The sequence below is a fragment of the Streptomyces sp. NPDC053079 genome, from assembly GCF_044546695.1.
Classification (GTDB): Bacteria; Actinomycetota; Actinomycetes; order Streptomycetales; family Streptomycetaceae; genus Streptomyces.
Map to the genome: position 1 here is coordinate 451,788 of NZ_JBITZJ010000007.1, position 56,063 is coordinate 507,850.

Sequence of the window (56,063 nt, forward strand, 5' to 3'; positions counted from 1 at the left end):
GCCTGTTCCACGGTGGTCAGCAGAAAACCGCTGGGCAGCTTTTCCTCGAGTCCCATGTCCCGCGAAGCCCCCTAGTCCCATTCCAGGCCGCCGCGACGCCAGACGTAGGCGTAGGCGACGAAGACGGTGAGCACGAAGAGGAGCATCTCCACGAGCCCGAACAGCCCCAGGGAGTCGAAGGTGACGGCCCAGGGGTAGAGGAAGACGATCTCGATGTCGAAGACGATGAAGAGCATCGCCGTGAGGTAGTACTTGATCGGGAAGCGGCCGCCACCGGCCGGGTGCGGGGTCGGCTCGATGCCGCATTCGTACGCCTCGAGCTTGGCGCGGTTGTACCGCTTGGGCCCGATGATCGATGCCATGACCACGGAGAAGATCGCGAAGCCTGCACCGAGGGCTCCCAGTACGAGGATGGGCGCGTAGGCGTTCACCGCTCCTCGCTCCTTCCAGTCTGTCGACGCTGACTGCTGGCTGACCGGACCCGGCGGCGGGCTCACCGCCCCTGCCGCCGGCGAGCCGTCCTCGGCGGGATCACCGCGAAGATCGCCGGCATGTGAGGCAGTTCACAAGCCCGGGTCGATTGCATCCTATGCCCGTCGGTCTGTGATCTGCGACACGGCGAACACGACCACGTTTGTGATCTCCACCACCTGACGAACGATCATCAAGTCGGATGAGCGGTGATCTTCATACGCGAAGCGGTTGAGTGATCACCAGAGGTGACATTCGGAGGCTGAAGCGCTGGTCGGAGCGGTGAGGCACTATCAAGCCATGGCCGGTTCACGCAAATTGGCATGATCGACTGTCAAGTGATAAGGGAGGCGCGCCCGCTGGGCCGGCCGCCGTCGCCGGCCACTGCCCGCCGTCCGGCCGCCGGGGCGCCGGGCGGGGCGGGCGTTGCGTGAGTTCCGCCACGCGCCAAGAGGTTCGGGATCCGGTTTTGCCGGGTAGCCTCGACGGGCGGACCGTAAAGGTGATAAGACCTCCGCCGACCGTCTGCCGGATGGCCAAATGCCGTGCTGAGGGGCCTGATCGCCCCCTGCGGCCGGGGCTGCGCCGTGACCCTCCCGTGATCCGAAGGTCCGAATTCTGGGCGCGTTCACGCCAATTGTGACGCACGTCACTTATCTTGAACTCAACCTGTGCGGCCTGATAGTCCGTTGTCCCATGTCCCCGAACGCGCACATAACCAGCCACCGGAAGCCCCGTCGCCCCGCGACCCAGTCGTGGGTCGTCCGCACGGGTGTTGCCGGTGGCGTCCTCAGCACCCTGGCCGTGGCCGGCACCGCTTCCGCCACCACGTCCGAGAAGCCCACCGAGGCGACCATGGAGATGCCCGCGTTCAACGCGGCGCTGTCCACCTCCATCGCGCAGAGCGCGGTCGCCACGCAGCAGACCGCTGTGGACTACCAGGTCCGCGCACAGGTCGAGGAGGCCCTCGACCAGGCCAAGGCCGACGCCAAGAAGGCCAAGGAAGAGGCCGAGCGCAAGGCCGAGGCCGAGCGCAAGGCCAAGGAGAAGCGCGAGGCGGACGAGGCCCGCGCCTCCCGCACCAGCGAGCGCGGCTCCCTGGGCACCAAGTCGACGTCCGCGTCCGGCAGCGAGGCCGGCTCCTCGTCGTCCTCCACGGCCACGGGCAGCTCCGCGAGCCTGGTCAACTTCCTGCGCGCGCAGGTCGGCAAGGCCTACGTGATGGGCTCCACCGGCCCGTCCTCCTACGACTGCTCGGGCCTGGTCATGGCTGCCTACAGCCAGATCGGCATCGACCTGCCCCGCGTCTCCCAGGACCAGTCGACGGCCGGCACCCAGGTGTCGACCTCCAACCTCAAGGTCGGCGACATCCTCTACTGGGGCTCGGCGGGCAGCGCGTACCACGTGGCCGTCTACGTCGGCGGTGGCAAGTTCATCGGCGCGCAGAACCCCAGCACGGGCATCGTCGAGCGCGACATGAGCTACTCCCCGCCCACGGGTGCCGTCCGCGTCATGTGACGCACGTGCGCTCCGCGCACACCGGACACGGAAGGGCCGCCGTTCCCCCCGCTCGGGACGGCGGCCCTTCGGCATGTCCGGGTGCCCACCCCCGTTGTCCACGGGCACCCGGTCCCCTGTGCCGGTAACCGAGTCTGGGCGGATGTCCGGCCGAAGGGCAAACCCCTTCGGCACGGGTCGAATCCGGACGTACGACGGAAGGGCCGCCCGGGCGGAAAACCGCAGGCGGCGGCCGTGGAACGGCCGGAAACGGGACCGCCCGCCGTGCGGGGGCGTTCGCACGGCGGGCGGCGCGGAGGGACGGGTCCCCGCTCAGGGAAGGCGGCCGGCCGGCGGGCCCGCCGGCCGGGGCCGCGGAGCGTTCGTCCACGACCCGCACCTTCCCTTCACGAGGGAGCCGTTCCATTCCCAACCGGAATGGGGTTCCCCTCATTACTTCCGTAAAGCCGACACGCCGAAACGGCGCAAAAGCTACTCGAAAGGGTGAATCTGCGGGCGCGTTACGAGCGCGGAGCCACCTTGCTCAGGCCGTTGATGATGCGGTCCATCGCATCGCCGCCCGTCGGGTCGGTCAGGTTCGCCAGCATCTTCAGCGTGAACTTCATCAGCAGCGGATGCGTCAGCCCGCGCTCCGTGGCCAGCTTCATGACCTTCGGGTTGCCGATGAGCTTCACGAACGCCCGGCCGAGCGTGTAGTAGCCCCCGTAGGTGTCCTTGAGGATCTTCGGGTAGCGCTGCAGCACCAGCTCCCGCTGGGCGTACGAGGCACGGGCGTGCGCCTGGACGATGACGTCGGCGGCGATCTGCCCGGACTCCATGGCGTAGGCGATGCCCTCGCCGTTGAAGGGGTTGACCAGGCCGCCCGCGTCGCCGACGAGCAGCAGGCCGCGCGTGTAGTGCGGCTGGCGGTTGAAGGCCATGGGCAGGGCGGCGCCGCGGATGGGGCCGGTCATGTTCTCGGGGGTGTAGCCCCAGTCCTCGGGCATGGAGGCGCACCAGGCCTTGAGGATCTCGCGCCAGTCCAGCTCCTTGAAGGAGTTGGAGGTGTTCAGCACGCCCAGGCCGACGTTGCTGGTGCCGTCGCCCATGCCGAAGATCCAGCCGTAGCCGGGGAGCAGCCGGTCCTGCGCACCGCGCCGGTCCCACAGCTCCAGCCAGGACTCGAGGTAGTCGTCGTCGTGGCGCGGGGAGGTGAAGTACGTGCGCACGGCCACGCCCATCGGGCGGTCCTCGCGCCGGTGCAGGCCCATGGCCAGGGACAGCCGGGTGGAGTTGCCGTCGGCCGCGACGACCAGGGGCGCGTGGAAGGTGACCGGGGTCTTGTCCTCGCCGAGCTTCGCCTCCACCCCGACGATGCGGCCGGTGCGGTCGTCGATGACGGGCGCGCCCACGTTGCAGCGCTCGTACAGCCGGGCCCCGGCCTTCACGGCGTGCTGGGCGAGCTGCTCGTCGAAGTCGTCGCGCTTGCGGACCAGTCCGTAGTCGGGGAACGAGGCCAGGTCGGGCCAGTCCAGCTCGAGCCGGACGCCGCCGCCGATGATGCGCAGGCCCTTGTTGCGCAGCCAGCCCGCCTCCTCGGAGATGTCGATGCCCATCGACACGAGCTGCTTGGTGGCGCGCGGGGTGAGGCCGTCGCCGCACACCTTCTCGCGCGGGAAGGCCGTCTTCTCCAGGAGGAGGACGTCGAGGCCGGCCTTGGCGAGGTGGTACGCCGTCGTGGAGCCGGAGGGGCCTGCCCCGACGACGATCACATCAGCGCTGTGTTCGGTAGGGGACTCGGTCACGGCGGCTCTCCGTTCGGCGAGGGAAGGGTCGCCGCCGAGTCTATGAGCCGGGCGGGAACGGAAGGTCGGCGACCGCCCGTTCCCGCCCGGCCCCGGGCTCAGCTGACGCCGTAGGGCCCGACCCACCAGAACTGCAGGGCGGTGTCGAAGACCTTCCGGGCGTCGGGGTAGAAGCGCTCGCGCTCGGAGTACATGACCGCGTACTCGGTGCCGTTCTCGTCCACGTACGCCTGGTTCAGGGCGTGCATGACCTCGCCGTTCTTCTCCCGCCAGGTCCACTCCCACAGGGCGCCGGGCCGGCCCATGAAGGTGTTCGCGGTCATCTGGACCCGCTGGTAGCCCTCCTGCTTGCCGACCGACTTCTCCATCTCCTGGAAGTGGTCGTACGCCGACGCGCCCGCGTTCGGCACGATGCCGACGCGGATGTGGCCGGGGCCGGTGGGGCCGGCGTAGTCGATCTGGTTGGTGCCCTTGTTCTCGCGCCGCCAGGACTCGGGCACCGCGAGGGAGAAGCCCTCGGGAGAGGTCATCCGCTGGTAGCCCTTGGGGGGCTCGCCCTTGGGGGGACGCGGCTTGGAGCCGGGCCGCGCGGAGGCGGACGCGGACGGTGCCCCCGAAGCACCGTCGCCCCCGGTGGGCCCACCGGACGGCGCCTGACTCTGCGAGGCGGGAGCCTTGGCCTCCTCCCCGCCCCCACTGTTCTTACCGTTCCCCAGGAGCATCACCCCGGCCGTAGCGGCCCCACCGACCAAAAAGGCCGCCAGCCCGATGGCCACCCACATGAGCGGCCGCCGCACGGACCGCGCGGGCGCGGCCGGGACGGGGACGGGGACGGTGAGGTGGGCGAAGGACGAGTGGGGGGACGGGGCGGGGGCGAACACGTCGTGCTGGGCGGTGGCCGGGCCGGCCGGGTGGGCGGCGAACGGCGCGGGCTGGGCGGCGGGTGCACTGGGGTGGACGGCGGAGTGCGCCACGGGCTGGGCGCCTGCCGGGCCGCCGGCGGGCGCGGGCTGCGCGGCAGGCTGGGCGGCCGACGACGGGGGCTGGGCCCCGGCCGGCGAAGCAGGCTGCTCGACGGTCGGGCTCGGGGCGGCCGACTGGGCCCCGGCCGGCGGCGCGGGCTGCGCGGCGGCCGGGCTCGCCGCAGACGCGGCCGAGCCGGCTGCCGACGCGGCAGCGCCTGCCGCTTGGGCGCCGGCCGCAGGCGCGGTCGGCTGGGTGCCGGCCGGCGGCGCGGCAGCTGCAGGCGCAGGCTGCGCAGCAGCCTGGCCCGCCACGGCAGAGTCAGCGCCTGGTGCAGCCGTCTGTGCGGCACCCGGACCCGCCGCACGCGCGGCGGAGTCGGCCACCGACGCGACAGCCCCGCCCGCCTGGGCGCCGGCCGCAGGCGCGGCAGAAGCGGTCGGCTTGGTGCCGGCTGCGGGCACGGGCTGGCCATCGACTGGTGCAGTCGGCTGCGAGGCACCCGGACCCGCCGCACGCGCGGCAGCCCCGGTCGGCTGCGTCCCGGCCGCAGGCACGGGCAGCGCAGCAGCCTGGCCCGCCACGGCAGAGCCAGCGCCTGGTGCAGCCGTCTGTGCGGCACCCGGACCCGCCGCACGCGCGGCGGAGTCGGCCACCGACGCGACAGCCCCGGCTGCCTGGGCGCCGGCCGCAGGCGCGGCAGACGCGGTCGGCTTGGTGCCGGCTGCGGGCGCGGCGGCCGCAGCCGACTTCGTGCCGGCCGCAGGCGCGGCAGACGCCGGCGGCCACGCCGGCTGGGCAGTCGGCGCCGCCGACTGGGCACCGCCCGGCGGCATCGGCTGGGCGCCAGCCGTCGGCATCGGCGGCAGCGGCGGCATCGGCTGGGCCGGTGGCGCGGGAGGCGCCGAGGGGCCGGTGCGGGGCATGGAGCCCGGGCCGCGGGAGTGGCTCAGGGCTGTGGCCAGGAGGAGCGCGCCGGCGGTCCACAGGAGGCCGAAGAGCAGCAGTTCGCCGGCGTTCGTTGCGACCGATCCGTCCGTGCCCTGGGACCGGGACGAGAAGGACGTGCCCGTCGTCATCTCCATCGCACCGCCGGAGACGAACGACAGCAGCCACAGCGTCGCCAGGAAGAAGACCCCGGAGAGCACCTGCTCGGTGCGGTCCGCCGCGCGGCGGGCCACCGTCACGGCCAGGATCACCGCGCAGGCCACGCCCGCCGCCACCGCGCCGGCCTGGGCCCAGCCGCCCGCGAGGTCGCCGATCTCGGAGAGGCCGAGGGTCTCGCCGGTGTGGCGGCCGTGCTCGGTGGAGGAGCCCTCCACGCCCGCGCCCCAGGACAGGCCGAGCGCCATGAGGCCGAGGTTGATCAGGAAGGGCAGCGAGCCGGCCCATGCCCAGTCGCCCGTCTCGTCCGGGTGGGAGGCGATCACGAAGAACACGATCACCCCGCACAGCGCCACCGACAGCCCGAGGGCCCGCAGGGCCGTGCCCCACGCCCGTACGGCCAACTGGGCGCCGGCGCCCAGGCGCGCGGCCAGCGCGTCGCGGCAGAGCACCGCGCCGCCCACCACGCCCGCCAGCGCGCCCGAGAACAGCGCGGCCAGCACAGGGGTGGTGGAGACGGAGACGATCTCGAGGTCCGGCTGTCCGTAGAGGCCGAGCAGGAGCACGGCCCCCGCACAGATCAGGGCGATGCGCAGCGTGGCCTCCGCGCCGCCGCCGGAGCCGGCGGGCAGCGTGCGGCGCAGCCGCTTGGCGCCGAGGGCCACCGCACCCGCCCACAGGGCGGTGATGGTCAGCGGCCACACGGACACCGAGCCGCTGCCGCGCACCAGCATCGTCAGCAGGCCGCCGCCGCTGCGCGTCTCGACCTCCAGGGTCGCGCCCAGCCCCTGCAGGAGCAGGCCGATGGCGGCCGGGAAGCGGTCGGACCAGCTGGTGAGGCCCAGTTCCTCGTAGTCACCGGGGGACGGCAGCGAGATCACGAGCGCGAGGACGAGCAGCAGGGCCGCCGGCCACGCCGCCGCCTTCGCGGAGCCCGCCCAGTCACCGGTGAAGGCGCGGCGCAGGAACAGCGCCCCGCGCGAGGGCGGGGCGTAGGGCGCGTACCCGGGCGGGGCGCCCGGCAGCGGCGGCCGGCCCGGCGGGGCCGGGGGCGCGACTGGGGGCGGGGGCGACGGCGGCATGACGGGAGCGGTGGCGGTGCCGGCGGCCGTTGCCCCGGCCGCCGCCCTCTCCGCCTCCGGCCGTTCCTTTCCGCACTTCATGCAGAAGCGCGCGTCCGGTTCGAACGCGGAACCACAGGCGGGACAGAACGAGGGCATAGGGCCTCCGGGATTCGGACTGATCATGACGGGGAAAGGTCAAGATCGTACCGATCACAAATTGCCTGGCCATGACAACAAACAGGACGCGCAATAAGCGCGCCCTGCCCCGGAATTGCCTGTTCCGCAACGCTACGCGAGCTTGGTGCCCCGGTGCAGCGCGACGACTCCGCCCGTGAGGTTGCGCCAGGCCACGTTCGCCCAGCCGGCCTGCTGCAGGCGCGTCGCGAGCCGCGCCTGGTCGGGCCACTCGCGGATCGACTCGGCGAGGTAGACGTAGGCGTCCGGGCTGCTGCACACGGTCCGCGCGATCGGCGGCAGCGCGCGCATCAGGTACTCGCTGTAGACGGTGCGGAACGGCGCCCACGTGGGGTGGCTGAACTCGCAGATCACCACGCGGCCGCCGGGCTTGGTGACCCGCAGCATCTCGCGCAGCGCGGTGTCGGTCTCCTGCACGTTGCGCAGCCCGAAGGAGATGGTGACGGCGTCGAAGACGCCGTCCGCGAAGGGCAGCTTCGTCGCGTCGCCGGCGGTCAGCGGCAGCCACGGGTTGCGCTTCTTGCCCTCGCGCAGCATGCCGGTGGAGAAGTCGCACGGCACGACGTACGCGCCGTCGGCGGCGAAGGGGAGCGAGGACGTGCCCGTGCCGGCCGCGAGGTCCAGGACCTTCTCACCGGGGCGGGCGGCGACGGCCTGCGCCACGGCCTTGCGCCACAGACGGGCCTGGCCGAGCGAGATCACATCGTTGGTCAGGTCGTACTTCGCCGCCACGTCGTCGAACATCGCGGCGACTTCATGCGGCTGCTTGTCCAGGGATGCTCGGGTCACGACCCCATTGTTCACCACGGGCCCGTGGTGCCTTCGGCGGGGACTGGACGGGGACGGCTCGCCCGGGAAGGACCGGCCCCTCCCGCGGTGCGGACTGCGCCCGCTCCTGTGGGCCCCCGCCCCCAAGGACTGCCGGTCCCCCACCCGTCGCCCCCTCGGCAACAAGGCTTGACCACCGGCAGTGCGCGTCCCTCATGGCCCGTCTGTCGACAAGGCCCCACATGTCGCACCGCGGGACGGACCGTAGCGGCCGTCCCCGCGCCACTCATCCTGCCGGGTGACGGTGGACGGACGACGTCCGTTGACACCGCCCTGACGTGCGGCGGACGCCTCTTGACGGTTCGCTGACGGGAGCCCAGTCAGCGGCGCCGGTACACCAGCCGCCCCGCGAGCACCGTGGCGACGCACGTGCCCGCTCCCGCCTCCGTCAGCGCCGCCTCGTCCGGTACGCCGAAGACGGCGAAGTCGGCGCGCCCGCCGACCGCGAGAGGGCCCGCGACGGCGTCCGCGAGGCCGTACGCGTTGCGGAAGGGATCGAGGTCCGGCTCGTCGGGGAGGATGCCCGGCGCGCCCAGGATCGAGACGGGTGTCAGGCCCGACCGTGCGACCGCCGTCGACACCACCGGATCGGAGCCGATCGCCACCGCCGTCGTGCCGTGGCGCAGCATCTGCTGCAGGCCGCGGCGGACGCTGCCCGCCCACCGCGTGTCGGTCATGTCGAGCGCCTCGAGCCGCTCCCCCGTCAGCGGCCGGTCGCCCAGCTCGTCGTACTCGCGGGGATCGGGGTGGTAGGCGCGCTTGAGCAGGTACGTACCGTGCCACTGCCGCAGCCCCGGCGTGATCACCCCCGGCCACCGCCGCACCCGCGCCCGCGGGAACGCCGCCGCGAGCTCCTCGTACAGGCCGAGCGCCGCGACGGTGCCGCCGTCGACGACCACCGCCCCGCCCGGCACGGGGCCCGCGCCGGGGACGGCGATCAGCAGGTCGGCCGCGTGAAGCGTCAGCAACCCGTCAGCTCGCCTGGACGATCTTCAGCTCGGGGTGGGCCGTGCCGCCCTCGATCGCCGTGGAGGACAGGTGCGAGACGACGCGGTCGTCGACCGGGTCGTTCGCCGGGTCGTCGTGCACGAGCAAGTGCTCGTACGTGGTGGCGCGCTGCGCCGGGACGCGGCCCGCCTTGCGGATGAGGTCGATGAGCTCCATGCGGTTGGAGCGGTGCTTGGCGCCGGCCGAGGAGACGACGTTCTCCTCCAGCATCACCGAGCCCAGGTCGTCCGCGCCGTAGTGCAGCGCGAGCTGGCCCGCCTCCTTGCCGACGGTCAGCCAGGAGCCCTGGATGTGGGCGACATTGTCGAGGAAGAGCCGCGCGACGGCGATCATCCGCAGGTACTCGAAGATCGTGGCCTGCGTACGGCCCTTCAGCACGTTGTTCTGCGGCTGGTAGGTGTACGGGATGAAGGCGCGGAAGCCGCCCGTGCGGTCCTGCACGTCACGGATCATCCGGATGTGCTCGATCCGCTCGGCGTTGGTCTCGCCGGTGCCCATCAGCATGGTGGAGGTCGACTCGACGCCCAGGTTGTGGGCGAGCTCCATGATCTCCAGCCAGCGCTCGCCGGATTCCTTCAGCGGCGCGATGGCCTTGCGCGGCCGCGCGGGCAGCAGCTCGGCGCCGGCGCCCGCGAAGGAGTCGAGGCCCGCGGCGTGGATGCGGCGGATGGCCTCCTCGGCGCTGACGCCCGAGATGCGCGACATGTGCTCGATCTCGGAGGCACCGAGGGAGTGGATGACGAGCTGCGGGAACGCCTTCTTGATCGCCGAGAAGTGCTCCTCGTAGTACTCCACGCCGTAGTCGGGGTGGTGGCCGCCCTGGAACATGATCTGCGTGCCGCCCAGCTCCACGGTCTCCGCGCAGCGGCGCAGGATGTCGTCGAGGGGGCGCGTCCAGACCTTGTCGCTCTTCGGCGGGGCGTAGAAGGCGCAGAACTTGCACGCGGTGACGCACGAGTTCGTGTAGTTGATGTTCCGCTCGATGATGTACGTCGCGATGTGCTCGGTGCCCGCGTAGCGCTTGCGGCGCACGGCGTCGGCGGCCGCGCCCAGCGCGTGCAGCGGCGCGGAGCGGTAGAGCTCGAGCGCCTCCTCCGGGGTGATCCGGCCGCCTGCTGTGGCGCGGTCGAGGACGGACTGGAGGTCGGCGTTCTCGGTCACCGGGCGTCCCTTCGGAGGGGGTATGCAAATACCGGGCCAGACTACGCGAAGGGCCCTGGCGGGCTTGAGACCGGGCCGGTTCAGCCACCGGTCCTGGTGAGCGTCGCGGTGGGGCGGCCGCCGCGGGGGTCGTCGGAGGTGAACGCCAGCTTGCCGTCCGCGGCGAGGCTGTACGTCACGGTCGCCTTCTCCCCCGTGCACAGGGCCTTCTTCTCCCCGTCGGTGACCTCCTCCAGCGTGATCTTCCCGCCGGCGACGGACGTGAGCTTCGCCTTGCTGCGGCATTCCAGGACGCCGAGCACGGAATAGCTCGTCCGCACGACGTAGGCGCCCGGGCCGCCGGCGGTGACGGTGCTGGTCATGGTGCCGTTGGGGGTGCCGTCGGACTGGATGACGGAGCCGGTCCAGGTGCCGATGAACTCCTTCGGGACGGTGCCGGACGGGGGCTGCGGGGCGGTGGCCGCTGGGGGGCGCGCCGTCGTGTCGCCGTCGCCGCCGGGCAGGAGGTCGGAGACGAACAGTGCGGTGGTGGCTGCGGCCAGGGCGCCGGCGATGGTCAGTACGAGGGTGCAGCTGATGCGGCGCTCGGTGCCGGCGGTAGCCGTGGCGGTGACGGTGGGGACCTGCGCCGGATCCTGCCCCTGCCCCGCCCTTTCACCGTTTCTTGTCCTCAATCGCCGGACGGGCCGCATTTGCGGCCCGTCCGGCGATGGGGAAGGGGCGGCTTCCAGGTCCAGTAGTTCCACCGCCTGGCGGCTCACCCGCTCCACGAGCGGGCCCGGCAGCCAGCCCGGGCCCAGCAGTGCGCTCGCGCCGTCCGGGGCGGCGAGGCGGTGGGCCAGCTCCGCCGGGGCCGGTCTTGCCTCCGGGGCCTTGGCCAGGCAGGACGTCACCAGCTCGCGCAGGGGGCCCGTGAGGGCGGGGCCCAGCACCGGGTCCTCGTGCACGACCTTGTAGAGCAGCACGGCCGAGCTGTCGCCGGGGAAGGGCGGCTCGCCCGTGGCCGCGTACGCCAGGACCGCGCCCAGGGAGAAGACGTCCGCCGCCCCGGTGACCGGTCGGCCCAGGATCTGCTCGGGGGCCATGTAGCCCGGGGAGCCGATCGAGACGCCGGTGGAGGTCAGGGAGGCCGTGCCCTCGACGGCCCGGGCGATGCCGAAGTCGATCAGGCGGGGGCCGTCGAGGGCCAGCAGGACGTTCGACGGCTTGACGTCGCGGTGCACCAGCCCCAGTCCGTGCACCGCCGCCAGCGCCTCCGCCAGGCCCGCGCCCAGCGCCCGTACCGTCCGCGGCGGCAGCGGGCCCACCTCGGCGACGGCCTGGGTGAGCGAGGGCCCGGCCACATAGCCCGTCGCCACCCACGGCACCGCGGCCTCCGGATCGGCGTCCAGCACGGGCGCCGTCCAGGCCCCGCCCACCCGCCGGGCGGACTCGACCTCCCTGCGGAAGCGCGCCCGGAACTGCTCGTCGAGGGCGAAATGGGGATGGACCACCTTGACGGCGACCGTGCGCCCGCCCGCGCTGCGCCCGAGGTACACCCGGCCCATGCCGCCCGCGCCCAATCGGCCCAGCAGCCGGTATGCGCCTATGACCTGCGGATCTTCCACCGACAACGACTGCATAGGGCCCTTCGCCTCCCCCCGGAAGGGGCCCTTCGCCCCCGAATTCGAGCCTATGACTCAATTCACGGATCGTCCCAGGAACCCCGACCCCTGATTTGCCCATCCCCTAGGACGGAACAAACCGTCATGTCCTTCGGGGCAGCAGCATCATCCGGAGCGACGCGATGACGCACTCACCCAACGGGGGCTACCAGCCCAACGGGGGATACCAGCAGCCGGGCGGCTACCCGCCGCCCCCCAACGGATACCGGCAGCCCCACCAGGGTGGCGGCTACGGCGACCAGGGGGGCCACGGGGACTACGGCGACTACCCGCCCAACGGCTCGTACCAGTCCCAGGGCCGCCAGCGTGCTTCGCGCGCCAAGAAGTGGATGATCGTGGTGGCTTCCATAGCCGTCCTCGGTCTGATCGCCGGCGGCGTCATGAAGTACCTCGAGTTCGGTCCCTTCTCCAAGAAGGGCGACCCGGTCAGCTTCGGCCAGGACAAGAACGCCGGCCAGGCGGGCGGGGCCTCGGGTGAGAAGTCCTCCGACTCCAAGACGCTGATGCCGACGGGCCCGGCCGCCGCGTTCAAGAACGCGAACACGCTCGGCGACGGCACGGAGATCGGCGTCGTCACCCTCGACGGCCCGAAGTCCGGCTTCAAGGGCAAGGTCTGGGTCTGGGCGCCCAAGCAGTACAAGGACCCGAAGTACGCCAAGAGCGGCTTCCCGGTCATGATCGCGCTGCCCGGTGGCCCCGGCTACCCGAACAACTACTGGATGGGCACCGACCTCGGCCTCCAGCAGAGCATCAGCAAGTGGTCCCAGGAGGGCAAGAGCCTGCCCTTCATCCTGGCGATGCCGGTGCTGAACCCGGACGACAAGCACTACTACGACGGCAGTGACATCCCCGGCCAGGCCAAGATGGGCACCTGGCTGACGGAGGACGTGCCGGAGCTGGTGAAGCAGAACTTCCGCACCCTGAAGTCGCGTGACGGCTGGGCGTTCATGGGCTCCTCCTCCGGTGGCTTCGCGGGCTTCAAGGCCGTGCTGAAGCACCCGGACAAGTTCAAGGCCGTCATCGCCTCCGGTCCCGACATCGTGCCCGACTCCCCGCTGTGGAAGGGCCACGAGAAGGAGATGGCGGAGAACAACCCCGAGGTCCTGGCCAAGCGGCTGATCGACACCAAGGGCCCGGACGTCTACGTCGCCTTCCAGGTGGGCACGGCGGAGCCGCCCATCGTGATGAGCCAGGTCAAGAAGTTCCAGGCGCAGTACGGCAAGGGCCCGGTGCACACGATGCTGCGGGAGATACCCGGCGGCAAGCACAACGCCAAGACCTACGTGCCGAACATGGGCGAAGGCCTGATCCAGTACATCAGTCAGCACATGGAAGGCCCCACGCCCTCCTCCTGACCCGCGCGGCCGGGCCCCGGTGGTTCCACGGGAGCCCGGCGCCGCACTCGCGCAGCCGAAGCCCTGATCCCTTCCCGGGGGTCAGGGCTTCAGCAGTTCCACCCGCACGTCGGCGGGGAAGCCGGTCGTCGGACCGGTGCGGCGGGCGAACTCCGCCACCCCGGCCAGCTGGTCGGGGCCGAAGCGGAAGTCCAGCGTGGTGAAGTAGCGCTCCAGCAGCTCCGCGTCGAAGGACTCCCAGCGCGCGGCCTGCTCGGCGACCTTGCCGACCTCCTGCAGGGACAGGTCGCGGGAGGCCAGGAACGCCTCGTGCACCTCGGCGACGATGCGCGGCTCACGGGCCAGGTAGTCGCGGCGGGCGGCCCACACGGCGAAGACGAACGGCAGCCCCGTCCAGTCCTTCCACATCTGCCCGAGGTCGTGGACCTCCAGGCCCAGCCGGGGCGCGTCGTGCAGGGAGGCCCGCAGGGCGGCGTCCCCGATGAGGACGGCGGCGTCCGCCTCCTGCATCATCGCGCCGAGGTCCGGCGGGCAGCTGTAGTAGTCGGGCTCGACGCCGTAGCGCTCGGCGAGCAGGAGCTGTGCCAGCCGCACCGAGGTGCGCGAGGTGGAGCCGAGGGCGACCTTGGCTCCGTCCAGCTTCTCCAGCGGCAGCTGCGAGACGATCACGCACGACATGACGGGCCCGTCGCAGCCCACGGCGATGTCCGGCAGCGCGACGAGCTCGTCGGCGTTCTTCAGGAACTCCACCAGGGTCACCGGGGCGATGTCGAGCTCACCCCGTACGAGCCGCTCGCTGAGCTTCTCGGGGGTGTCCTTGGTCAGATCCAGATCGAGCAGCGTGCCGGTCCGGGCCAGGCCCCAGTAGAGGGGCAGGCAGTTGAGGAACTGGATGTGGCCGACGCGCGGGCGGGCGCGGAGCGGCTGCGGCACGTCTACATCTACGGCGGTCGCTGCGCCTGAGGCTGAATTGTCCACATCCGGAGGCTAGCCCCGGGCTGTGCGGGCCGCCGGGCCGGGGGTCCGCTCGACGGGTGCCCGACCAGCGATCTTTTCCCGTGCGAAGGGTCGGAAAACCCCTCTTCGGCGTGATCTTCGACTCCTTCCGCACGAGAACATCGCGTGCTAGGCTCGCCGCAAGTTGCAGTTTGGTTTCCCTTGCAGTACAGAGCCTGCGGAGCATGTGACCCGCAGGCTTTTGTAGTTTTCAGACTTCTCGCAGGTTCTGGAGCAGGGCAACCCTTTGGGCCCAAGGAGGGCTTTATGGCTACCGGAACCGTGAAGTGGTTCAACGCTGAAAAGGGCTTTGGCTTCATCGCCCAGGACGGCGGGGGCCCCGACGTCTTCGTTCACTACTCCGCGATCAACGCCTCTGGTTTCCGCTCCCTCGAGGAGAACCAGGCGGTCAACTTCGACGTCACGCAGGGCCCGAAGGGTCCGCAGGCGGAGAACGTCACCCCGGTCTGATCCTCGGATCCTTCCGGTACGACGGCTCGACCGATCGCGGTCGACGTGCTGTACCCAAGGTGCCCTGCCTCCCGCTTCGGCGGAAGGCAGGGCTCCTGCCTTTCCCCGGCCATTCCCGTGCCCGGGACCCCAGATTCTTAACCTCATTCACTGAGGTCACTTCTTTCACACTGGCACCATTTATCGCTCCCGCTCGTAGAGAGCGTCGATTTCCGCCGCAAAGCGATCACAGATCGCCGCGCGCCGCACTTTGAGGGTGGGTGTCAGCGCCCCGCTCGCGACGCTGAAGTCCTCGTCCAGGACCGTGAACGCACGGATCCGCGAGGGCCGGGAGACCTGCTCGTTGGCAGCGTCCACCGCCTCCTGGCAGAGCGCGCGCACGGCCGGGTGCCGGGCGGCCGGGGCGTCCCCGAGGTCCACGCCCTCCCGGGCGGCCCAGGCGGCGACCTCCTCCCCGTCCAGGGTCAGCAGCGCCACCGGGTACGGACGACGGTCGCCGACCATGACGGCGCGGGATATCCAGCGGGACTGCTGCAGCGCGAACTCCACCAGCGAGGGCGTGAGGTTCTTGCCGCTCGAGGTGATGATCAGATCCTTCTTGCGGCCGGTGATGGAGAGGTAGCCGTCCGCGTCCAGCGTGCCGATGTCCCCGGTACGCAGCCAGCCGTCGGCGTCCACCGCCTCCGCACTGGCGGCCGGGTTGCCGTGGTAGCCGGCGAAGACGCCGGGGCCCCGGACCAGGACCTCACCGTCCCCCGCTATCCGCACCTCGTACCCCGCCACCGCCTGCCCGACCGTTCCGGGGCGCACCGCGCCCCGCCGGTTGAGGGAGAGCGCGCCCGAGGTCTCGGTCATGCCGTAGCCCTCGTAGACGGCGATGCCGCAGGCGCGCAGGAAGTCCAGGGTCTGCGGCGCGATGGGCGCGGCCCCGGTCAGGGCCCAGCGCAGCCGGCCGCCGAAGACCGCCCGGACCGGCGCGAACACGCTCTCCTCCGCCGCCTCCCACGCCGTGCGCAGCTCCCCGGTGAGCTCCTCGCCCCGCTCGCGCGCCCCAGCCGCCGCCAGCCCGGTCCGTACGGCCGCCGCCAGCCGGCCGGGGCCGTCCGGGCCCCGGGACTCGGCGAGGGAGACGACGCTCGCGTGCACCTTCTCGAACAGCCGTGGCACGGACGGCAGATGCGTGGGCCTGACCTCGGCCAGCTCGGCGACGACGTTCTCGACCCGGCCCCCGAAGTAGCACAGCGCGCCGCCGCGGCGCAGCGAGGTCAGCTCGATGAGCTGGCCGAGGACGTGGGCGAGCGGAAGGTAGAGGTAGGTCGTGTCGCCCGGGCCGCCCTCGGAGAGGTGGGCGGTGGCGTCCTGGTTGGCGACCATGTTGCCGTGCGTGAGCCGGCAGCCCTTGGGCAGGCCCGTGGTGCCGGAGGTGTAGATGATCGTGCACAGGTCCTCGGCCCTGCGGGCCGCGCCGCGCGCCAGGAACTCCTCCAGCGAGGCCGGCGCCGGCAGCCGCCCCAGCACCGGGGCACCGGAGCCGTCCCCGTCGACGAGCACCACGTGCCGCAGCTCCGGCAGCTTCTCCCGCACCTGCTCCACGCGCGCCGCCTGAACGGCGTTCTCGCAGACGACGACCGAGGCCCCCGAGTCGCCCAGCACCCAGGCCAGTTCGCCCTCGCCGGCCGTCGGGTAGACCGGCACCACGACCGCCCCGGCGGCCAGCACCGCGAAGTGGGCGTGGGTCCACTCCGGCCGGGTCTCCGACAGGATCGCCACCCGGTCGTCGGGGCGCACCCCAAGGGTGATCAGGCCGCGCCCGACGGTCCGTACGATCTCGCGCAGCCGGTCGTAGCCGGTCTCCGTCCAGCCCTCCCCGGGGCTCCCGCCGGCCCGTGGGCGGTGGCGCAGCGCGGGCAGGTCCCCGTACCGGTCGGCCGTCCATTCGACGAACTGCGCCAGTGTGTCCGGTCGTTGCCGTTCCTGCTGCCGCACGACGCCTCCCTGGTCGGTGCACGGAAGAACCGATGACGTACACCGCCGACGCTATGAAGCCCACCCGTCCCGCGGGGATGACCGGAATCGTCAGCCCCACTGACCCGGACGCTCAACGGGAGTTACCGTGCAGGGCATGGGCAGGCGGACGATCACCGTGCACTACGTACGGGCCGCGCTCGGTGGCGCGCGCGGGCTCGGCATCGACACCGTGCCGCTGCTGCAGCGGGCGGGCATCCCTCCGCTGCTGCTCGGCGACGACCGGGCGAAGGTGACGCCCGAGCAGTTCGCCCGTCTGGTGCGGGAGCTGCACCGGGCGACGGGGGACGAGTTCATGGGGCTGAGCCCCTCGCCCAGCAGGCCGGGGACGTTCGCGATGATGTGCTACGCCTGCGTGGGCTGCCGTGACCTGGGCGCGTTGCTCGAGCGGGCGGTGCGCTTCTACGGCCTCTTCCCCGACGGCCCGGATCTCGTACTCGAACGCCGGGGCGCCGAGGCGGTGTTCGCGGTCCGCAACGACCTGCGCGGCCATGCGGAGGGACGTTTCCTCGCCGAGTGCATGATGCTCATCTGGCACCGGCTGGCGAGCTGGCTGATCGGCCGCCGCATCCCGCTGCGCTGGGCCGGCTTCGCCTACCCCGCGCCGCCCTACGCCGCCGAGTACGGGCTGATGTTCGACTGCCCCGTGCGGTTCGGGGCGGGGCCCGCCCCCATGGCGGCCGCCGGGTTCGACGCGCGCTGGCTGGCGGCTCCCGTGGTGCGGGACGAGGACGGGCTGCGGGAGCTGCTGCGGCGGGCCCCGGCGGAGCTGCTGAGCCGGCACGAGTACGGCACGACGGTGGCCGAGCAGGTGCGGCGGGCGTTCCTGCGGGCGCTGGGCGAGGGCCGGCCGGCGCGGCTGCCGGAGGTGGCGCAGCTGGCGGCGCGGCTGGCGGTGAGCCCGGCGACGCTGCGGCGGCGGCTGCAGGAGGAGGGGACGTCCTACCAGCGGCTCAAGGACCAGGTGCGGCGCGACGCGGCGATCACGGGGCTCGCGGAGGGGCGGGAGCCGATCGCCCAGCTGGCGGCCCGGCTGGGGTTCTCCGAGGACACCGCCTTCCACCGGGCGTTCCGCCGCTGGACGGGCACCACGCCGGGGGCGTACCGGCTCGCCGGCGTGCGGGCCCTGCCCGGTGGACCGGGGCCCCGTGGCGGCGACGCTCCCGGTCAGGAAAGCTGAGCGTCCCGGCCAACGCCCCCTTACCGGCGGGTCACTACGGTCGGCCCCAGTGCTTCACCTCCATCTGCTTCATCCGGAACAGCTGGGAGAGCCGCATGCACCTGCGCACCAGAGCCCTCGCCGCCGTCGCCGCGCTGGCCGTCTCCTTCGGCCTGGCGGGCGGGACCGCCGCCGCCGACGGTCCCGCCGGGGCACCCGGCGACATCGTCAGCTCAGCCCCCACCTCCTTCCACCCCCTGCCGGGCCAGCCCACCCACACCAAGGCCTGGCACATCACCTACCGCTCCACCACCGCCAAGGGCGCCCTGAACGTCGTCTCGGGCACGGTGATCGTTCCCCAGGACGGCCGGACGGGCCCGCGCCCCCTGGTCACCTACGCCGTCGGCACCGTCGGCCTCGCCGACCACTGCGCCCCCTCCGCCGGCTTCCCGCGCGGCACCACCATGGAGGCCAACCTCATCCAGCTGCTGACCGCGCGCGGCTGGGCCGTGGCGGTCACCGACTACGAGGGCCTGGGCACCCCGGGCGACCACACCTACGCCGTCGGCCGCGCCGAGGGGCACGCCGTCCTCGACGCCGCCCGCGCCGCCCAGCGGCTGCCCCAGGCCGGGCTGGGGAAGAAGTCCCCGGTCGGCATCATGGGCTACTCCCAGGGCGGCCAGGCGAGCAGCTGGGCCGCCGAGCTCCACGACTCGTACGCCCCCGAACTGGACCTGCGCGGCACCGCCACCGGCGGCGTGCCCGCCGACCTGCTGAAGACGGCCGACTACAACAACGGCGGCATCGGGGCGGGCCTGGTCCTCATGGCCGCCACCGGGCAGAACGCGGCCTATCCCGAACTGAAACTCGACGGCTACCTCAACGCCAGGGGCCGCTCGTACGTCGACTTCCTCAAGAAGCACTGCGTGGTCGTCGACACCGTCGCCGGGCTCTTCAAGCGCATCGAGGACGTGACGGTCAAGAACCCGCTGTACGAGAGCGACTGGCAGCGCGTGCTGCGCTCCTCGCGCCTGGGCTCGCACGCCCCGGACCGCCCCGTGTACCTCTACCACGGGGTCGTCGACGAGCTGATCCCCTACGCGGTCGGCAAGCAGCTGCGTGCGGACTGGTGCGCCGCGGGGGCCACGGTGCAGTGGAAGTCGCTGCCGCTGGGGGAGCACGTCCTGGGCGTGATCAGCGAGTCGGTGCCGGCCGCGAACTGGCTGGCGGACCGCTTCGCGGGCAGGGCGACGGGCGGCAACTGCTAGGTCCCGCCGTGCCGGAGGCGGGCCCCGGGAGCGTCCCGGGGCCCGCCCCTACGCCCGGTACAGCTCGTCGATCTCGGCCGCGAAGTCCCGCTCGACGGCGGCCCGCTTGAGCTTCATCGACGGCGTCAGATGCCCGCTCTCCTCCGTGAAGTCCACCGCCAGCACCGCGAACCGGCGGATCGACTCCGCCCGGGACACGGTCCTGTTGGCGTCGTCCACCGCCTCCTGCACACAGGCCAGCAGCGCCTTGTCGCCGACGAGCTCCTGGACGGGCACGTCGTCCAGGCCGTGCATCCCCTGCCAGTGCCCGAGCCCGTCGGGGTCCAGGGTGATCAGGGCGGTCAGGTACGGGCGGTTGTCGCCGATGACCGCGCACTGGGCGACGAGGGGGTGGGCGCGCAGCCGGTCCTCCAGCGGGGCCGGGGCGACGTTCTTGCCGCCGGAGGTGACGATCAGCTCCTTCTTGCGGCCGGTGATGGTGAGGTAGCCGTCCTCGTCGAGGGTGCCCAGGTCGCCGGTGGCGAACCACTCCCCCGAAGCGCCTCCACCACCCGCGGGGAACTCGGCCTCCTGCCGGCCGGCGTCCCAGTAGCCCGCGAAGACGTGGCCGCCGCGCAGCAGTACCTCGCCGTCCGCGGCGATGCGCACCGCGCTGCCGGGCAACGGCCAGCCGACCGTGCCGGGCCGGGGGCGCAGCGGCGGGGTGAGGGTGCTGGCGGCGGTGGTCTCGGTCAGGCCGTAGCCCTCGAAGACCTCGACGCCGGCGCCGGTGTAGAAGGTGGTGAGCCGTCTGCCGAGCGGGGAGCCGCCGCTGATGACGTAGCGGACCCGGCCGCCGAGGGCGTCGCGGATGCGGCGGTAGACGAGCGCGTCGTACAGGGCGTGGGCGGCGCGCAGGCGGGGGCCGGGGCCCCGGCCGGCGCCGTGCGCGCGGGCCGCGTTCGCCTCGGCGTAGCGGCGGGCGACGTCGGCGGCGCGGTCGAAGGCGGGGGCGCGGCCGAGCTGTTCGGCGGTGGCCCGGGCGGTGTTGTGGATCCGCTCCAGGACGTAGGGGATGGCGAGCAGGAACGTGGGCCGGAATCCGGCGAGGTCCGCGCGGAGTTCGTCGGCCCGCAGGGACGGCGCGTGCCCGAGCCGTACGCGCGCCCGCAGGCAGCCGACGGCGACCATGCGGCCGAAGACGTGCGAGAGCGGCAGGAACAGGAGTGTGGCGGCGGGGTCCCTGCTGGCGGCGTGGAAGACGGGGTGCAGCAGTTCGGTCGCGTTGTCGACTTCGGCGAAGAAGTTGGCGTGGGTGAGGACGCAGCCCTTGGGGCGGCCGGTGGTGCCGGAGGTGTAGATGAGGGTGGCGATGTCGTCGGGGGTGCGGGCGGCGCGGCGCCGCGTGACCGCCTCGTCGGGCAGGTCTCGTCCGGCGGCGGCGAGCAGGGCGACCGCCCCGGCGTCGATCTGCCAGACGTGGGCGAGGCCGGGTAACGCCGCGCGCTCGGCGCCGACCAGCTTCATCTGCCCGGCGGTCTCGACGACGCAGGCGGCCGCCCGGGAGTCCTCGAGGATCCAGCGGACCTGGGGGGCGGCGGAGGTGGGGTAGACGGGGACGGTGACCAGGCCGGCGGCCCAGGCCGCGAAGTCCAGCAGCGTCCATTCGTAGCGGGTGCGGGCCATGAGGGCGAGCCGGTCGCCGGGGCCCAGGCCGTGGGCGATCAGGCCCTTGGCGACGGCCAGCACCTCGGCGGCGAAGCGGGCGGCGGTGACGTCGCGCCAGAGGCCGTCGGGCTGCTTGCGGCTGAGGACGGTGTCGGCGGGGGCGACGGCGGCGTTGTCGAACGGCAGGTCGCCGAGCGAGCCGTCGTGGACGGGCGGTGCCAGCGGGGGCACGGACGCCTCGCGCACGACGCCGGCGACGGCCGTCGTGCGGGGCGGGACGAGGAGGGAGAGGGCTTCGCTGCGCGGTACGGACACGTGCGGCTCCTGTTCCAGACCCACAAGAGACCGATAAGTAACCTACTCGGCGGTAAAACTATGGCCGTAAAGGTACGCCTCCGGGCCCCCTCCGGCCAGAGCGCCTGCGCCCTTCGAGCCCCTCCGGTGCCGCCGGCTCCCGACGGCACCGGCGCCCCCGTCGCCCGCCGTGCGGCGAGGGGTCATGAACGGGCGCCGGGTGCCCAGCGGTGCCCGTTCATGAGGTTCTCCAGCCCCGTCCAGGCGATGTTCATCAGCGTCGCCGCCGTCTCCTGGGCCGAGGAGACGGCGTCCCCGCGGGCGTTGGCCCAGCAGGCGAGCGACTCGGCGGCGCCCACGAGCGCGTGGGCCAGGCCGGAGGCCTCGTGCCCGGCCGGCGGGTCGGTGCGGCCGGCCGCGGCGGCGGTGGCCGCGATCAGCCCGGTGACGAGACGGATGATCTCCTGCCGCAGCTCCGCGACCACGACCGCGAAGGGCTCCCCGTGCGTACGGGCCTGGCAGCTGAGCACGGCCCAGCCCGAGGGGTGCTCGGCGGTGTGCGCGAAGAAGGCGCGCAGCCCGTTCCACAGCCGGGCGTCCGCGGGGGCGTCCGGCTCGCTCGCAGCCTCGAGCGCCGCCATCAGTGCCTCGGCCTCGCGCCGGATGCAGGCGCTGAAGAGATCTTCCTTGGAGTTCAGATAGAGGTAGACCAGCGGCTTCGACGCCCCGGCCAGCTCCGCGATCTCGTCCATGGACGCCGCGCTGTAGCCGCGCCGGGCGAAGACCTCCACGGCGGCGTCGAGCATCTGCCGCTCGCGCACCTCCCGCGGCATGCGCCTGATCTTGCCGCTGCCGCCCTTCCGCTTCCCCTTCGGCTCCGGCGCGGTCCCCATCGTCGGTATCACCTGTGCGTCATCTACGACATTCACGACAAAAATCCCTCCCCCCCGTCACATTACCGGCAGGTAATATCACAGGGAGGAGGGACGTCAAGGGTACCGATCAAGCCGTCACGCGGCGACGGGCTGCGGCTGCGGCTCCAGGTGCGAGCCGTCCGCGCTCTCGTAGGCCTCCCGGTCGAGGATGCCCTCCCGGGCGGCGACGAGGATCGGGACGACCGACTGTCCGGCCACGTTGGTCGCCGTGCGGATCATGTCGACGATCGGGTCGATGGCCAGCAGCAGACCCACGCCCGCCATCGGCAGGCCCAGCGTCGACAGCGTCAGCGTGAGCATCACGGTCGCGCCGGTGAGGCCGGCGGTGGCCGCCGAGCCGATGACGGAGACGAAGGCGATCAGAACGTAGTCCTTGATCTCCAGCGGCACGTCGAAGACCTGGGCCACGAAGATCGCGGCGATGGCCGGGTAGATCGAGGCGCAGCCGTCCATCTTGGTCGTGGAGCCGAACGGCACCGCGAAGGAGGCGTACTCCTTCGGCACGCCGAGCCGCTCGGTGACCTTCTGCGTCAGCGGCATCGTGCCCACGGAGGAGCGGGAGACGAAGGCCAGCTGGATGGCGGGCCAGGCGCCCTTGAAGAAGCGCAGCGGGTTGACCTTGGCGACCGTGGCCAGCAGCAGCGGGTAGACGACGAACAGCACGATGGCGCAGCCGACGTAGATGTCGGCGGTGAAGGTCGCGTACTTGCTGATCAGGTTCCAGCCGTACTTGTAGACGGCCTTGCCGACCAGGCCGAGGCTGCCCAGCGGGGCGAGGCGGATGACCCACCACAGCACCTTCTGCAGCAGCTCCAGCACGGACTCGCTGAGGGTGAGCAGGGGCTGGGCCTTCTCGCCGACCTGCAGGACGGCGATGCCGACGACGGCGGCCATGAAGACGATCTGCAGCACGTTCAGCTCGGTGAACGGCGTGATGACGTCGGTCGGAACGATTCCGGTGAGGAAGTCCAGCCACGACCCCTTCTTCTTGGGGTCACCGCCGTCGGCGGCGGTGAGGCCGGTGCCGGAGCCCGGGTCGGTGAGCAGGCCGATAGCGAGGCCGATGACGACCGCGATCAGCGACGTGATCATGAACCAGAGCAGGGTCCGGGTGGCCAGCCGGGCGGCGTTGGAGACGTTCCGCAGGTTGGTGATCGAGACCAGGATGGCGAAGAAGACCAGGGGGGCGACCACGACCATCAGCAGCTGGACGAAGATGCCACCGATCTTGTCGAGGGTGGTCTGCAGCCAGCCGATGTCACCGCTCTTGGCGGCCCAGCCCAGCAGGGCGCCCAGCACGAGGCCGAGCAGGATCTGGGCCCAGAAGGGGACATTGGGGATGCGCGATATGCGCCCGCGCTGAGCGGACGCCGGGTTGGACGGGGGCGTCGACATGCCGAACACGGTAACACCGACACTTTGGGGCACTCAAAGGAAATCTTTGAGGCGCACGGACCCCGAAACGCGCCGACGCCCTGGCGCGGAACGGGTGTTCCGCGCCAGGGCGTCGGGGGAGTATGAGGGGGCGTGTGAGGAGACTTACACGGCTTGCTTGCAATTGGGGTGATTTACACCCCGTCCTCCTGGCCGGCGTTCGCGTTGATCCGCGCCTTCGCCCGGTCCACGCGCTCCACGATCTGCTCGGACATGGCGTCGCGCTGCTTGCGCAGCAGGACCCAGCTGAGCGGCGCGGAGAGGATGAGCGCGAGCAGCACCATCCACACGAGGTTCGAGCTGCCCACGCCGAGCGGGATGATCCGCGCGTAGCAGAGCACCCACACGAAGGCGAAGCAGGCGATGAGCAGTCCGACACGCGAAGCGGTGTAGCGGAGCGAGGCGTACTTCTGGCTACTCACGGACGGGACCTTCTTCTCGACGGCGACCAGAGGGGGTCTGTTCAGTACAGCACGACCCGAAGTGGATCTCAGAGGCGCATCGGCTGCGGCGACTCCCGCAGCGAGGCGTCCGGGCCCGGGTACTCACGGATGATCTCGTAGCGCGTGTTGCGCTCGACCGGCCGGAAGCCCGCCTCGCGGATGAGGTCCAGCAGGTCGTCGCGGGTCAGCTTGTTCGGCGTGCCGTAGTTGTCGGCGTCGTGCGTGATCTTGTACTCGACGACCGAGCCGTCCATGTCGTCCGCGCCGTGCTGCAGGGCGAGCTGGGCGGTCTGGACGCCGTGCATGACCCAGAACACCTTCACGTGCGGCACGTTGTCGAACAGCAGCCGCGAGACGGCGAAGGTCTTCAGCGCCTCGGCCCCGGTGGCCATGCTGGTCCGGGCCTGGAGGCGGTTACGGACCTTGCCGTCCTTCATGTCCACGAAGTCGTGCTGGTAGCGCAGCGGGATGAAGACGTGGAAGCCGCCGGTCTCGTCCTGCAGCTCCCGCAGGCGCAGCACGTGGTCCACGCGGTGCCGCGGCTCCTCGATGTGCCCGTAGAGCATCGTGCACGGACCCTTGAGACCCTTGGAGTGCGCCAGGCGGTGGATGCGCGACCAGTCCTCCCAGTGGGTGTCGTGGTCGACGATGTGCTGGCGGACCTCCCAGTCGAAGATCTCCGCGCCACCGCCGGTCAGCGACTCCAGACCCGCGTCGATCAGCTCGTCGAGGATCTCGTCGGCCGGCAGACCGGAGATCTTCTCGAAGTGCTGGATCTCGGTGGCGGTGAAGGCCTTCAGGGAGACGTTCGGCAGCGCCTCCTTGAGCGCCTTCAGCGACCGCGGGTAGTAGCGCCAGGGCAGGGTGGGGTGCAGGCCGTTGACGATGTGCAGCTCGGTGAGGTTCTCGTTCTCCATCGCCTTGGCCAGACGGACGGCCTCCTCGATGCGCATCGTGTACGCGTCCTTCTCGCCCGGCTTGCGCTGGAACGAGCAGTACGCGCACGACGCCGTGCACACGTTGGTCATGTTCAGGTGGCGGTTGACGTTGAAGTGGACGACGTCGCCGTTCTTCCGCGTCCGCACGTGGTGCGCCAGTCCGCCCAGCCAGGCCAGGTCGTCGGACTCGTAGAGCGCGATACCGTCCTCGCGGGTGAGCCGCTCCCCGGCGAAGACCTTCTCCTCCAGCTCGCGCTTGAGCCCAGCGTCCATGGGTGCGCCCGCCTCTCCTGATACTCCAGATGACCGCTTCGAGCGTACTCCCCCGCTTTTACGCGTCCTCGGGCAGCTCGCCCACCCGGTTCTCCCACTTGGTGGAGAGCACGATCGTGGTGCGGGTGCGGCTGACGCCCTTGGTGCCGGACAGGCGGCGGATGGTGCGCTCCAGCCCGTCGACGTCGCCCACACGGACCTTGAGCATGTACGAGTCGTCGCCGGCGATGAACCAGCAGTCCTCGATCTCCTCGAGGTCGCGCAGCCGGCGCGCCACGTCCTCGTGGTCGGCGGCGTCCGAGAGCTGGATGCCGATCAGGGCCGTGACCCCGAGGCCGAGCGACGCGGAGTTGACGGTCGCCCGGTAACCGGTGATGACGCCCGCCGCTTCCAGGCGGTTGATCCGGTCCGTGACGCTCGGCCCGGACAGGCCCACGAGCCTGCCCAGCTCCGCGTACGAGGCCCGGCCGTTCTCCCGCAGGGCCTGGATGAGCTGCCTGTCCACCGCGTCCATTGCCTGGCACCTTTCAATAATCAGCGAACTCGCCGGTTTACGTGTAGAATCTAAGGCATACGGGGTCTCGAACCCCGCAAATCTTTCACCAGATCAGCGAATCAACGACGATCCTTCGATCCTCAGGAGTGAAGCCCCCGTGTACTCGATCGAGATGGCCTACGCCCGTATGCGCGAGCTGCAGGACCTGGCCAACCGCTCGCGTGCCCACCAGTCCCCCGACCCGCGCGCCGCCCTGGCGAAGCTCCGCCTGCCGCGCGCGAAGAAGCGCTAGGTCGCATCGCGAGCCCCGCTCGCACTCGCTCCACCGAGCTCTCCTTCCCAACGGCGGTACAGCCGGTGCGGCACTCCTGCCGCGTCCAGCACCCGCCCGGCGACGAAGTCCACCAGATCCTGGATGTGCGTCGCCCCCGCGTAGAACGCCGGCGAGGCGGGCAGCACCACGGCTCCCGCTTCGTCGAGCGCCACGAGCTGCTTGAGCGTCGATCCGCTGAGCGGCGTCTCCCGCACCGCGACGATCAACGGCCGACGCTCCTTGAGCGTCACGCTCGCCACCCGCTGCAGCAGATCCTTCGACAGGCCGAGGGCCACTCCGGCCACGCTCGCCGTGCTCGCCGGCACGATGAGCATCCCCCGCACGGGGTACGAGCCCGACGACGGACCCGCCGCCAGATCGCCCGCCGGCCAGTACCGCACGCCCGAGACGTCGGGGTCGAAGTGCGGCTTGCCGTCCGCCCCCAGCGCCAGCCAGGCCCGCAGGTCCTGCTGCCAGTGCGCGTCCCGGAAGCGGATCCCGGTCTCGTCCAGCAGCGTCAGCCGCGCGGCCCGGCTGACCACGAGGTCCACCGCCTCACCGGCTGCCAGCAGTCCGCGCACCACGGCGGCGGCGTACGGCGTCCCGGACGCACCGGAGACGCCGACCACCCAGGGTCGGCGGGAGGCTCTGTCTTCATACGGCTCCACGCCCCGAGCCTATCCGCAGGCATTCGTCGCCAAGATGTCGCGAAAGCCCTTTGACATGATCGATCGACTTGCACTTAAGTGATCTTTTGTCAAGGACCGTCAAACGGGGAGCGCATCATCCACACCACCCGAAAAGCTCTTGTCGCCGCCGGCGTCGTGGCGCTCGTCGCCGCGGGTTCCACCGCATGCGACCCGAGCAACAAGCTCAGCACGGCCGCCAAGGTCAAGCAGGCGTTCGACAAGCTCGGCGAGCAGAAGTCGCTCACCACGGAGATAGGCTTCGACGGCGGCGCCGAGAAGATCTTCGCGGCGATGAAGGACGCGGACGACTTCACCCGCCAGGACGCGGACATGCTCGCCGCCATGCGGCTGACCTACGCGTTCGGCGCCGACAAGCCGCTCAAGGACGCCAAGGCCGACGACAAGGCCTTCACCTACGACGTCCGGCTGGCCCGCAAGGACACCAAGCCGGTGTTCGAGGCCCGCCAGGTCGACGGCAAGAGCTACATACGCCTCGACCTCAAGGCCGTCGCCGGCTTCGCCGAGAAGCACGGCAAGGACAAGGGCAAGTCCCGCGGCCCGCAGGCCATGGAGAAGCTGCTCAAGCAGGCCGACGAGCTCCCCCCGTCCCTGGCGAGCGTCAAGAACGCGCTCAAGGGCGACTGGATCAGCATCGATCCCAAGTCCTTCGAAGAGTTCGCCAAGTCCATGGACAAGAGCGGCTCCGGCAAGAGCCCCGCACCGGACCCGGAGACGCAGAAGAAGGCCTACGAGGCCCTCCAGCACGCGCTCACCGACAACGCCAAGGTCAAGGACGCCGGCAAGAAGGACGGCGCCGACCACGTCACGGCCACCCTCCCCGCGAAGAAGATCGCCAAGGACTTCGCCGAGGGCCTCAAGCCGCTGAAGGACAAGCTCGGCGACAAGGCCGGCAAGCTCGACAAGCTCAGCCGCGACCTCGACAAGGCCCCGGACAAGGACGTCACCGTCGACCTGGCCATCAAGGACGGCATGCTCGCCGGGATGACCTTCGACATCGCGCAGTTCGACGACGGCAAGGACAAGGACGGGCCCAAGGGTCCGCTGCCCGTCAGCATCGGCTTCAAGAAGGGCGGCGGCGACAACCTCAAGGTTCCCTCCGGCGCGCAGGAGCTCAAGCCGCAGGACCTGATGGGCGCGGCCATGTTCGCCATGGGCGGCGGCCGGGCCGGCGGTGCCGGCGCCGACGGCCCGTTCAAGAGCGCCGACCCGTTCAAGGACGACTCCGCGTCCACGGACGACCCGTTCAAGGGCATCTGAGCACACCCCCGTACGCCGAAGGGCGGCCACCCCGGGAGGGGGGCCGCCCTTCGGCGTACCTACGGCGGACGGCCCGTCAGACCGTCAGACCGCGGACCAGCAGATCGAGCAGCGCGCACACGAACAGCGCGATGCCGATGAAGCCGTTGACCGAGAAGAACGCCCGGTTCAGGCGCGAGAGGTCACCCGGCTTGACGATCGAGTGCTCGTACAGGAACGCCGCCGCGACCACCACCAGGCCGCCCCAGAAGAACACCCCGGCGTCGGTGGCCAGCGCGTACCAGACCAGCAGCCCCGTCGTGACGACATGGCAGCCGCGCGCGCCGTACAGCGCCGCCGCGATGCCGAAGCGGGCCGGGGTGGACTTCACCCCGTGGGCACGGTCCGCCGCCACGTCCTGGCAGGCGAAGATCAGGTCGAAGCCGCCGATCCACACACCGACCGCCAGCCCCAGGATCACCGCGTCCCAGGACCACTCCCCCGTGATAGCCAGCCATGCGCCGACCGGGCCCATGGCCTGGGCCAGGCCCAGGATCGCGTGCGGGAAGTTCGTGAACCGCTTGCCGTAGGGGTAGACGACCATCGGGACGACGGCGATGGGGGCGAGCGCCAGGCACAGGGGGTTCAGCAGCGCGGCGGCCCCGAGGAAGAACACCACGGCCACCCCCGCCCCGGTCCACGCCGAGCGCACTGACACCGCGCCCGTCACCAGCTCGCGGCCGGCCGTGCGCGGGTTCCGGGCGTCGATCTCGCGGTCGATGATGCGGTTGCAGGCCATCGCGAACGTCCGCAGGCCCACCATGGCGACGGTGACGAGCAGCAGCCTGACCCAGTGGATGTTCCGGTCCAGCTGGAACATGGCGGTGAGCGCGGCGATGTAGGCGAAGGGCAGCGCGAAGACGGAGTGCTCGATGAGCACCATGCGCAGGAACGCCTTGACCTTGCCGCTGGAGGGCGCGGGTCCGGGGCTCAGTACGCCCTCGGCGGAGGTCACAGCCCGTACTCCTTCCAGCGGCGGTCGACCGTCGCCGCCGTCTGCGGATCCGACTCGACCATCCGCGGCCAGCCGCCGTCGCGCGTGTAGCCCTCCTCGGGCCACTTCGCGGTCGCGTCGATGCCCGCCTTGCCGCCCCAGAACTGCTGGTACGAGGCGTGGTCGAGGTGGTCGACCGGACCCTCGACGACGGTGAGGTCGCGGGCGTAGTCGGTGTTGCCGAGGGCCCGCCAGGACACCTCGTGCAGGTCGTGGACGTCGCAGTCGGAGTCGACCACGATGATCAGCTTGGTCAGCGACATCATGTGCGCGCCCCAGATGGCGTGCATGACCTTCTGCGCGTGCTTGGGGTACTTCTTGTCGATCGAGACGATCGCGCAGTTGTGGAAGCCGCCGGACTCCGGCAGGTGGTAGTCCACGATGTCGGGGACGATCACCTTCAGCAGCGGCAGGAAGAAGCGCTCGGTGGCGCGGCCCAGCGGCCCGTCCTCCGTCGGCGGCCGGCCCACGACGATCGACTGGAGCAGCGGGCGCCGCCGCATCGTCACGCAGTCGATCGTCAGCGCGGGGAACGGCTCCTGCGGCGTGTAGAAGCCGGTGTGGTCGCCGAAGGGCCCCTCGGGCAGCATCTCGCCGGGCTCGAGCCAGCCCTCGATGACGACCTCGGCGTTGGCCGGGACCTGCAGCGGGACGGTCTTGCAGTCGACCATCTCGATGCGCTTGCCCTGGATGAAGCCGGCGAAGAGGTACTCGTCGATGTCGCCGGGCAGCGGCGCGGTGGAGGCGTACGTGACCGCGGGCGGGCAGCCGAAGGCGATGGCGACCGGCAGCTTCTCGCCGCGCTTGGCGGCCACCTGGTAGTGGTTGCGGCTGTCCTTGTGGATCTGCCAGTGCATGCCGATGGTGCGCTTGTCGTGGCGCTGCAGGCGGTAGAGGCCGAGGTTGCGGACGCCGGTCTCGGGGTGCTTGGTGTGGGTGAGGCCGAGGTTGAAGAAGGAGCCGCCGTCCTCGGGCCAGGTGAACAGCGCCGGCAGCTGCTCGAGGTCGACGTCGTCGCCGGTGAGCACGACTTCCTGGACGGGCGCGTCCTTGACCTTCTTCGGCGGCACGTGGGCCATCGCGCCCAGCTTGCCGAAGGCCTCGCGCATGCCGATGAAGCCCTGCGGCAGCTCGGGCTTGAGCAGCCCGCCGATCTTCTCGCTGATGTCCTCGTAGGACTTCAGGCCGAGCGCCTTGAGCAGGCGGCGGTCGGTGCCGAAGACGTTCATGGCGAGCGGCATCGCCGCGCCCTTGACGTTCTCGAAGAGCAGCGCGGGCCCGCCCGCCTTGTTCACTCTGTCGACGATCTCCCCGATTTCCAGGTATGGGTCGACTTCCGCCTTGATGCGCTTGAGATCGCCATCGCGCTCCAGCGACCGGAGGAACGAGCGAAGATCGTCGTAAGCCATGCGTTCCAGTATCGAGCACGCACTACCCTGGACACGTCACGGGGGCCGCCGAGCGGCCCGTAGCACCGCACTCCGGGGGCCGCCACCATGCTCAGGTATCTGCCGTTCCTGCTGATCCTGGCATTGTGGATCTACGCCTTCATCGACTGCCTCAACACGCCGGAGAACGAGGTGCGGGGCCTGCCGAAGCTGGCATGGGTGTTCATCATCCTGCTGTTCGGCGAGGTGCTGGTGGGCCCGGTGGCCTGGCTGGTGGCGGGCCGGCCGCGCGCCGCGGCCCGGCGCCCGGGCGGACGGCAGCGCTGGGTGGCGCCCGACGACAACCCCGAGTTCCTACGGTCGCTGAAGAAGGACGACGAGAAGGACCCGGGCGCCGACGGCCCGAAGGGCTAGCGGAGGTCCCCGCGCTCGTACCGCTCCCGCAGTTCGCGCCAGCGGTCCCTCGTCCAGCGCGACCAGTCGGCCGGATTCCCGGCGAGGGCCTGCAGCAGGTACTCGAAGTGGTGGTGCCAGCCCGCCAGGCAGTCCAGGCGTACGTCGTCGGGTCCGGCCATCTCGTTGGTGAAGTGCAGCAGCGTCCCGCCGACGCCCAGCGGCCCGGCCTCCAGCTCGAAGCGGACGCGCCCGTGGATGTCGACGGTGTACTCCGCCAGCCGCGGCGGATCCCACGCGGTCACCTGCCCGGGCGCGACCGTGGCGTGCCCCTGGGCGTCGGTGTTCTGCCACCGCAGCGTGATCGCCCCGCCCTCGCGCTGCTCGAAGGGATCGGCGACGGCCAGCCACGCCGGCAGGCCCTCGGGCGTGGCCACGGCGGCCCACACCTCGTCGACGGGGTACGGGATCGACAGCTCGTACCGCAGGGTGTGGGTGTCGCCCTTGCTCTCGGACGCGCCGTAGGGGGAGGGGATCTCCATGACTCCACGTCTAGCACGACGGCCCGCGTCCCGCGCGCCGGAGGCGACGGGACGCGGGCCGTGGGCCGCGGGTCCTGGTGGGCTCACACCCCCGCGTAGGAGTGCTTGCCGCTCAGCAGGATGTTCACGCCGTAGTAGTTGAACAGGTAGCAGGCGAAGGCCAGCAGGGCCAGGTAGGCGGCCTTGCGGCCCTTCCAGCCGGCCGTGGCGCGGGCGTGGAGGTAGCAGGCGTAGGCGACCCAGGTGATGAAGGACCAGACCTCCTTGGGGTCCCAGCCCCAGTAGCGGCCCCAGGCGGCCTCGGCCCAGATCGCGCCCGCGATGATCGTGAACGTCCACAGCGGGAAGACGGTCGCGTTGATGCGGTAGGCGAACTTGTCCAGCGTGGCCGCCGCGGGCAGCCGGGACATCACGTTGCTCCAGGCGCCGCCGTTGTCGCGGCCCTCCGCCAGCCGGGCCTCGTAGCCGTCGCGGAAGAGGTAGAACAGGCTCGAGCACGCGCCCACCCACAGCGCCGCGCCCGAGATGATGGCGCAGGAGACGTGGATCCACAGCCAGTAGGAGTGCAGGGCCGGCACCAGCTGGTCGCTGTCGGTGTAGAGCACCGAGACGGCCAGGCCCAGGTCGAGCAGGATCGAGGTGACCAGCGGCAGGCCCAGCCAGCGGACGTTCTTCTTGGCGGCGAGCAGGCCCAGGTAGACGGCGACGGCGGTCATGCCGAAGGTCGTGGAGAACTCGTACATGTTGCCCCACGGCGCCCGCTCGACGGACAGCGCGCGGGTGAGCACGCCGCCCGCGTGGAGGGCGAAGGCCAGGACCGTCAGCGAGACGGCGACGCGGCCGTACAGGTCGCCCTTCTCGCTGGTGCCGGCGGCGCCGGGGCCGTCGGGGACGTCGCGGCTGCCGGGGGCGGAGCGCGTGACCACCTTCGGGCGTTCCAGGACGGCGGTGCCGCCGCCCTGCGCGGCCTTCTCGGCGCCCTTGACCGTGACGGTCACGGCGGGGGCCGTGGCGGTGATCGCGGCGGCCGTGCGGCCGACGGTGCTACGGCTGCCGAAGACCCACTCGGCGATGTGCGCGAGGAAGGCGAGGGTATAGACAGCCATGGCCGAATAGATCAGCACATTGCTGACATGGGCCAGGTTCTCGTTGGCTGCGGCGGCGAGGATCACGCGCGCGCTCCTTCGGACGGTTCGGCTGGGGCTTCGGAGTCGGTCTCCGCCGCGGGTGCGGCGACGGGCGGGGCGTCGGGCTGCAGGGCCATGGCGAGGGAGGCGAGCTCCTCGGGCAGCCGGGCGGACTCGCTGCGGCCGAGGCCGGCCAGCTCCACGACCGTACGCCCCTCGCCGTCCGCCACGGCGCGCACCCAGACCCGGCGGCGCTGGATGAACAGCGAGCCGGCCAGGCCGACCAGCGCGCCGACGGCGCCGGCGAGCGCCAGCTCGTTGCCGGGCTTCTGGGAGACCTGGAAGGTCGCCCACTGCTTGATGCCCTCGAACTTCAGCTCGCCCGCGCCGTCCGGCAGCGTCATGGTCTGGCCGACCGTGAGGAGCTTGGCGAACTTCTGGCCCTTGTCGTCCTTGAACTGCGTCATCTTGGACGTGTTGAGCTGGTAGATGCTCTGCGGCATGCCCGAGTCCAGGCCGAGGCTGCCGCGGTAGGCGGTCAGCACCAGCGCCGGATTGTCCAGGGCGGGGAAGCGGGACAGCATGGTGCCCGACTTCAGGTCCAGGGTCGGCACGAAGTTGCCCTGGAAGCCGAGGTCGCCTTCCTTGCCGTCCTTGTCGCGGTAGTCCGGCACCTTGAGCACGCTGGTCTCGGTGACGTTGTTGTCCAGCGGCAGCGAGGGGATCGGGCCCTTGAAGGCGATGTTGCCCTTGCCGTCGCGGACGGTGACGATCGGGGCGTAGCCGTGGCCGATGAGGTAGACCTTCGAGCCGGCCGTCTCCAGCGGCTCGTTCACCTTGACGGTGGCCTTGCGGGGCGTGCCGTCCGCGCCGTCCCAGTACGTGATGTGGGCGGCGTAGTCGCGCGGGGTGCCCCGTTCGGGCCCGGTGCGCTCGTACGTCCCGGAGAAGCTGTCGAGGGTGAAGCGGAAGGCGTCGAGGTCGTCGGCGCTGAAGAGGGAGCCGGCCTTGAAGTCGTCGTACTGGGTGAGCGTGTTCGCGAAGCTCTCCCCCTCGACGACCAGCTTGCCGCCCTCGGACTTCCACAGCTGTCCGGAGGCGAACGCCACCAGCATGACGATCAGGGAGACGTGGAAGAGGAGGTTGCCGGCCTCGCGGAGGTAGCCCTTCTCGGAGCCGATCGCGTTCCCGGCCCGCTCGGTGCGGAAGCGCCTGCCCTTCAGCAGCTTCTCCGCGGCGTCCAGCACCCGCTCCGGCTCGGCGTCCGTGTGCCAGGTGGCGTGCGCGGGCATCCGGGTCAGCAGGCGGGGGGCGCCCGGCGGGCGGCCGCGCAACTGGCCGACGAACTGCCAGGTGCGCGGGATGATGCAGCCGATGAGGGAGACGAACAGAAGGATGTAGATCGCGGAGAACCACACCGAGCTGTAGACGTGGAAGAGGCCGAGCTTCTCGTAGACGGGCGCGAGGGTCTCGTGCTGGCTCTTCCAGGTGTCGGCCTTGAGCGGGTCGACCGAGGTCTGCGGCACGAGGGAGCCGGGGACCGTGGCGAGGGAGAGCAGGAACAGCAGGATCAGCGCGACCCGCATCGAGGTCAGCTGGCGCCAGGTCCAGCGCACCCAGCCGGTGATCTCACGGGCGGTCCAGGCCAGCGCCCCGAGGGCGCCGGGCTTGCGCGCGCCGCCGAAAGAGCCGGGCACGGCCCGGCCGTCGTCGCCCTGGGCGGGGGCCGTGGACAGGGCCGATCCCGCCGCTTCGTCCAGCACGGCGGTATCGGTGGAGTCGTTCGTATTGGCCATTGATCAGATCCCGGGGGTGTATCGCGACGACCACGTCTGAAGGTCCTGGACCATGCTGTCCCACATTCCTGTGACCAGGAGCAGGCCGACCACGACGAGCATGCCGCCGCCGACGCGCATGACCCACGCGTAGTGCCTCTTGACCCAGCCGAAGGCGCCGAGCGCGCGCCGGAAGGCGAGCGCGGCGAGGACGAAGGGCAGGCCCAGGCCCGCGCAGTAGGCGACGGTGAGCAGCGCGCCACGGCCGGCGCTGGCCTGGTTGAGCGCCAGCGACTGCACGGCCGCCAGCGTCGGCCCGATGCACGGGGTCCAGCCCAGACCGAAGAGCACCCCGAGCAGGGGTGCTCCGGCCAGGCCCATCGCGGGCCGGGTGTGGAAGCGGAACTCGCGCTGGCCGAAGAGGTTGAAGGCGCCCATGAAGCCCAGGCCGAGCACGATCGTCAGCACCCCGAAGACGAGGTTGATCGTTTCTTTGTAGTTCTGCAGCGTCGTGCCGAAGTAGCCGAACAGCGCGCCGGTGGAGACGAAGACGGCCGAGAAGCCCAGCACGAACAGCGAGGCCCCGGCGAGCATCCGGCCCCGCCGGGCCTCGGCCAGGTCCGCGCCGCTGACGCCCGTGACGTAGGAGAGGTAGCCGGGTACGAGCGGCAGCACGCACGGCGAGAAGAAGGAGACGAGGCCGCCGAGCACCGCCACCGGCAGGGCCAGCAGCAGTGCGCCGGTCAGGACCGTCTGGTTCATGTCGCCCGCGGCGGCCAGCGTGGTGGCCGCGGTCGCGTGCGTGAGGTCGGCCGCGGGGATCACGGGATTCACTTCTCCGCGACCAGCGGGTCGAGGGCCTCGCGCAGCTCGTCCTCGCCCAGCGGCTTGATCGCCCGGGCGGCGATCTTCCCGTCCCGGTCGATGAAGACGGTCGAGGGGATCGCCTGCGGGTTCAGGCTGCCCTTGGGGAAGCGCAGCAGGAGCTTGCCGGAGGAGTCGTACAGGCTCGGGTAGGGAACCTTGAACTCCTTCTCGAAGGCCAGGGCCGGGGCGGGGTCGGGGTCGCGGGTGTTGAGGCCGACGAACTCCACGCCCTTGTCCTTGTAGGCGTTCGCCACGGCGACGAGGTTCTTGGCCTCGGCCCGGCAGGGCGCGCACCACGAGCCCCAGACGTTAAGGACGACGATCTTGCCCTTGTGTGCCTCGGCGACGTCGAGGTCCTTGCCGTCGAGCGTCTTGCCGGAGAGGTCCGGCGCGCTCTTGCGGCCGCCCTTGTCCTTGACCACGTCGACGCCGCCCGCGCCCTGGACGAAGCCGGTCTGCCCGCCTCCGCCGGAGGTGTTACCGGAACCGCACGCGGTCAGCGTCAGTGCCGCGAGGGCGGCTCCGGCGGCCAGCACGGTGGTACGACGGCGGGAATGGGGGCGTCGAAGGGCGCGGCAGGCACTCATGTGAAAAGTTTCGCATGCGCAGTTTAGGGATCTTCTTCACCCCCCTCGCTGTCGTCCTCGGTCTGCCGGGCGGGCTTCGCGGGCCGGGGCGGTGCTTTCGGCGGCGTTTTCGATCCCGCCTTCCGCTGCCACTTCTCCCCCACGTCGAGAGAGCGCAGCTGCGCGAGAACCTCCGGGGACTGCACGTCCAGCCAGTCGACGAACTGCCGGAAGGACACCAGGCGCACGTCCTTGCGCTTGTCGTCGCCCATGTATTTCAGCGCCTCCTCGACGGCGTCCATATAGATCCCCCCGTTCCATTCCTCGAAGTGGTTGCCCACGAAGAACGGCGCCCTGTTCGTCTCATAGGCGCGGTCGAAGCCGGCGATGTACGACTCGGTGGCCTGCCGACGCCACGCCGAGTAGTTGTGGGAGGGGCCGCGGGTGGTGTTCTTCGACTGATTGGCGAGGATGTTGTAGTCCATGGAAAGGACCTCGAACGAGTGACCCGGGAAGGGCATCTGCTGCAGCGGCAGATCCCACACCCCGTGTTTCTTCTTCGGCCACACCTGCAGCCCGCCGGCGGAACTCGCGTCGTACCGCCAGCCGAGTTTCGCGGCGACCGGCAGCAGATTGTCCTGGTTGAGCAGACAGGGGGTGCGGCCGCCGACGAGTTCCTTGCGGTAGTCGAAGGGCAGCGGGTCCAGATCGGTGAATCCGGTGTGGGTGCGCCAGCGGGTGACGAACGAGACCGCCTGCTCGATCTCCGATTCCCAGTCCTGCTGCGTCCAGTGCGCGACCGAGCCGCTCCCCTGGCAGAAGTGCCCGTTGAAGTGCGTGCCGACCTCATGGCCCTCCAGCCAGGCCGCCCGCATATTGCGCAGCGTCTCCTTGATGTGGGCGTCCGTGAGGTAGCCGATGTCGGAGGCGCCGACGGGATTGTTCGGGGGTTCGTAGAGCCGCTTCTTCGACTCGGGCACGAGGTAGATCCCGGACAGGAAGAACGTCATCCGGGCGCCGTGGTCCCGGGCGAGCTTGCGGAAGCGGGGGAAGAGGCCGTTGCCGACCTCGCCCGCCCCGTCCCAGGAGAAGATCACGAACTGCGGGGGCTTCTCGCCCAGCTCCAGCGGGACCGGCTTCGGCGGCTGGTTGGGCTGGCGCCCGTAGTCGGCCGTCGACCCGTCGCCGATCAGCCGGGGCTTGAAGGGGGCGTTGGCCTTCGCGCCCGGATCGCCGCCCCGCTCCGGACCCGCAGTGGCCGAGGAGCACCCGACGGCTCCGCCCAGCGCGGCCGCCACCCCCACCCCCATTCCGAGCAGGCCCCTTCGGGTGATGTCACGACTGTCGCGCATGTCGACTCCGTCCGTATCGATGCGCCCCCGTACCATATGCCGTCCATATAAATGGACATTAGGTACGAGGGCGCGTCGAACTACGACGGTTGCGCTCTTTTCAGTGCCTTCACGACACTTTCGGTTGTGACCCCGCGGCCCGTTCGCGCGGGCGTACGACCCCTTAGGCCCCGAACGCCTTGGCGCCGCCCTTCACCGGCTTCGCGCCCGCCAGCAGATGAGCCGGCACCAGATCCCGCGCGGGCTCGCTGTAACCCACCGAAACGATCCTGTCCCCCCGGTAGGTGAACGTCGTCAGGCTCGCCAGCGTGCACTGCCGCTTGCGCGGGTCGTGCCACAGCCGCCGCTTCTCCACGAAGCTGCGCACGATCCAGATCGGCAGCTGATGGCTCACCAGCACGGCCTCATGACCGCGCGCCGCGTCCTTCGCCGCGTCCAGCGCACCCATCATCCGCACCACCTGCTCGACGTACGGCTCACCCCAGGAGGGCCGGAACGGATTCGTCAGGTGCTTCCAGTTGGCCGGCTTGCGCAGCGCACCGTCACCGACCCCGAAGGTCTTGCCCTCGAAGACGTTCGCCGCCTCGATCAGCCGCTCGTCCGTCGCCAGGTCCAGCCCGTGCGTCTTCGCGATCGGCGCGGCCGTCTCCTGCGCCCGCTCCAGCGGCGAGGCCACGACATGCGTCACGTCCCGCTCCGCCAGATGCTCCGCCACCCGGTCCGCCATCCGCCGGCCCAGGTCCGACAGGTGATAGCCCGACCGGCGCCCGTACAGGACGCCATCCGGGTTGTGCACCTCGCCGTGGCGCATCAGATGGACGACCGTGATGTCGTCCTGCTTCTTCTCCGCGCTCACTTGGCCCCCTCCTCCGTCGCCGCGGCTGCCGCCCGCGCCGCGGCCGGCAGCGCCGCCGCGACCCGCTCGATCGCCGCCGCGTCATGCGCCGTCGAGACGAACCACGACTCGAACGCCGACGGCGGCAGATACACGCCCTGCGCCAGCATCGAGTGGAAGAAGGCGTTGAAGCGGAACGACTCCTGCGCCTTGGCCCTGTCGTAGTCCGTCACCTGCGCCTCGGTGAAGAACACCGAGAACATGTTGCTCGCCGTCTGCAGCCGGTGCGCCACACCCTCCTTGGCCAGCGCCCCGGTCACCAGGGAGCCGATCTCCGCCGCGACCGCGTCCACCTTCTCGTACGCCGCGTCGTCCAGCAGCCGCAGCTGCGCCAGGCCCGCCGCCGTGGCGACCGGGTTACCCGAGAGCGTGCCCGCCTGGTAGACCGGGCCCGCCGGGGCCAGGTGCGCCATCACATCGGCCCGGCCACCGAACGCCGCCGCCGGGAAGCCGCCGCCCATGACCTTGCCGAAGGTCATCAGGTCCGGCTTCACACCGTCGACGCCGTACCAGCCGGCCTTGCTCGTACGGAAGCCCGTCATCACCTCGTCGGAGATGAACAGCGCGCCGTTCTGCGCACAGGCCGCCTTGAGCCCCGCGTTGAAACCCGGCAGCGGCGGCACCACGCCCATGTTGCCCGGCGACGCCTCCGTGATCACACACGCGATCTCACCCGGGTGGGCGTGGAAGGCGGCATGCACGGCCTCCAGGTCGTTGTACGGCAGGACGATCGTGTCCCCGGCCTGGGCGCCCGTGACCCCGGGGGTGTCGGGGAGGCCGAACGTCGCCAGGCCGGAGCCGGCGGCGGCCAGCAGGGCGTCCACGTGGCCGTGGTAGCAACCCGCGAACTTGATCACCTTGGCGCGGCCGGTGAAACCACGGGCCAGCCGGATCGCCGACATCGTCGCCTCGGTACCGGAGGAGACCAGGCGCACCTGCTCCACCGGCTCGATCCGCGCGACGATCTCCTCCGCCAGCGCGACCTCGCCCTCACCGGGCGTACCGAAGGACGTGCCGCGCGCGACGGCTTCCTGCACGGCCGCGATCACTTCCGGGTGGGAATGGCCGAGAATCATCGGCCCCCATGAACACACGAGGTCCACATATTCCCGGCCATCGGCGTCGGTCAGGTACGGACCGGAGCCGGAGACCATGAACCGGGGCGTACCGCCCACGGCTCGGAAGGCGCGCACCGGAGAGTTCACGCCACCGGGGGTCACGACCGACGCGCGGTCGAATAGCGTCTGCGAGACTGGGGCTTCATATGGGTAGCTCACGCTAGCCATGGTCTCAGAGCCCTCCGGCGAGTCGCGGCCGGGCGTTTCGCACGCTGCCCACGGGGGAGGTCTCTGAGACGATGATCGGGTTGCGCGGCGGGGGCTGTGCCGCCTAGAAATGCGGTCGGGTGGAGATATGCATCGCGGTGGCGGATTGGGCGAGGGCACCGATGACCTGGGGCCCGAGCGCGCCGAGCGGACCCACAGGGGACGACACCGGCGCGAGGAACAACCCGAGGAATACAGCGCGAGCAGGAGTGGCCGGGTGGGGGTGACCTACAAATACTTCGGGGCACCGAATGGCGCCACCGCCGCCCGCGTGCCCATTTCCATGCGCCCCGAAGAGCTCGGCGGTGACGAGCTGGGCATGGGCGGCATGTTTACGAAGATCAAACCGGAGACGGTGGCCGCGATGGTCCTCACCGGCATCGAAGGCATACCCCTGCACAAGGTTCCCCCTCTCGAGCTGGTCGTTCTCCACCCCGACTACGCCGTCGTCAAGCTCCCCATGACCGTGGTCGACCCGCTGCGCGGCATTGGCGAGGAATCGGTGGGCGCAGCCGCTTTCATCTGGTCCACGGTTCCCGACCGGGGCGGCCCGAGCGACGCGTTCTCCGTCTACCAGCTGCTCCACGAATGGCAGGACTTCTCCCATCGCCTGCACGAGGCCGGCCACCAGCCGTACTGCCTCGTGTGGCCGTAGAAATCCCCCCGGAACGCCCCGGGCCGTAGCCTGCGGCCATGCTCATCGCCCGCTCCACCGCCCTCTTCCTCCTCGCCGCCCTCCTGGAGATCGGCGGCGCCTGGCTCGTCTGGCAGGGCGTGCGCGAGCATCGGGGCTGGGCCTGGATCGGCGCCGGCATCCTCGCCCTGGGCGCCTACGGCTTCGTCGCCACCCTCCAGCCGGACGCCCATTTCGGCCGGATCCTCGCCGCCTACGGCGGCGTCTTCGTCGCCGGCTCCCTGGCCTGGGGCATGGTCGCCGACGGCTACCGCCCGGACCGATACGACGTGGCCGGCGCCCTGGTCTGCCTCGCCGGCGTAGCGGTGATCATGTACGCGCCCCGCAGCCGCTGACCCGGCGCCGCGCGCGGCCTATGCTGCGGCTAGACCACTCCAGCCACAGGAGGCCCAGCATGAGCACCCGCACCGCAGTCATCACCGGCGCGAGCAGCGGCATCGGCGCCGCCACCGCACGCCGGCTGGCCTCCGCCGGATACCGCGTGGTGCTCACCGCCCGCCGCGAGGACCGCATCAACGCCCTGGCCGGAGAGCTGACGGCCGCGGGCCACACGGCCATCCCCTACGTCCTCGACGTCACCGACCGCCCCGCCGTCGACGCCTTCGCCGCCTTCCTCGAGGACCACGGCCCCGTCGAGGTCCTGGTCAACAACGCCGGCGGCGCCATCGGCACCGAGACCGTCGCCACCGCCGACCCCGCCGACTGGCGCACCATGTACGACGTCAACGTCCTGGGCACCCTGCACATGACCCAGGCCCTGCTCCCCCGCCTCGTCGACGCCGAGGGCACCGTGATCATCCTGTCCTCCACGGCGGGCCTGGCCACCTACGAGGGAGGCGGCGGCTACGTCGCCGCCAAGCACGGCGCCCACGTCATCGCCGAGACCCTGCGCCTGGAACTGTGCGGCGAGCCCGTACGCATCGTCGAGATCGCCCCCGGCATGGTGCGCACCGAGGAGTTCGCCCTCACCCGCTTCCGCGGCGACAAGGACAAGGCCGCGGCCGTCTACAACGGCGTCGCCGAGCCCCTGACCGCCGACGACGTCGCCGACACCATCGCCTGGGCCGTCACCCGCCCCCCGCACGTCAACATCGACCTGCTCGTCGTCCGTCCGCGCGCCCAGGCCTCGAACTACAAGGTGCACCGGGAGGTCTGAGCCACCACCCGGACCGCGGTCGCAGGACCGGAGACCGATGCGCAAACGATCAAGAAACGCTAGTTTCGTTACCGCAACCGCCCACCGGCGGACCGTAACCAGGGGGGATCCCATGCGCGTCATCGACTTCGACCATCTCGTCCTCAACGTCTCGGACATCGAGCGCTCGCTCGCCTTCTACACCGGTCCCCTCGGCCTGGAGCCGGTCCGCGTGGACGAATGGCGCGCGGGCAAGGTCTCCTTCCCCTCGGTCCGGGTCTCCCCCGGCACGATCATCGACCTGTTCGCCCGCGAGCGCGGCGAGTCCAACGTCGACCACATCTGCCTCACCGTCGAGCCCCTCGACTGGCAGGAGGTCGTCGCCTCCGGCATCTTCAATGTCGTCGACGGCCCCGGCCCCCGCTTCGGCGCCCGCGGCACCGCCGAGTCGCTCTACGTCCTCGACCCGGACGGCAACACCGTCGAGCTGCGCTGGTACCCGCAGGACGCGTGACACGCGAAAGGGCCGCCGATATCGGCGGCCCTTTCTTTTTCCCCGCGGGTCAGCCCTTCACGCAGATGACCTGCTTGAGCTTCGCCACGACCTCGACGAGATCCCGCTGCTGCTCCATGACCTGCTCGATCGGCTTGTAGGCGGCCGGGATCTCGTCGACCACACCACGGTCCTTACGGCACTCGACGCCCTGCGTCTGCTCCGCCAGGTCCCGCTCGGAGAAGCGCTTCTTCGCCTGGTTGCGGCTCATCCGGCGGCCCGCACCGTGCGAGGCGGAGTTGAACGAGTCCGGGTTGCCCAGGCCCCGCACGATGTACGAGCCGGTGCCCATCGAGCCCGGGATGATGCCGTACTCGCCGCCGCCCGCACGGATCGCGCCCTTGCGGGTGACCAGCAGGTCCACGCCCTCGTAGCGCTCCTCGGCCACGTAGTTGTGGTGGCAGGAGATGACCTGCTCGAAGGTCGGCTTGGCCTTCTTGAACTCCTTGCGGACGACGTCCTGGAAGAGCGCCATCATGATCTCGCGGTTGTGCCGCGCGTACTCCTGCGCCCAGAACAGGTCGTGGCGGTAGGCGGCCATCTGCGGCGTGTCGGCGATGAAGACAGCAAGATCGCGGTCGACCAGGTTCTGATTGTGCGAGAGCTTCCGCGCCTCACCGATGTGGTACTCAGCGAGCTCCTTGCCGATATTGCGGGATCCGGAGTGGAGCATGAGCCACACCGAATCGGACATATCTACACAAAGTTCCACAAAGTGGTTGCCGCCTCCGAGCGTTCCCATCTGCTTCAGCGCCCGACTCTGACGGAACTTGACCGCATCCGCCACCCCGTCGAACCGCCCCCAGAAGTCGTCCCACCCGGCCGTCGGCAGCCCGTGCAGGCGGCGCGGGTCCACCGGGTCGTCGTGCATCGAGAAGCCGACCGGGATCGCCTCCTCGATCTTCGACCGCAGCCGCGACAGATCACCCGGCAGGTCGTTGGCCGTCAGCGAGGTCTTCACCGCCGACATGCCGCAGCCGATGTCGACCCCCACCGCCGCCGGGCACACCGCGCCCCGCATGGCGATCACGGAGCCGACCGTGGCGCCCTTGCCGAAATGGACGTCCGGCATCACCGCGAGGCCCTGGATCCACGGCAGCGTGGAGACGTTCCGCAGCTGCTGCATCGCTACGGGCTCGACCGTGGCGGGGTCCGCCCACATACGGATCGGTACCCGGGCGCCGGGCACCTCGGTGTAGGACATATCTTCCTCATTCCCCCGAAAAACATGGATAACGCAAAAGCCGGAACTATCAGCTCATCCACGACAGCGGGACGGCAGACGCGGCAGCGCGTGCGGTACACATTGTGTCCAGTCGCCACCGGGCGACCGCAAAAGGTTTTCGCGCGAAGGGAGCCACGGACAGTGCAGCGAAGGGCGTACGCACCGACAGCCGCACTGGCCGCGGCGGTGCTCGCGACGGGCCTCGCCGGGTGCGGCGGAGGGGGCGGCGACGGCGGCGGCGGGGTCGACGCCAAGGCCGGGCAGTCCGGCTCCTCGGCCCCCGCGGGGCCGCCCGGCAAGTACCACAGCCTCCCCGAGCCGTGCGGCTACGTCAGCCCCGCCACCCTGCGCCGCATGCTGCCCGGCGCCGGCGACGGCGACGAGGAGGAGGCCAAGCGGCTCCTGCGCGGGCAGGCGGCCATCACCTACGACACCGACCGCCGCGTCGGCTGCCGCTGGAAGCTGGAGACGCCCAACGGCACCCGGCACCTGTCGGTGGACTTCGAGCGCGTCGTCTCCTACCAGCCGGGCGTCAGCGACGAGGCCCGGGCGCAGCAGCTCTACGAGCGTCAGGCGACGGCCGCGCACATCCCGAGCGCCGCGCCCTCCTCGTCGTCCGCCAAGCCCTCGGCCAAGCCCTCGGCCGCCGCCTCGCCGGGCGCGAGCGCGGGGGCGGGCGCGAGCCCGCGCGCCGACGGTCCGGTGCCGCAGCTCGGTGAGGAGTCGGCGGTGCCCTCGGCCCCGTCGTCGCCGCCGGCGTCCGCGTCCTCGGACCCCCGTCTGGCGCCCCGGGTGCTGGACGATCTGGGCGACGACGGGTTCGTGAACGACAAGCTGGCGACGACGGGCACGGGTGTGCACCGGGACGTCACGGTCGTCTTCCGGTCCTCGAACGTGCTGGTGACGATCGCGTACGACCAGTGGACGACGGACAAGCAGCACGTGCCCAGCAGCCAGGATCTGCAGGGCAAGGCCCATGGCCTGGCCCGTGAGCTCGATGCGGGGCACTTCGGCAATTAGCCCGGCGAGTAACGGCCCGCTTCGACCGCGGCCGGGCGCGGGCCGCGTACCGTGCCCGTAGGCACGACCCCATGTCTGACCAAGGCACGACAAGGCGCGGGTGCGTGGGGACAGCCGCCACGCCCCGCGACACATACTCCGAATGAGCGAAGGACCCATGCACCGACGAACCGCCCCGCGACTCGCCCGAATCCTCGCCTGCGCCGCAGTACCGGTGATGCTCGTCGCCACCGGCTGCTCGGACGACTCCGGGTCCGAGAAGGAGACGGCCAAGCCCACGAAGTCGGCGGCGCCCAGCGCCGCGCCCTCGGTCAAGGCGGCGACGTTCGCCAAGCTGCCGGAGGTCTGCAAGACGGTCACCGAGAAGACCGTCGAGAACCTGGTGCCGAAGGCGGACAAGAAGGAGGGCAACGCCCTCCGCACCACCGACACCAATGACTCGGCGAGCTGCTTCTGGAGCGGCCTGAACACCGAGGACGTCAAGAATCTGCAGTACCGGTCGCTGACCGTGTCGCTGAAGCGATTCGCCTCGGACCCGACGCTGGGGTCGGGCGAGAAGCGTGCGGAGGTGTTCGCCGAGCAGCAGGCGAAGAAGGCGACGACGGAGGACGGCGCGAAGAACGCGAAGACGGAGAAGGCCGAGGGGATCGGCGACAGTGCGAGCGTGGTGAGCACCGAGTCGAAGAAGGACGACAACGACTTCAAGAACCAGACCGTGGTGACCCGCACGGCGAACGTCGTGGTGGTGGTGAAGTACAGCGGGGCCGGCTACGAGGGTGCGAAGTCGCCGGACGTGGACGACATGAAGAAGGGCGCGCAGGAGGCGGCCAAGGAGGCCGTGAACGCGGTCACCGCGGCGAACAAGTAAGGCGCGGACGACGAAAAGGGCCGCCGCCCGGTGGGTTTCACCGGGCGGCGGCCCTTTCGTGTGCCGGGTGCTTACGCGCCGAGCAGCTTGCGGACGCGGTCGGCGCCGACCGCGAGCAGCAGCGTGGGCAGGCGCGGGCCGGTGTCGCGGCTGACCAGCAGCTGGTAGAGCAGGGCGAAGAACTCGCGCTGCGCGACCTTGAGCTCCGGGGTGGGCTTGGCGTCGGGCTCGAGGCCGGCCTGGACCTTGGGGACGCCGTAGACCAGGGTGGTGAGGCCGTCGAGGGACCAGTGCTCGTCCAGGCCCTCCAGGAGGAGGCGCAGGGATTCGCGGCCCTGCTCGTCCAGGGAGGACAGGAGCTCGGTGTCGGGCTCGGCGCGCACGACGGTGCGGGACTCGGCCGGGACCTGGGTGTTGATCCAGTGCTCGGCGCGGTCCAGGCGCGGGCGGGTCTCGTCGAGGGACTTGACCGGGTTGGCCGGGTCGAGGTCGCCGAGGATGCGCAGGGTCTGCTCGTCGTGGCCGGCGGTGATGTCGACGACGGAGGCGAGCGTGCGGTAGGGCAGCGGGCGCGGGGTCGTCGGCAGTTCGCCGGCGGCGGTGCGGACGGCGCGGCTGTGGGCGGCGGCGTCGGCGGGCAGGACGGTGCCGTCGGCGACCTTGGCGTTCAGCTTGTCCCACTCGTCGTAGAGACGCTGGATCTCCTGGTCGAAGGCGATCTTGAAGGACTGGTTGGGCCTGCGGCGGGCGTAGAGCCAGCGCAGCAGGGGGGCCTCCATGATCTTCAGGGCGTCGCCGGGGGTGGGGACGCCGCCCTTGGAGGAGGACATCTTGGCCATGCCGCTGATGCCGACGAAGGCGTACATGGGGCCGATGGGCTGCTCGCCGCCGAAGATCGGGCCGACGATCTGGCCGCCGACCTGGAAGGAGGAGCCGGGCGAGGAGTGGTCGACGCCGCTGGGCTCGAAGACGACGCCTTCGTAGGCCCAGCGCATGGGCCAGTCGACCTTCCAGACGAGCTTGCCGTGGTCGAACTCGCTCAGGAGGACGGTCTCGCCGTGGCCGCAGGCGCAGGTGTAGGTGAGCTCGGTGCTCTCGTCGTCGTACGCCGTGACCGTGGTGAGGTCCTTGTTGCAGACGGTGCAGTAGGGCTTGTACGGGAAGTAGCCCGCGCCGCCCGCGCTGCCGTCGTCCTCGGCCGCGGCGCCGGAGCCCTCGGCGGCCTCGAGCTCGGCCTCGTCGAGGGGCTTCTGCTGCTGCTTCTTGGCCGGCTTCTGCTTGGTGCGGTACTGGTCGAGGATGGCGTCGATGTCGCCGCGGTGCTTCATGGCGTGCAGGATCTGCTCGCGGTAGGCGCCGGCGGTGTACTGCTCGGTCTGGCTGATGCCGCGGTACTCGATGCCGAGCTCGTCCAGGGCCTCGATCATGGCGGCCTTGAAGTGCTCGGCCCAGCTGCCGTAGGGGCTGCCGGGGGGAGCCGGGACGGCGGTCAGCGGCTTGCCGATGTGCTCCGCCCAGGAGGGGTCGATGCCGGCCGGGACCTTGCGGTACCGGTCGTAGTCGTCCCAGGAGAGGACGTGGACGCACTCGTGGCCGCGGCGGCGGATCTCGTCGGCGACCAGGTGCGGGGTCATGACCTCGCGGAGGTTGCCCAGGTGGATCGGGCCGGAGGGCGACAGGCCGGAGGCGACGACGATCGGTTTGCCCGGGGCGCGGCGCTCCCCTTCGGCGATGACCTCGTCGGCGAAACGGGAGACCCAGTCGGCCTCGGTGCTCTGAGCCTGAGCCACGGCACTTCCTTCCTTACGGTCCTGGCATGACCATTGTCCCAGACGGAAGGGGTGGCTCGGGGGTTGCCCGGGGCGGGGGAATTCCCCGGGGGCCGTGATAGGCGCATGGGATACTCGGGGTGTCGAAAATGCCGCCTACCGGAATGGCAACCACCTCATGGCTTCGGTTCCCTCCCTCGCTTCCACGCTCCACCAGCGCATCGCGGACGCTCTCTCGGCTGCCCTGCCGGAGGCCGGCGCCGCCGATCCGCTGCTGCGACGAAGCGACCGGGCGGATTTCCAGGCCAACGGCATGCTGGCGCTGGCCAAGAAGCTGAAGGGCAACCCGCGCGAGCTGGCGGCGAAGGTCGTCGAGGGGCTGCCGGCCGGCGATCTGATCCAGGACGTCGAGGTGTCGGGCCCCGGCTTCCTCAACATCACCGTGGCCGACAAGGCGATCACCGGGACGCTGGCGGCCCGTGCGGCCGACGAGCGGCTGGGCGTGCCGCTCGCGGAGCGGCCGGGCACGACGGTCATCGACTACGCCCAGCCGAACGTGGCGAAGGAGATGCACGTCGGTCACCTGCGCAATTCGGTGATCGGTGATGCGGTCGTGCGGATCCTGGAGTTCTCCGGCGAGAAGGTCGTGCGCCGTCACCACATCGGTGACTGGGGCACGCAGTTCGGCATGCTCATCCAGTTCCTGATCGAGCACCCGCACGAGCTGGACCACGAGGGCGAGGTCTCCGGCGAGGAGGCCATGTCGTCGCTGAACCGGCTGTACAAGGCGTCGCGGACGCTCTTCGACTCGGACGAGGAGTTCAAGGCCCGTGCCCGGCGCCGGGTGGTGGACCTGCAGGCCGGTGACGAGGAGACCCTCGCGCTGTGGCAGCGGTTCGTCGACGAGTCGAAGATCTACTTCTACTCGGTCTTCGACAAGCTGGACGTGGAGATCCGCGACGAGGACATCGTCGGCGAGTCGGGTTACAACGACATGCTGGCCGAGACGTGCCGCCTCCTGGAGGAGTCGGGTGTCGCGGTGCGTTCCAACGGTGCGCTGTGCGTCTTCTTCGACGACGTCAAGGGCCCGGACGGCAAGCCGTCGCCGCTGATCGTCCAGAAGTCGGACGGTGGCTTCGGCTACGCGGCGACCGACCTGTCCGCGATCCGCGACCGGGTGGGGAACCTGAAGGCCGACACCCTGCTGTACGTGGTGGACGCCCGTCAGTCGCTGCACTTCAAGATGGTCTTCGAGACCGCGCGCCGGGCCGGTTGGCTGACCGAGGGCGTGAAGGCCGTCCAGCTCGGTTTCGGCACGGTGCTGGGCAAGGACGGCAAGCCGTTCAAGACCCGTGAGGGCGAGACGGTGCGTCTGGTCGACCTGCTCGACGAGGCGATCGACCGTGCGACGGCCGTCGTGCGGGAGAAGGCCCAGGACCTGACGGAGGAGCAGATCGCCGAGCGTGGTGCGCAGGTGGGCATCGGCGCGGTGAAGTACGCGGACCTGTCGACGTCGGTCTCCCGCGACTACAAGTTCGACCTGGACCAGATGGTGTCCCTCAACGGCGACACCAGCGTCTATCTCCAGTACGCCTTCGCCCGGATCCAGTCGATCCTGCGCAAGGCGGGCGAGGCCCGGCCGGTCGCGCACCCGGAGCTCGCGCTGGCGCCGGCCGAGCGCGCGCTGGGCATGCACCTGGACCAGTTCGGGGAGAACCTCGCCGAGGTCACGGCCTCCTACGAGCCGCACAAGCTGGCCGGGTACCTCTACCAGCTGGCCTCGCTCTACACGTCGTTCTACGCCGAGTGCCCGGTGCTCAAGGCGGAGACGCCGCAGCAGGTGGAGAACCGCCTCTTCCTGTGCGACCTGACGGCCCGCACCCTGCGTCTGGGCATGTCGCTGCTGGGCATCCGGACGCCCGAGCAGCTGTAGGGCGTGGCGGCGGGCGCCTCATCCGGTGCCCGCCCCGAGTTCGAACCAGATGAGCTTGCCGACCAGTCCCTGGGGCTGGTCGCGCAGCGCGAAGCCGCCCCAGCTGTCGGCGCACCACTGGACCAGCCCGAGGCCGCGGCCCTGTTCGGCGGCTTCGGTCTCGGCGTCGGGCAGGGTGACGCGGTCGAGGGCGGGCAGCCGGGGGTTGGTGTCCCAGACGGCGACGCGCACGCGGTTGCCCTCGCGTTTGACGCGCACGGAGGCGGGGCCGTCGGAGTAGCGGTAGGCGTTGGTGACCAGCTCCGAGGTGAGCAGCTCGGCGGTGTCGGCGAGCTCGAGGAAGCCGTGCTCCTCGAAGATGGTGCGTAGCGTGCGTCGCGCGATGCACGGCGCCATGGGGTCGGAGGGGACCTGAAGCGTGTACTCCCAGTCGTCCGTCAGTTCCGGTTCATGGCTCATGCACGCCTCCGTAGCGTAAGCGTCCCTGTACACACGGTAGTCATGGTCCGAGTGCATACCCCGCCCCTCGGTCGTTTCCACGAGAGTCGACCTGTGTGGGTGACGATCGTGAACTATGCGCCCCGTCTTGCGTGAGCTGCGCAAACGCGACGGGATCGCACAACCGCATACGTCGATGGCGGCGTTCCGGGGCCCAGGGGCCTTGGGAACGCCGCCATCGCGCTGTGTCACGGTCGCGGTCGGGACGCCGTGGGGCGTCAAGCCGGCTTTACAGCTGCTGGGCGACCTCCGTCGCCCAGTAGGTGAGGATCATGTCGGCGCCGGCGCGCTTGATGCCGGTGAGGGTCTCCATGATCGCGCGGTCGCGGTCGATCCAGCCGTTGGCGGCGGCGGCCTCGACCATCGCGTACTCGCCGGAGATCTGGTAGGCGGCGACGGGCACGTCCACCGACTCGGCGATCTTGGCGAGGACGTCGAGGTAGGGCAGGGCCGGCTTGACCATGACCATGTCGGCGCCCTCGGCAAGGTCGAGCGCGAGCTCGCGCATCGACTCGCGGAGGTTGGCCGGGTCCTGCTGGTACGTCTTGCGGTCGCCCTGCAGCGAGGAGCCGACGGCCTCGCGGAAGGGGCCGTAGAAGGCGGAGGCGTACTTGGCGGTGTAGGCCAGGACGGTGACGTCCTCGTGGCCGGTCTGGTCGAGGGCGTCGCGGATGACGCCGACCTGGCCGTCCATCATGCCGCTGGGGCCCACGACGTGGACGCCGGCGTCGGCCTGGACCTGGGCCATCTCGGCGTAGCGCTCGAGGGTGGCGTCGTTGTCGACGCGGCCTTCGGAGTCGAGGACTCCGCAGTGGCCGTGGTCGGTGTACTCGTCCAGGCACAGGTCGGACATGATGACGAGCTCGTCGCCGACCTCGGCCTTCACATCGCGGATGGCGACCTGGAGGATGCCGTCGGGATCGGTGCCGGCGGTGCCGAGCGCGTCCTTCTTGGCCTCCTCGGGCACGCCGAAGAGCATGATGCCGGCGACGCCGGCCTCACGTGCCTCGACGGCGGCCTTGCGCAGGGTGTCGCGGGTGTGCTGGACGACGCCCGGCATGGCGGAGATCGGCACCGGCTCGGCCGCGCCCTCCCGCACGAAGGCGGGGAGGATCAGGTCGGCCGGGTGCAGCCGGTGTTCGGCGACCATGCGGCGCATGGCCGGGGTGGTGCGAAGGCGCCGGGGGCGGGACCCCGGGAACGTTCCGTACGTGGTGCTCAACTCCGTGCCCTTCTGCGCGATCCGGGCCGCCGCTCGCTCGGGCGGGTGACCGGGTCGCCGGCCTCCAGGGCCGCGTCGCGCCGGGCCGCGCCGAACTCCGCGAGCGCCTCGGCCAGCTTGTGCACCGAGGGCTCGGGCGACAGCACGTCCACCCGCAGGCCGTGTTCCTCCGCGGTCTTCGCGGTGGCGGGGCCGATGCAGGCGATGACGGTGACATTGTGCGGCTTGCCGGCGATGCCGACGAGGTTCCGCACGGTGGAGGAGGAGGTGAACAGCACGGCGTCGAAGCCGCCGCCCTTGATCGCCTCCCGGGTCTCGGCCGGCGGCGGCGAGGCGCGCACGGTCCGGTAGGCCGTGACGTCGTCGACCTCCCAGCCCAGTTCGATCAGGCCGGCCACCAGGGTCTCGGTGGCGATGTCGGCGCGCGGCAGGAAGACGCGGTCGATCGGGTCGAAGACCGGGTCGTAGGGCGGCCAGTCCTCGAGCAGGCCGGCGGCGGACTGCTCGCCGCTGGGCACGAGGTCGGGCTTGACGCCGAACTCGATCAGCGACTTGGCGGTCTGCTCGCCGACGGCGGCGACCTTGATGCCCGCGAAGGCGCGCGCGTCGAGCCCGTACTCCTCGAACTTCTCGCGCACCGCCTTGACGGCGTTGACGGAGGTGAAGGCGATCCACTCGTAGCGGCCGGTGACCAGGCCCTTGACCGCGCGCTCCATCTGCTGGGGGGTGCGCGGCGGTTCGACGGCGATGGTCGGCACCTCGCTGGGCACGGCGCCGTACGAGCGGAGCTGGTCGGAGAGCGAGGCGGCCTGCTCCTTGGTGCGCGGCACCAGGACGTTCCAGCCGAACAGCGGCTTGGACTCGAACCAGGAGAGCCTCTCGCGCCGCGCTGCGGCGCTGCGCTCGCCGACCACGGCTATGACGGGCTGGCCGCCGTCGGGCGACGGCAGCACCTTGGCGGCCTTGAGCACCTGCTGGAGCGTGCCGAGGGTGGCGGTCCAGGTGCGCTGGCGCGTGGTGGTGCCGGCGACGGTGACGCTGACCGAGGTGTCGGGCTTGCGGCCGGCGGAGACCAGCTCGCCCGCGGTGGCGACGACCGAGTCCAGGGTGGTGGAGACGACCGCGGTCACCTCGCTCGCGCCGACCTCGGCCCAGCAGGTGGCCGAGGCGGTGCGGGCGTCGACGAAGCGCACGTCGCCGCCCTTGCCGTCGCGCAGCGGCACGCCGGCGTAGGCGGGCACGCCGACGGCCGTGGCGACGCCCGGCACCACCTCGAAGGTGATGCCCCCGTCGGCGCAGGCCAGCATCTCGTCGGCGGCGTTGCCGTCGAGTCCGGGGTCGCCGAGAACCGCACGGACGACCCGCTTGCCGCCGCGCGCGGCCGACATGACAAGATTGGCCGTGTCCCTGAGGACCGGAATCCCGGCGTCCTTTGACGACTCATCAGTAACCGTCTGGGCCGGCATGTCCACAGTGCTGCGGGCATGCGTACGCACCACGTCGAGCACCTGCGGATCGGCGATCAGGACGTCCGCGGACGCCAGTGCCTCCACGGCGCGCAGCGTCAGCAGTCCCGGGTCTCCGGGGCCGGCACCGAGGAAGGTGACGTGCCCGTGCGCGGGGTGGTTCGGGGCGGTGGGGTTCAATGTGCTCGCTCCCCCATAAGACCGGCCGCACCCTTGTCGAGCATCTCGGCGGCGAGTCCGCGGCCGAGAGCAAGGGCGTCCTCCTGGGACGCGGGTACGGGACCGGTGGTGGACAGCTGCACCAGCGTCGAGCCGTCGGTCGAGCCGACGACGCCGCGCAGGCGCATTTCGGTGACAGCCTGCCCGTCGACCAAAAGGTCGGCCAGGGCGCCCACGGGCGCACTGCAGCCGGCCTCCAGGGCGGCGAGCAGGGACCGCTCGGCGGTCACGGCGGCCCGCGTGTGCGGGTCGTCGAGCTCGGCGAGCGTGGCGGCGAGCGGTGCGTTGGTCGCGGCGCACTCGATCGCCAGCGCCCCCTGGCCGGGGGCGGGCAAAATCTGGTCGGGGTCCAGGAACTGGGTGACGTCCCCGAGCCGGCCGATGCGGCTGAGCCCGGCGGCGGCCAGCACCACGGCGTCCAGCTCGCCACTGGTGACGAAGCCGACGCGGGTGTCGATGTTGCCGCGGATCGGCACGGTCTCGATCTCCAGGCCGAGCTCGCGCGCCCAGGCGTTGAGCTGCGCCATGCGGCGCGGCGAACCCGTGCCGACGCGGGCGCCCCGCGGCAGCCGCTCGAAGGTCAGCCCGTCGCGGGCGACGAGCACGTCGCGCGGGTCCTCGCGGAGCGGGATCGCGGCGAGGGCGAGGTCGTCCGGCTGCGTGGTGGGCAGGTCCTTCAGCGAGTGCACGGCGAAGTCGATCTCGCCCGCGAGCAGCGCGTCGCGCAGCGCGGAGACGAAGACCCCGGTGCCGCCGATCTGCGCGAGAGACTCGCGGGAGACATCGCCGTACGTGGTGATCTCGACCAGCTCGACCGGTCGCCCGGTCAGCTGCCGGACGGCCTCGGCCACCTGCCCTGACTGGGCCATGGCGAGCTGGCTGCGGCGGGTGCCGAGCCGCAGCGGCCGCTGGTCGGTGGAGGTGTCGTTCATGCCGACTCCCGTGCTGTGGTGTGCCTGTCGGCACGTGTGTCCGCCCGGCTGACGGCGGCTACCGCCTGCGGGTCGAGGTCGAAGAGTTCCCGCAGGGCGTCGGCGTAGCCGGCGCCCCCGGGGGTGGAGGCCAGCTCCTTGACCCGCACGGTCGGCGCGTGCAGGAGCTTGTCGACGACGCGGCGCACGGTCTGGGTGATCTCCGCGCGCTGCTTGTCGTCCAGGTCGGGAAGGCGGCCGTTGAGGCGGGCCATCTCGCCCGCGACGACGTCCGCGGCCATGGTGCGCAGCGCGACCACGGTGGGCGTGATGTGCGCGGCCCGCTGGGCGGCGCCGAAGGCGGCGACCTCGTCGGAGACGATGGAGCGCACCTGGTCGACGTCGGCGGCCATGGGCGCGTCGGCGGAGGCCTCGGCCAGGGTCTCGATGTCGACGAGCCGTACGCCCTCGAGGCGGTGCGCGGCGGCGTCGATGTCGCGGGGCATGGCGAGGTCGAGCAGGGCCAGGCGTACGTCCGTACGGGCCTGGGTGCCGCCCGGGGCGGCGGCGCAGGGGCCCGGGGCGGTGCCGCAGGGGCCGGGGGCCTCCTTGCGGCCGGCGAGGGCGGCCCGTATGGCGTCGACGGTCAGGACCAGGCCCGTGGCGCCGGTGCAGGACACGACGACGTCGGCGCGGGCCAGCTCCTCGTCGACGCCCGCCATCTCCACGGCCGAGGCCGTGAAGCCGGGCGCGCCCGGGGCGCCGGGCTCGGTGAGGATCCGCGCCAGGCGCCGGGCCCGCTCCAGGGTGCGGTTGGCGACGGCCACGTGGGCCACTCCCGCCCGGGCCAGGGTGGCCGCGGCCAGGGAGGACATCGAGCCGGCGCCGATGACGAGGGCGCGCTTGCCGGCGGCCCAGTCGGTGACGGCGGCGCCCTCGGCGAGCTGCTCGAGGCCGAAGGTCACCAGCGACTGGCCGGCCTTGTCGATGCCGGTCTCGCTGTGGGCGCGCTTGCCGACGCGCAGGGCCTGCTGGAAGAGGTCGTTCAGCAGCCGCCCGGCGGTGTGCAGCTCCTGGCCGAGCGCGAGCGCGTCCTTGATCTGGCCGAGGATCTGGCCCTCGCCGACGACCATCGAGTCCAGCCCGCACGCCACCGAGAAGAGGTGGTGGACGGCCCGGTCCTCGTAGTGCACGTAGAGGTACGGAGTGAGCTCGTCCCGGCCGACGCCCGAGTGCCGGGCGAGCAGCGTGGACAGCTCGGCGACACCGGCGTGGAACTTGTCCACGTCGGCGTAGAGCTCGATGCGGTTGCACGTGGCGAGCACCGCCGCCTCGGTGGCGGGCTCCGCGGCCAGGGTGTCGTGCACGAGCCTGGCCTGCGTCTCGCGCGTGAGGGCGGCCCGCTCCAGCACGCTGACCGGCGCGCTGCGGTGGCTGAGGCCCACGACCAGAAGACTCATGCCGGCATCACGGCGGGAACGTCCCCGTCCGGTCCCTTTCCGCTGCCCGCGCCCGCGGCCGTGCGGGCCGGCGCCGCCGGCCGGGACGCGAGGTCCGGGCGGGGCGCGGCCGCGGCCGCGGCGGGTCCGCTCTCCTCGCCGGCCTTGCGCTGCTCGTGGAAGGCGAGGATCTGCAGCTCGATGGAGAGGTCGACCTTGCGCACGTCGACGCCGTCCGGGACGGACAGCACGGTCGGCGCGAAGTTGAGGATCGAGGTGACGCCGGCGGCGACGAGGCGGTCGCAGACCTGCTGGGCGGCGCCGGCGGGCGTGGCGATGACGCCGATGGAGACGCCGTTGTCACTGATGATCGACTCGAGCTCGTCGGTGTGCCGCACGGGCAGCCCGGCGACCGGCTTGCCGGCCATGGCGGGGTCGGCGTCGATCAGCGCCGCGACGCGGAAGCCGCGGGAGGCGAAGCCGCCGTAGTTGGCCAGGGCGGCGCCGAGGTTTCCGATGCCGACGATCACGACCGGCCAGTCCTGGGTCAGGCCGAGTTCCCGCGAGATCTGGTACACGAGGTACTCGACGTCGTAGCCGACACCGCGGGTGCCGTACGAGCCGAGGTAGCTGAAGTCCTTGCGGAGCTTGGCGGAGTTGACCCCCGCCGCGGTCGCGAGCTCCTCGGAGGAGACCGTGGGCACCGAGCGCTCGGAGAGCGCGGTCAGCGCACGCAGATACAGCGGAAGCCGGGCGACGGTGGCCTCGGGGATCCCTCGGCTTCGGGTCGCCGGTCGGTGAGTTCGGCCAGTTGCCACGGTGCTCCTGCGGGTAGAGCGGGGCTGCAGGCGGCGCCTTGTCCCAGGACCGCCCCGTCGAACGCAGGCTATGCCTTTGTGAACGCGTGCACAAAGATGGTGTCCGTTTTGCCCCGGCAAAGTGATGGGTGTCACGCGATGATTCGGCCCGGTCCGGGAACCATCGCCCGCACCACCGCGACCGCCACACCAGTCACAGGAGCACCATAGGCGCGTGGACGGGGACACGGGCGCTCACTCCTCACCGCTATACCCCCGGACACCAACAAATCGCCCACGATGGTAGTCGACTCAGGCACCCAATCCCGCCGCACGAGCGTCCGCGGAGACGGCACAATTGCCCTCATGAGCCCGCTCCTGCGCCGCAATGCCCGCAAGAATCCCGCCGACCGCGTGGTCACGCTGGTCGGCAAGCCCGGCTGCCACCTGTGCGACGACGCCGAGGCCGTCATCGCCGAGGTCTGCGGCGAGCTCGGCGCCCGCTGGGAGAAGAAGGACATCACCGAGGACGAGGAGCTGCACAGGAAGTACTGGGAGCAGATTCCGGTCGTCCTCGTCGACGGCGCCCAGCACGATTTCTGGCGGGTGAACCCGGACCGGCTCCGCAAGGCCCTCGGCGGCTGACGCGCCCGGCGCCGACCGGAGGGTAACCGGCCCGACGCGCAGAGTTCACGCCATCGCACCGTCCCGACTTCCGGTTACCCCGAACAAACTGGCTATGCTCGCGGCATGGCCGCACTCGGATGGCTCACCCACCGCAGGCGCTCCGCGACCGCACGCAGCGTGCTGGCCGGCGAGGCGGCGGCGGAGGCAGCCCGCAAGTCCGCTCAGGAGAACGAAGAAGCGCTGGCCACGGGCCGGCCGGGGTCCCAGGAGCCCGAGCCGGAGTTCCCCGTCGCGGGCGATGAGAAGGCCGCCGCGTTCTTCGACCTCGACAACACCGTCATGCAGGGCGCCGCGATCTTCCACTTCGGCCGCGGCCTCTACAAGCGGCAGTTCTTCGGCAAGCGCGAGCTCGCCCGCTTCGCCTGGCAGCAGGCCTACTTCCGCCTCGCCGGCATAGAGGACCCCGAGCACGTGCAGGAGGCCCGCGACAGCGTCCTGTCGATCGTCAAGGGCCACCGCGTCTCCGAGCTGATGACCATCGGCGAGGAGATCTACGACGAGTACATGGCCGAGCGCATCTGGCCCGGCACCCGCGCCCTGGCCCAGGCCCACCTCGACGCGGGCCAGAAGGTGTGGCTGGTGACGGCCGC

General features: G+C 71.2%; 52 protein-coding genes (2 of these 52 cut by a window edge). 17 read left to right on the forward strand and 35 right to left on the reverse strand.

The annotated features are described in order from the left end of the window. Window positions 1-56: the 5' portion of an NADH-quinone oxidoreductase subunit B family protein gene (locus ACIGXW_RS27370; RefSeq protein ID WP_071964089.1), read on the reverse strand. 499 nt of this gene lie to the left of the window's left edge; the window shows 56 of its 555 coding nt (coding positions 1-56); it begins with the start codon at window positions 54-56; its stop codon lies beyond the left edge, outside the window. A 15-nt stretch (window positions 57-71) separates the two neighbouring features. Continuing rightward, window positions 72-431: an NADH-quinone oxidoreductase subunit A gene (locus tag ACIGXW_RS27375; RefSeq protein ID WP_071964090.1), complete on the reverse strand. Its 360-nt coding sequence runs from the start codon at window positions 429-431 to the stop codon at window positions 72-74. A 736-nt stretch (window positions 432-1,167) separates the two neighbouring features. Between ACIGXW_RS27375 and ACIGXW_RS27380 the strand changes: the two genes are divergently transcribed. Next, a complete protein-coding gene (locus ACIGXW_RS27380; RefSeq protein ID WP_071964091.1) occupies window positions 1,168-1,989 on the forward strand; it encodes a C40 family peptidase in 822 nt (273 codons plus the stop codon). Window positions 1,990-2,489: 500 nt separating this feature from the next. Here ACIGXW_RS27380 and ACIGXW_RS27385 read toward each other — a convergent pair whose 3' ends face one another. The 6 genes from ACIGXW_RS27385 to ACIGXW_RS27410 form a co-directional block, all read right to left on the reverse strand. Continuing rightward, window positions 2,490-3,773, reverse strand: coding sequence for a geranylgeranyl reductase family protein (locus ACIGXW_RS27385; protein ID WP_071964096.1), 1,284 nt, complete (start codon window positions 3,771-3,773; stop codon window positions 2,490-2,492). 98 nt (window positions 3,774-3,871) lie between these two features. Continuing rightward, the gene (locus tag ACIGXW_RS27390) at window positions 3,872-7,060 is read right to left on the reverse strand and encodes a zinc ribbon domain-containing protein (protein WP_399575388.1); all 3,189 of its coding nucleotides are present in this window, start codon (window positions 7,058-7,060) and stop codon (window positions 3,872-3,874) included. Window positions 7,061-7,192: 132 nt separating this feature from the next. Next, window positions 7,193-7,888, reverse strand: coding sequence for a demethylmenaquinone methyltransferase (locus ACIGXW_RS27395; RefSeq protein WP_071965667.1), 696 nt, complete (start codon window positions 7,886-7,888; stop codon window positions 7,193-7,195). Between the two features lie 359 nt (window positions 7,889-8,247). Continuing rightward, complete coding sequence (locus ACIGXW_RS27400) at window positions 8,248-8,895, reverse strand: imidazolonepropionase-like domain-containing protein (RefSeq protein ID WP_399575389.1); 648 nt, start codon at window positions 8,893-8,895, stop codon at window positions 8,248-8,250. 4 nt (window positions 8,896-8,899) lie between these two features. Then, on the reverse strand, window positions 8,900-10,096 hold the full coding sequence (mqnC, locus tag ACIGXW_RS27405; RefSeq protein WP_399575390.1) for a cyclic dehypoxanthinyl futalosine synthase: 1,197 nt from the start codon (window positions 10,094-10,096) through the stop codon (window positions 8,900-8,902). An 80-nt stretch (window positions 10,097-10,176) separates the two neighbouring features. Next, window positions 10,177-11,718: a serine/threonine-protein kinase gene (locus ACIGXW_RS27410; RefSeq protein ID WP_399575391.1), complete on the reverse strand. Its 1,542-nt coding sequence runs from the start codon at window positions 11,716-11,718 to the stop codon at window positions 10,177-10,179. 371 nt (window positions 11,719-12,089) lie between these two features. On the opposite strand from ACIGXW_RS27410, the gene ACIGXW_RS27415 reads away from it, so the two are divergent. Further along, window positions 12,090-13,115, forward strand: coding sequence for an alpha/beta hydrolase (locus ACIGXW_RS27415; RefSeq protein ID WP_399575437.1), 1,026 nt, complete (start codon window positions 12,090-12,092; stop codon window positions 13,113-13,115). An 81-nt stretch (window positions 13,116-13,196) separates the two neighbouring features. Here the strand turns inward: ACIGXW_RS27415 and ACIGXW_RS27420 are convergent, their stop codons facing one another. Then, a complete protein-coding gene (locus ACIGXW_RS27420) occupies window positions 13,197-14,048 on the reverse strand; it encodes a menaquinone biosynthesis protein (protein ID WP_104531754.1) in 852 nt (283 codons plus the stop codon). A gap of 330 nt (window positions 14,049-14,378) precedes the next feature. Here ACIGXW_RS27420 and ACIGXW_RS27425 point away from each other — a divergent pair, with 330 nt between their 5' ends. After that, window positions 14,379-14,582, forward strand: a complete 204-nt coding sequence (locus tag ACIGXW_RS27425; RefSeq protein ID WP_360846934.1) for a cold-shock protein — start codon at window positions 14,379-14,381, stop codon at window positions 14,580-14,582. A 180-nt stretch (window positions 14,583-14,762) separates the two neighbouring features. Here the strand turns inward: ACIGXW_RS27425 and ACIGXW_RS27430 are convergent, their stop codons facing one another. Continuing rightward, window positions 14,763-16,568, reverse strand: coding sequence for an AMP-dependent synthetase/ligase (locus tag ACIGXW_RS27430; RefSeq protein WP_399575392.1), 1,806 nt, complete (start codon window positions 16,566-16,568; stop codon window positions 14,763-14,765). A 136-nt stretch (window positions 16,569-16,704) separates the two neighbouring features. Between ACIGXW_RS27430 and ACIGXW_RS27435 the strand changes: the two genes are divergently transcribed. Next, on the forward strand, window positions 16,705-17,787 hold the full coding sequence (locus ACIGXW_RS27435; protein ID WP_399575393.1) for an AraC family transcriptional regulator: 1,083 nt from the start codon (window positions 16,705-16,707) through the stop codon (window positions 17,785-17,787). Between the two features lie 95 nt (window positions 17,788-17,882). Continuing rightward, window positions 17,883-19,034 (forward strand): lipase family protein, encoded by a 1,152-nt coding sequence (locus tag ACIGXW_RS27440; RefSeq protein WP_399575394.1) that lies wholly within the window; start codon window positions 17,883-17,885, stop codon window positions 19,032-19,034. A 48-nt stretch (window positions 19,035-19,082) separates the two neighbouring features. On the opposite strand, the gene ACIGXW_RS27445 is transcribed toward ACIGXW_RS27440, so the two are convergent. The 6 genes from ACIGXW_RS27445 to ACIGXW_RS27470 all read right to left on the reverse strand — a co-directional run bounded on the left by ACIGXW_RS27445 (window position 19,083) and on the right by ACIGXW_RS27470 (window position 25,512). Beyond that, a complete protein-coding gene (locus tag ACIGXW_RS27445; protein WP_399575438.1) occupies window positions 19,083-20,927 on the reverse strand; it encodes an AMP-dependent synthetase/ligase in 1,845 nt (614 codons plus the stop codon). Window positions 20,928-21,178: 251 nt separating this feature from the next. Then, window positions 21,179-21,868 (reverse strand): TetR/AcrR family transcriptional regulator, encoded by a 690-nt coding sequence (locus ACIGXW_RS27450; RefSeq protein ID WP_399575395.1) that lies wholly within the window; start codon window positions 21,866-21,868, stop codon window positions 21,179-21,181. Window positions 21,869-21,985: 117 nt separating this feature from the next. Then, window positions 21,986-23,305 carry a dicarboxylate/amino acid:cation symporter gene (locus tag ACIGXW_RS27455; protein WP_399575396.1) on the reverse strand — a complete coding sequence of 440 codons (1,320 nt, stop codon included), beginning with the start codon at window positions 23,303-23,305 and terminating at the stop codon, window positions 21,986-21,988. A gap of 173 nt (window positions 23,306-23,478) precedes the next feature. Then, window positions 23,479-23,766 carry a DUF4229 domain-containing protein gene (locus ACIGXW_RS27460; protein WP_071965545.1) on the reverse strand — a complete coding sequence of 96 codons (288 nt, stop codon included), beginning with the start codon at window positions 23,764-23,766 and terminating at the stop codon, window positions 23,479-23,481. A gap of 68 nt (window positions 23,767-23,834) precedes the next feature. After that, window positions 23,835-24,998: an aminofutalosine synthase MqnE gene (gene mqnE, locus ACIGXW_RS27465; protein WP_071965544.1), complete on the reverse strand. Its 1,164-nt coding sequence runs from the start codon at window positions 24,996-24,998 to the stop codon at window positions 23,835-23,837. Between the two features lie 58 nt (window positions 24,999-25,056). Continuing rightward, window positions 25,057-25,512: an Lrp/AsnC family transcriptional regulator gene (locus ACIGXW_RS27470; RefSeq protein ID WP_071965543.1), complete on the reverse strand. Its 456-nt coding sequence runs from the start codon at window positions 25,510-25,512 to the stop codon at window positions 25,057-25,059. A 139-nt stretch (window positions 25,513-25,651) separates the two neighbouring features. Here ACIGXW_RS27470 and ACIGXW_RS27475 point away from each other — a divergent pair, with 139 nt between their 5' ends. Next, window positions 25,652-25,786, forward strand: coding sequence for a hypothetical protein (locus tag ACIGXW_RS27475; RefSeq protein WP_360916677.1), 135 nt, complete (start codon window positions 25,652-25,654; stop codon window positions 25,784-25,786). Here the strand turns inward: ACIGXW_RS27475 and ACIGXW_RS27480 are convergent. Further along, entirely contained in the window at window positions 25,783-26,475 is a 693-nt protein-coding gene (locus tag ACIGXW_RS27480; protein ID WP_071963835.1) for a UbiX family flavin prenyltransferase, read from the reverse strand. The genes ACIGXW_RS27475 and ACIGXW_RS27480 overlap by 4 nt on opposite strands. A 156-nt stretch (window positions 26,476-26,631) precedes the next feature. On the opposite strand from ACIGXW_RS27480, the gene ACIGXW_RS27485 reads away from it, so the two are divergent. Next, window positions 26,632-27,774 (forward strand): hypothetical protein, encoded by a 1,143-nt coding sequence (locus ACIGXW_RS27485; protein ID WP_399575397.1) that lies wholly within the window; start codon window positions 26,632-26,634, stop codon window positions 27,772-27,774. Between the two features lie 76 nt (window positions 27,775-27,850). Here the strand turns inward: ACIGXW_RS27485 and mqnP are convergent, their stop codons facing one another. Next, on the reverse strand, window positions 27,851-28,768 hold the full coding sequence (gene mqnP, locus ACIGXW_RS27490) for a menaquinone biosynthesis prenyltransferase MqnP (RefSeq protein WP_399575398.1): 918 nt from the start codon (window positions 28,766-28,768) through the stop codon (window positions 27,851-27,853). Next, entirely contained in the window at window positions 28,765-30,216 is a 1,452-nt protein-coding gene (locus tag ACIGXW_RS27495) for a menaquinone biosynthesis decarboxylase (RefSeq protein ID WP_399575399.1), read from the reverse strand. Before ACIGXW_RS27495 ends, mqnP begins: the two co-directional genes overlap by 4 nt. 87 nt (window positions 30,217-30,303) lie before the next feature. Between ACIGXW_RS27495 and ACIGXW_RS27500 the strand changes: the two genes are divergently transcribed. Then, window positions 30,304-30,609, forward strand: coding sequence for a PLD nuclease N-terminal domain-containing protein (locus ACIGXW_RS27500; protein WP_360916692.1), 306 nt, complete (start codon window positions 30,304-30,306; stop codon window positions 30,607-30,609). On the opposite strand, the gene ACIGXW_RS27505 is transcribed toward ACIGXW_RS27500, so the two are convergent. The 8 genes from ACIGXW_RS27505 to hemL form a co-directional block, all read right to left on the reverse strand. Next, the gene (locus ACIGXW_RS27505; RefSeq protein ID WP_071965540.1) at window positions 30,606-31,130 is read right to left on the reverse strand and encodes an SRPBCC domain-containing protein; all 525 of its coding nucleotides are present in this window, start codon (window positions 31,128-31,130) and stop codon (window positions 30,606-30,608) included. The two genes, ACIGXW_RS27500 and ACIGXW_RS27505, sit on opposite strands and share 4 nt — an antisense overlap. Window positions 31,131-31,213: 83 nt before the next feature. Then, window positions 31,214-32,302, reverse strand: coding sequence for a c-type cytochrome biogenesis protein CcsB (gene ccsB / locus ACIGXW_RS27510; RefSeq protein ID WP_399575400.1), 1,089 nt, complete (start codon window positions 32,300-32,302; stop codon window positions 31,214-31,216). Continuing rightward, on the reverse strand, window positions 32,299-34,053 hold the full coding sequence (locus ACIGXW_RS27515) for a cytochrome c biogenesis protein ResB (RefSeq protein WP_399575401.1): 1,755 nt from the start codon (window positions 34,051-34,053) through the stop codon (window positions 32,299-32,301). The genes ccsB and ACIGXW_RS27515 overlap by 4 nt, the downstream gene beginning before the upstream one ends. 3 nt (window positions 34,054-34,056) lie before the next feature. Beyond that, window positions 34,057-34,794, reverse strand: a complete 738-nt coding sequence (locus ACIGXW_RS27520; protein WP_399575439.1) for a cytochrome c biogenesis CcdA family protein — start codon at window positions 34,792-34,794, stop codon at window positions 34,057-34,059. 68 nt (window positions 34,795-34,862) lie between these two features. Beyond that, on the reverse strand, window positions 34,863-35,486 hold the full coding sequence (locus tag ACIGXW_RS27525; RefSeq protein WP_360916703.1) for a TlpA disulfide reductase family protein: 624 nt from the start codon (window positions 35,484-35,486) through the stop codon (window positions 34,863-34,865). Window positions 35,487-35,509: 23 nt separating this feature from the next. Continuing rightward, window positions 35,510-36,817 (reverse strand): hypothetical protein, encoded by a 1,308-nt coding sequence (locus ACIGXW_RS27530; RefSeq protein ID WP_399575402.1) that lies wholly within the window; start codon window positions 36,815-36,817, stop codon window positions 35,510-35,512. A gap of 163 nt (window positions 36,818-36,980) precedes the next feature. After that, window positions 36,981-37,628, reverse strand: a complete 648-nt coding sequence (locus tag ACIGXW_RS27535) for a histidine phosphatase family protein (protein ID WP_399575440.1) — start codon at window positions 37,626-37,628, stop codon at window positions 36,981-36,983. 41 nt (window positions 37,629-37,669) lie between these two features. Continuing rightward, window positions 37,670-38,998 carry a glutamate-1-semialdehyde 2,1-aminomutase gene (hemL, locus tag ACIGXW_RS27540; protein ID WP_399575403.1) on the reverse strand — a complete coding sequence of 443 codons (1,329 nt, stop codon included), beginning with the start codon at window positions 38,996-38,998 and terminating at the stop codon, window positions 37,670-37,672. 127 nt (window positions 38,999-39,125) lie between these two features. Here hemL and ACIGXW_RS27545 point away from each other — a divergent pair, with 127 nt between their 5' ends. The 4 genes from ACIGXW_RS27545 to ACIGXW_RS27560 all read left to right on the forward strand — a co-directional run bounded on the left by ACIGXW_RS27545 (window position 39,126) and on the right by ACIGXW_RS27560 (window position 41,380). Continuing rightward, window positions 39,126-39,692 (forward strand): hypothetical protein, encoded by a 567-nt coding sequence (locus ACIGXW_RS27545; protein WP_399575404.1) that lies wholly within the window; start codon window positions 39,126-39,128, stop codon window positions 39,690-39,692. A gap of 38 nt (window positions 39,693-39,730) precedes the next feature. Next, window positions 39,731-40,066, forward strand: a complete 336-nt coding sequence (locus ACIGXW_RS27550) for a YnfA family protein (protein WP_399575405.1) — start codon at window positions 39,731-39,733, stop codon at window positions 40,064-40,066. A gap of 59 nt (window positions 40,067-40,125) precedes the next feature. Next, window positions 40,126-40,887 carry an SDR family NAD(P)-dependent oxidoreductase gene (locus ACIGXW_RS27555; protein ID WP_399575406.1) on the forward strand — a complete coding sequence of 254 codons (762 nt, stop codon included), beginning with the start codon at window positions 40,126-40,128 and terminating at the stop codon, window positions 40,885-40,887. A 112-nt stretch (window positions 40,888-40,999) separates the two neighbouring features. Next, window positions 41,000-41,380 (forward strand): VOC family protein, encoded by a 381-nt coding sequence (locus ACIGXW_RS27560; RefSeq protein ID WP_399575407.1) that lies wholly within the window; start codon window positions 41,000-41,002, stop codon window positions 41,378-41,380. Between the two features lie 49 nt (window positions 41,381-41,429). On the opposite strand, the gene ACIGXW_RS27565 is transcribed toward ACIGXW_RS27560, so the two are convergent. Next, window positions 41,430-42,623, reverse strand: coding sequence for an RtcB family protein (locus ACIGXW_RS27565; RefSeq protein WP_399575408.1), 1,194 nt, complete (start codon window positions 42,621-42,623; stop codon window positions 41,430-41,432). A gap of 162 nt (window positions 42,624-42,785) precedes the next feature. On the opposite strand from ACIGXW_RS27565, the gene ACIGXW_RS27570 reads away from it, so the two are divergent. Both ACIGXW_RS27570 and ACIGXW_RS27575 read left to right on the forward strand, forming a co-directional pair. Continuing rightward, window positions 42,786-43,664: a hypothetical protein gene (locus tag ACIGXW_RS27570; RefSeq protein WP_399575409.1), complete on the forward strand. Its 879-nt coding sequence runs from the start codon at window positions 42,786-42,788 to the stop codon at window positions 43,662-43,664. Window positions 43,665-43,821: 157 nt separating this feature from the next. After that, window positions 43,822-44,532 (forward strand): hypothetical protein, encoded by a 711-nt coding sequence (locus ACIGXW_RS27575; RefSeq protein WP_399575410.1) that lies wholly within the window; start codon window positions 43,822-43,824, stop codon window positions 44,530-44,532. Between the two features lie 71 nt (window positions 44,533-44,603). On the opposite strand, the gene lysS is transcribed toward ACIGXW_RS27575, so the two are convergent. Beyond that, window positions 44,604-46,322: a lysine--tRNA ligase gene (gene lysS / locus ACIGXW_RS27580; protein ID WP_399575411.1), complete on the reverse strand. Its 1,719-nt coding sequence runs from the start codon at window positions 46,320-46,322 to the stop codon at window positions 44,604-44,606. A 157-nt stretch (window positions 46,323-46,479) separates the two neighbouring features. Here lysS and argS point away from each other — a divergent pair, with 157 nt between their 5' ends. Beyond that, window positions 46,480-48,234 (forward strand): arginine--tRNA ligase, encoded by a 1,755-nt coding sequence (gene argS / locus ACIGXW_RS27585; protein ID WP_071965505.1) that lies wholly within the window; start codon window positions 46,480-46,482, stop codon window positions 48,232-48,234. A gap of 18 nt (window positions 48,235-48,252) precedes the next feature. Here argS and ACIGXW_RS27590 read toward each other — a convergent pair whose 3' ends face one another. The 6 genes from ACIGXW_RS27590 to ACIGXW_RS27615 form a co-directional block, all read right to left on the reverse strand. Continuing rightward, the gene (locus ACIGXW_RS27590) at window positions 48,253-48,693 is read right to left on the reverse strand and encodes an ATP-binding protein (protein WP_071965504.1); all 441 of its coding nucleotides are present in this window, start codon (window positions 48,691-48,693) and stop codon (window positions 48,253-48,255) included. Window positions 48,694-48,961: 268 nt separating this feature from the next. Next, window positions 48,962-49,954, reverse strand: coding sequence for a porphobilinogen synthase (gene hemB, locus ACIGXW_RS27595; protein ID WP_399575412.1), 993 nt, complete (start codon window positions 49,952-49,954; stop codon window positions 48,962-48,964). Then, on the reverse strand, window positions 49,951-51,600 hold the full coding sequence (locus tag ACIGXW_RS27600) for a uroporphyrinogen-III synthase (RefSeq protein ID WP_360916739.1): 1,650 nt from the start codon (window positions 51,598-51,600) through the stop codon (window positions 49,951-49,953). The genes hemB and ACIGXW_RS27600 overlap by 4 nt, the downstream gene beginning before the upstream one ends. Beyond that, the gene (gene hemC, locus ACIGXW_RS27605; protein ID WP_399575413.1) at window positions 51,597-52,571 is read right to left on the reverse strand and encodes a hydroxymethylbilane synthase; all 975 of its coding nucleotides are present in this window, start codon (window positions 52,569-52,571) and stop codon (window positions 51,597-51,599) included. Before hemC ends, ACIGXW_RS27600 begins: the two co-directional genes overlap by 4 nt. After that, window positions 52,568-54,010: a glutamyl-tRNA reductase gene (locus tag ACIGXW_RS27610; RefSeq protein ID WP_399575414.1), complete on the reverse strand. Its 1,443-nt coding sequence runs from the start codon at window positions 54,008-54,010 to the stop codon at window positions 52,568-52,570. Before ACIGXW_RS27610 ends, hemC begins: the two co-directional genes overlap by 4 nt. Further along, window positions 54,007-54,807 carry a redox-sensing transcriptional repressor Rex gene (locus ACIGXW_RS27615; protein WP_071965499.1) on the reverse strand — a complete coding sequence of 267 codons (801 nt, stop codon included), beginning with the start codon at window positions 54,805-54,807 and terminating at the stop codon, window positions 54,007-54,009. The genes ACIGXW_RS27610 and ACIGXW_RS27615 overlap by 4 nt, the downstream gene beginning before the upstream one ends. Window positions 54,808-55,152: 345 nt before the next feature. Between ACIGXW_RS27615 and ACIGXW_RS27620 the strand changes: the two genes are divergently transcribed. Together ACIGXW_RS27620 and ACIGXW_RS27625 are read left to right on the forward strand one after the other, a co-directional pair. Beyond that, a complete protein-coding gene (locus tag ACIGXW_RS27620; protein ID WP_071965498.1) occupies window positions 55,153-55,431 on the forward strand; it encodes a glutaredoxin family protein in 279 nt (92 codons plus the stop codon). 105 nt (window positions 55,432-55,536) lie between these two features. Beyond that, a protein-coding gene (locus tag ACIGXW_RS27625) for an HAD family hydrolase (RefSeq protein WP_399575415.1) crosses the window boundary here: on the forward strand, window positions 55,537-56,063 show its 5' portion. Its footprint extends 421 nt past the window's final position; only the first 527 of its 948 coding nucleotides appear in the window; it begins with the start codon at window positions 55,537-55,539; its stop codon lies off the right edge, out of view.

What these genes read in the sequence shown, in the direction of transcription:
- ACIGXW_RS27380 (WP_071964091.1), top strand. Translation starts at nt 1,168, where the DNA reads ATGTCCCCGAACGCGCACATAACCAGCCACCGGAAGCCCCGTCGCCCC.
- ACIGXW_RS27390 (WP_399575388.1), bottom strand. Translation starts at nt 7,060, where the DNA reads ATGCCCTCGTTCTGTCCCGCCTGTGGTTCCGCGTTCGAACCGGACGCG.
- ACIGXW_RS27410 (WP_399575391.1), bottom strand. Translation starts at nt 11,718, where the DNA reads ATGCAGTCGTTGTCGGTGGAAGATCCGCAGGTCATAGGCGCATACCGG.
- ACIGXW_RS27415 (WP_399575437.1), top strand. Translation starts at nt 12,090, where the DNA reads ATGATCGTGGTGGCTTCCATAGCCGTCCTCGGTCTGATCGCCGGCGGC.
- ACIGXW_RS27425 (WP_360846934.1), top strand. Translation starts at nt 14,379, where the DNA reads ATGGCTACCGGAACCGTGAAGTGGTTCAACGCTGAAAAGGGCTTTGGC.
- ACIGXW_RS27435 (WP_399575393.1), top strand. Translation starts at nt 16,705, where the DNA reads ATGGGCAGGCGGACGATCACCGTGCACTACGTACGGGCCGCGCTCGGT.
- ACIGXW_RS27440 (WP_399575394.1), top strand. Translation starts at nt 17,883, where the DNA reads ATGCACCTGCGCACCAGAGCCCTCGCCGCCGTCGCCGCGCTGGCCGTC.
- ACIGXW_RS27450 (WP_399575395.1), bottom strand. Translation starts at nt 21,868, where the DNA reads ATGGGGACCGCGCCGGAGCCGAAGGGGAAGCGGAAGGGCGGCAGCGGC.
- ACIGXW_RS27455 (WP_399575396.1), bottom strand. Translation starts at nt 23,305, where the DNA reads ATGTCGACGCCCCCGTCCAACCCGGCGTCCGCTCAGCGCGGGCGCATA.
- mqnE (WP_071965544.1), bottom strand. Translation starts at nt 24,998, where the DNA reads ATGGACGCTGGGCTCAAGCGCGAGCTGGAGGAGAAGGTCTTCGCCGGG.
- ACIGXW_RS27470 (WP_071965543.1), bottom strand. Translation starts at nt 25,512, where the DNA reads ATGGACGCGGTGGACAGGCAGCTCATCCAGGCCCTGCGGGAGAACGGC.
- ACIGXW_RS27495 (WP_399575399.1), bottom strand. Translation starts at nt 30,216, where the DNA reads ATGGCTTACGACGATCTTCGCTCGTTCCTCCGGTCGCTGGAGCGCGAT.
- ACIGXW_RS27500 (WP_360916692.1), top strand. Translation starts at nt 30,304, where the DNA reads ATGCTCAGGTATCTGCCGTTCCTGCTGATCCTGGCATTGTGGATCTAC.
- ACIGXW_RS27505 (WP_071965540.1), bottom strand. Translation starts at nt 31,130, where the DNA reads ATGGAGATCCCCTCCCCCTACGGCGCGTCCGAGAGCAAGGGCGACACC.
- ACIGXW_RS27515 (WP_399575401.1), bottom strand. Translation starts at nt 34,053, where the DNA reads ATGGCCAATACGAACGACTCCACCGATACCGCCGTGCTGGACGAAGCG.
- ACIGXW_RS27520 (WP_399575439.1), bottom strand. Translation starts at nt 34,794, where the DNA reads ATGAACCAGACGGTCCTGACCGGCGCACTGCTGCTGGCCCTGCCGGTG.
- ACIGXW_RS27525 (WP_360916703.1), bottom strand. Translation starts at nt 35,486, where the DNA reads ATGAGTGCCTGCCGCGCCCTTCGACGCCCCCATTCCCGCCGTCGTACC.
- ACIGXW_RS27530 (WP_399575402.1), bottom strand. Translation starts at nt 36,817, where the DNA reads ATGCGCGACAGTCGTGACATCACCCGAAGGGGCCTGCTCGGAATGGGG.
- ACIGXW_RS27535 (WP_399575440.1), bottom strand. Translation starts at nt 37,628, where the DNA reads ATGCGCCACGGCGAGGTGCACAACCCGGATGGCGTCCTGTACGGGCGC.
- hemL (WP_399575403.1), bottom strand. Translation starts at nt 38,998, where the DNA reads ATGGCTAGCGTGAGCTACCCATATGAAGCCCCAGTCTCGCAGACGCTA.
- ACIGXW_RS27545 (WP_399575404.1), top strand. Translation starts at nt 39,126, where the DNA reads ATGCATCGCGGTGGCGGATTGGGCGAGGGCACCGATGACCTGGGGCCC.
- ACIGXW_RS27550 (WP_399575405.1), top strand. Translation starts at nt 39,731, where the DNA reads ATGCTCATCGCCCGCTCCACCGCCCTCTTCCTCCTCGCCGCCCTCCTG.
- ACIGXW_RS27555 (WP_399575406.1), top strand. Translation starts at nt 40,126, where the DNA reads ATGAGCACCCGCACCGCAGTCATCACCGGCGCGAGCAGCGGCATCGGC.
- ACIGXW_RS27560 (WP_399575407.1), top strand. Translation starts at nt 41,000, where the DNA reads ATGCGCGTCATCGACTTCGACCATCTCGTCCTCAACGTCTCGGACATC.
- ACIGXW_RS27565 (WP_399575408.1), bottom strand. Translation starts at nt 42,623, where the DNA reads ATGTCCTACACCGAGGTGCCCGGCGCCCGGGTACCGATCCGTATGTGG.
- ACIGXW_RS27575 (WP_399575410.1), top strand. Translation starts at nt 43,822, where the DNA reads ATGCACCGACGAACCGCCCCGCGACTCGCCCGAATCCTCGCCTGCGCC.
- argS (WP_071965505.1), top strand. Translation starts at nt 46,480, where the DNA reads ATGGCTTCGGTTCCCTCCCTCGCTTCCACGCTCCACCAGCGCATCGCG.
- ACIGXW_RS27590 (WP_071965504.1), bottom strand. Translation starts at nt 48,693, where the DNA reads ATGAGCCATGAACCGGAACTGACGGACGACTGGGAGTACACGCTTCAG.
- hemC (WP_399575413.1), bottom strand. Translation starts at nt 52,571, where the DNA reads ATGAACGACACCTCCACCGACCAGCGGCCGCTGCGGCTCGGCACCCGC.
- ACIGXW_RS27610 (WP_399575414.1), bottom strand. Translation starts at nt 54,010, where the DNA reads ATGAGTCTTCTGGTCGTGGGCCTCAGCCACCGCAGCGCGCCGGTCAGC.
- ACIGXW_RS27620 (WP_071965498.1), top strand. Translation starts at nt 55,153, where the DNA reads ATGAGCCCGCTCCTGCGCCGCAATGCCCGCAAGAATCCCGCCGACCGC.